The sequence below is a fragment of the Phreatobacter sp. genome, from assembly GCF_030691135.1.
Lineage (GTDB): Bacteria > Pseudomonadota > Alphaproteobacteria > Rhizobiales > Phreatobacteraceae > Phreatobacter.
The window spans coordinates 55,053-110,390 of sequence record NZ_JAUYFA010000052.1 but is presented as its reverse complement, the minus strand read 5'-3'; the positions used below and the strand labels follow the sequence as shown (position 1 = coordinate 110,390).

The window sequence follows — 55,338 nt, the reverse complement described above, 5'->3', positions numbered from 1 at the left end:
TGCGCGAGCTCGCGGAGGAGACCGGGCTGACGGCGGAGGAACTGGCCTTCGACCAGGGGTTCTGGCTGCACGAGGACGAGAAGCGCTCCGCCTTCATCAAGGTCGTGCGCACGCGCCTCACCGCGGAGGACCTGCGCGGCGCCATTCTGGAGCGCCTGGCGCGACAGGCCGAGCCGGAACTCGCCGGTATCCATATCGTGCGAACCCACGACGACCTCAGGCCCGACCTGATGCCGCCCTTCCAGCTCGCCTATGCGGAATGGTGGCTCGCCGGCGGCGCGGCGCTCTGAGCGGCGCGGACGACGGTGACGGTGCAGGGCGCCTCGGCCGTCACCTGCGCCGAGACGCTGCCGAGATAGCGACGCGTGCCGGACTGGCCGCGGGCGCCCATGATGATCTGGTCGACGTGGTTCTCGCGGGCATGGGCGACGATCGCCTCCGCCGGGTCGGTGCTCTCCAGCACGTGGAAGCTGATGGCCTCGGCAGGCAGGCCGAGGGGCACCGCCCAGGCACGCAGCTGGATCAGACGAGCGACGTGGAGAGCCCGGCCCTCCCCGTCGGTGGTATCGTCGATGCCGAGCCGCTTCAGCTTCAGCACGTTGACGCAGGCGAGCCGGGCACGGGGGATGAGGGTCAGCATGCGCCCCGTCATCCCACGGACCGCATCGGCGATCGCGCAGTAGTCGGCGGAGAGGTCGACGGCGACGAGGACGATGGGTGCCTTGGCCTCGTCGTCGAGCGCCGGCGGCAGCGGACGCTCGGCACCGGCAGCCCTGAACCAGCGCCCGAGCCGCTCAATGCGGCCGTCGCGCTTCATTCGCGAGGCGGCGGCGGTGATCCGCACCTCGGCGGGATGGGCGAGGTCGAAGGCGAGCTGCGCCATGGTGGGATAGCGGCCGGCGGGGTCGACGGCGAGGCAGCGCAGGATGATCTCCTGCAGCCAGGCCGGGCAGTCCGGGCGCAGGGCGCGCGGCGGCCAGGGATCCCACCACAGGCGCTTGCGCAGGCGGCGCGATCCGCGGGGGTCGCCGAAGGGCTGGCGGCCCGTGGTCATCTCGTAGAGGACGCAGCCAAGGGCGAAGACGTCCGAGCGGGGATCGTCGCGCGCCCGAAGCACCTGCTCAGGGGCCATGTAGGGCGCGGTGCCGATGGGCAGGCGGAACTCTTCGGCGAGGAGGTCGGGCAGGCGGCGATGACGGGCGAGGCCGAAATCGACCATGACGGCGGTTCCGTGGTCGCGGAACAGCACGTTGGCGGGCTTCACGTCGAGATGCAGGACGCCCTGGCGGTGTAGGTCGCAGAGGGCCCGCGCCACCGCAAGGCCGAGCCGGACGACCTCCGCCGCCGCGAACGGCGCCCCGGTCATGCGCTCGTAGAGCGAGCCGCCGGTGATCCGCTCCATGACAATGTGGGGCTGGTGGGCGAAGTCGCCCGCGGCGACAAAACGCGGCACGTGCGGGCCGGAGAGCCGGGGCAGGATCATCTGCTCCATCTCGAAGCCGACGATCATGGTGGGGTCGTCACCGTCGAGGATGAGCGGGATCTTCATGACGACGGGGAGATCGTCACCCTCGCGGGTCACCTCCCAGATCTGCGCCATGCCGCCGAGCTTCAGCGGCGCGACCAGGGTGAAACCGTCGAGGACAAGGCCCTTTTCGATGCGCGGCGGCCGCATGCCTCGTTACCTCCCGAGGGCGAGGCGGCTCGCCAACCGATCCGGCAGCCCCGCGGCGCGGATCTTCGCGGCGGCGGCGGGATGGTCATAGGGAACACGATGGGGCTCCAGCACGCCTTGGCCGAGATCAAGCACGGCATAGGCGGCAGCCGCGATGCCGTCGCGCGGCTGGCCGACGGAGCCGACCACCACATGCCAGCGGCGATGGGCGGCGAGCGGCACGGGGGACCCGGCGACCGGCGTGAAGGCAATGCAGGTGCGGTTCGGCTGCAGGGAGAACAGCGCCGGCACATGGGTGTGGCCGCAGACGATGAGCCGGGCGTCGGTGGCGCCGAAGCTCAGCTCCGCGTCCCGCGGCGTCATGACATAGGGCCACTGGCCGGGATGGCGGGCGCCCGCATGGACGAGCAGCAGATCACCCTCGCGGGTGGAGAGCGGCAGGCCTGCGAGGAACCGGCGGTGCGCCTCGCCGAGGACGCCCCGCGTCCAGACCATCGCCGCCAGAGCGTCGGCATTCATGTCGGCATCGTCGCGCGCAACCGCCTCGTCGTGGTTGCCCTGGAGGACCAGGGCGCCCGATGCGGCGAGGTCCATGACGATCTCGGTGCAGGCGACGGGGTCAGCGCCGTAGCCGACGACGTCGCCGAGTACGGCGATGCGCCCGACCTGCTGGCGCGCCACGTGGGCGAGCGTCGCCTCGAGCGCCTCGCGATTGGCGTGGATATCGGCGATGAGCGCGATGCGCATGGGCGCCTCCCGGATCGTGCGATCCGCGGGCTCATCCTTCAACCGAGGCGCGGCGGCCGCAAGGCCGCCTTTCGGCGATCAGCCGGGATAGCCGTAGCGCCGCTTGACGGCGGTGAGAGCGCCGCGCGCCTCGCCGTCACGGCCGGCGGAACAGGCGCCCTCGGGGCCCCGGAGGTCGGCGATGACCCTGCCATGGACCTCGCGCGTGACATGGCCGGTCGCCAGATCATTGTCCATCACGGCGCGGAAGCGGGCGATCTCGCCGGAGCAGCCGGCGCCTTCGGGAAGCCGGAAATCCGGCCGCGTCACATAGGACGGGGCCGAAGCCGCCACCGGCTGCGGGGCCGGCACCTCGGTCGTCGTCGTCGTCTGGCAGGCGACGAGGCCGCAGGCGGCGAGGGCGGAAAGCAGGCTCAGGCGGATCATGGAAGGCCCCGACAGTCACGAATCGACGCTGTGACTTTAGGCACCGGCGCCGCCCGGTCACAAGCGGCGCACGGTCGCTGCCGGCTCGGCCACTAGCCCAGCGGCTTCAGCCCGCGCTCGATGGCCGCGCGCTTCGGCTCGAGGAAGGGCGGCAGGGCGAGGCTCTCGCCGATGGTGGCGAGCGGCTCGTCGACATCGAAGCCGGGGCCGTCTGTGGCGATCTCGAAAAGGATGCCGTTCGGCTCGCGGAAATAGAGGCTGCGGAAATAGTAGCGGTCGACGGCACCGGAGCTGGGGATGCGCATCCCGTTCAGCCGCGCGATCCAGCCGGCATATTCGGTCTCGTCGGGGGTGCGGAAGGCGACATGATGGACGGAGCCCGCCCCCTGGCGCGCCTGCGGCAGATGCGGCTCGACGGCGACATGGTACTCGGCGGCCGGCCCGCCCTCGCCCATCGCATAGACATGGACGGGGGAGGCGCTGGGCAGGGTGTAGTCGCGGACCTTGCGCATGCCGAGCACGTGGGTGAGGACGAGATCGGTGGTCTCCAGCACGGGAACGCTGGCGGTGATCGGGCCGAGGCCGCGGATCTGATGTCCGGCCGGCACCGGGCTCTGGTCCCAGGGATGGGCGTCGCCGGCGCCGCCATCGTCGATCAGGGCGAGGCGCTGGCCCTCCGGGTCCTCGAAGTCGAGGGTCAGGCGGCCATCGCGCATCACCGGCGCATCATGCTTGACGCCCATTTCGGCGAAGCGGGTGGCCCACCAGCGGATTGTCGCCTCGCCTGAGACGCGCAGCGCCGAGCGGATGATGGCATTGGTGCCGCGCCGCTCCGGGGCCACGGGCCATTCGAAGAAGGTGATGTCCGAGCCGGGGCTGGCAATGCCGTCGCCGTAGAAGAGGTGGTAGGCGGAGGTGTCGTCCTGGTTCACCGTGCGCTTGACGAGGCGCATGCCGAGAACACGGGTGAAGAAGGCGTGATTGCCCGGCGCATTGGCCGAGACGGCGGTCAGGTGGTGGATACCGGTGAGAGCGGGGGTCATGGCTCGTCCTCGCGTGATGCGGCGGGGGCCGCTTGTCGTTGATGCCTAGATCGGCCGGAAGTCGCCGCCGGGCAAGAGGCCCGGGCTGGCCGTGCCGCAAGCCGGGCTTGCACCGATGCCCGCGCCGAGGCTCCGCCGACGCAGGCGCTGCATGGCCGGGCGGCGGATTCCGTCTTATTCTCGCTGTCCAGAAGACCGCCGCCGGCCGCAAGGGACCGGGCCAGGGGTCCGCCAGGGGGAATACCGATGAGCATCACGACCACGCCCGCCTCCGTTCTTCCCGGCAAGGCCGGACCCTTCCGCGCCGACCAGGTCGGCTCGCTGCTGCGGTCCCAGCCGCTGAAGGAGGCGCGCGCCGCCCATGCGGCCGGCAAGCTGGACGCGCTCGGCCTTCGCACGGTGGAGGATGCCGAGATCAAGACGCTGATCGCCCGGCAGGAGGCGATCGGCCTGCAGGCGATCACCGACGGCGAGTATCGCCGCTCCTGGTGGCACTATGATTTCCTCTGGCAGCTCGACGGCGTCACCCGGGTGGAGCTCGACCAGGGCATCCAGTTCGCCGGGGTGCAGACCAAGGCCGAAGCGCCAAGGGTGACGGGCAGGATCGGCTTCTCGACCCATCCCTTCATCGAGCACTTCAAGTTCCTGAAGGCGAACACGACGCGCACGGCGAAGATGACCATCCCCTCGCCGTCGATGCTGCATTACCGGGGCGGGCGGAAGCTCATCAATATGGGCCTCTATCCCGACATGGCCGATTATTACGAGGATCTCGGCCAGGCCTATCGCCAGGCCGTCCACGCCTTCCACGACGCCGGCTGTCGCTACCTGCAGCTCGACGATGTCTCCTTCGCCTATCTCTGCGACCCCGAACAGAAGCAGATGCTGGCCGAGCGGGGCGACGACCCCGAGGCGCAGGGTGCCATCTATGCGGCGATGGTGACGGCGGCCATCGGCGGCCGGCCGAAGGACCTCGCCATCACCATGCATCTGTGCCGCGGCAATTTCCGCTCCACCTTCGTCGCCTCCGGCGGCTACGAGCCGATCGCCGAGCTCCTTTTCAACACCATGCCGGTGGACGCCTATTTCATGGAATGGGACACCGAGCGGGCCGGCGGCTTCGAGCCGCTGCGCTTCCTGCCGAGGGGCAAGGCGGTGGTGCTCGGCCTCGTCACCTCGAAGACCGGCGTGCTGGAATCCAAGGACGACATCAAGCGCAGGATCGACGAGGCGGCGAGATTCGTTCCGCTGGAGCAGCTGTGCCTGTCGCCGCAATGCGGCTTCGCCTCGACCGAGGAGGGCAATACGCTGGCCGAGGACGAGCAGTGGCGGAAGCTGGAAATGATCGTCGCGGTGGCGCGCGAGGTCTGGGGCTAAGGGCGGGGGCGGGCCCGGGGGTCTGGAAGGCCCCACCCGCACCCTCCCCTCGCTCACGCGAGGAGAGGGGGACTTCGACGTCGCGGGTCATCTTGCCGGGAGGAGCCTGGCGCGACCGTCGCGACAAGGAGAGACGTGGTAGTCCCCCTCCCCGCGCAGCGGGGAGGGTCAGGGTGGGGCGTTCCGACCCCGGCCCGATCGGACCTCACCCCTTCGCCGGCGGGAACATCAGCGGCGAGATCTTCATGTGGTCGCGCTTCGCCCAGTCGAGCGCCTTGACGCCGGCCTCGGCGCGGCGCTGGGCGGCCTCCAGCTTCTCGGAGGCGGCGTCGAGGTCCATGGTCAGCACCTTGCCGCCGTCGACCACCTTCTGGCCGTCGACGAAGACGGTGCGGATGGCGCGCTCGGCTGCCGAATAGATCATCGAGCGGACGGGATCGCGCAGCGGCCGCATGGAGGCGTGGGTGACATCGACCAGCACGATGTCGGCCTTGGCGCCGACCGAAAGGCGGCCGATATCCTTGCGGCCCAGCGCCTTGGCGCCGCCGAGGGTCGCGGCATTGAAGACGTCGGTGGAGCGGACGTCATAGACGTCCTCGCCGACGACGCGGGACATGATCGCGACGTGGCGCATCTCCTCGATCATGTTGTGCGGATAGGTGTCGGTGCCGATGGCCATGTTGACGCCGCGGCGGACATATTCGCCGAAGGTCTGCAGGGCGATGCCGCGGCGCTGGAACACGGTCGGGCAATGGGCGACCGTGGTGCCGCTATCCACCAGATCCTGAAGATCGTCACGGCGCGGCCATTGGGCCGAGGTGTGGTGGTCCATGAAGATGCCGTGGCCGATCAGCGAGCGGTCGGAGAGGACACCCAGCGAGCCGAGCCATTCGACCGGCGTCATGCCGTGGCGGCGGGTGATCTCGTGGAACTCGACCACTGACTGCGCCGCGTGGATCTGGAAGGGCAGCTTGCGCTTCTTGGCCTCGGCGAAGCTCGCCTTGATGAGACCGGGGGTGCAGGTGTCGATCTGGCTCGGCGAGACCATGCCTGACATGCGGCCCGAGGGGTGCTTGGCCGCCGTCTCGAGCACCTTCATCGCCGCTTCCATGGCGGGGACGCCCTCGTCCTTGGCCCATTCATATTCGACCACATGGCCGTTCCTGGTGAACCAGCGGGCCGAGCGGTACATGGGCGAGAGGACGCCGCGCAGGCCGGAGGCGGCGAAGGTGTCGAGCCAGCCGTCCCAGGCGACCGACATGTCGACCAGGGTGGTGACGCCGGAGAGCAGCAGCTCGGAATAGGCGACCGTGGCGGAGGCGGGGATCGCCTCCATGTCCGGGGCACCGCCGGAATCGGCGCGGAACAGCGGCATGAATTCATAGAGCGCCGACTGGTAGAGCCTCGGCGAGCCGAGTTCGTCGTTCCAGCCCTTGGCCATCGGCTCGGAGGCCGGATGGGAATGGACGTTGACGAGGCCCGGCATGACCAGCATGCCCGCACCGTCGATGGTCGTCGCGGCCTTGCCGGAAAAGCCCGGGCCGACATGGATGATCCTGTCGTCCTCGAAGGCGACGTCGGCCCCCTGCATATAGGTGTGCTTGCGGCCGTCGAAGGCGACGACCCAGGCGGCGTTCTTGATCAGGGTAACGGGCATCGGGCGTTCTCTCGGGGCGTGTCGGGTTCTTCTGGACGGCGCAAGACGAACGGCCGGGCGCACGGGGCGCCCGGCCGGAGAGGTCGTCACATCAGCGTGTGAAGCGCAGGTCGAGGCCCTTGTAGAAGCCGCAGCCGTAGATGTTGTGGGCCTTGAAGGGAGCGAGGCGCGAGGTCGCCGCCACCTTCATCGGTTCGTGGTAGAGCGGAATCCAGACAGCCGCGTCATGCACCTGCTGGAGCACCTGGCCGTAAGCCGCCGCACGATCGGCGTCGGAGACGGCGGTCATGCCGGTCTGCAGCAGACGGTCGGTGTCGGAGTCCTTCCAGTTCATCCGGTTCGGCGTTGGCGCATTGGTCGAACGGAAGTAGAGGTTCAGCGCGTCGCCGGCGGTGATGTAGGGGAAGGACATGCCGAACATGTCGAACTCCTGCGTGGCGAGCTTGCCCCAGGCCACCGTCGCATCGAAGAGCTGGATGCGCAGGTCGACGCCGATCTTGCGAAGGTCGCCCTGCACCGTCTCCATCAGCTTCTGCCAGGTCGAGCCGGTGAAGCCATAGGCGAGCGGCGACAGACGGACGCCGTTCTTCGAGCGGAAGCCGTCGGCGCCGCGAACCCAGCCGGCCTCGTCGAGGATGCGGTTGGCCTCGGCGACATTGGTGCGGATCAGGCGCGAGTCGACGGCCTTGTTCCAGTCGGTCGCCGTCTGGTGGATGTAGGAATAGGCCGGCTCCGTCTCACCGAAATTGATGTCGCGGGAGATGGCCTCCTGGTCGACGGCCATGACCATGGCGCGCCGGACGGCGGGATCGTCGACGCCGGCCTTGTCGACCTTGAAGCCGATGAAATAGGTCCAGAACGCCGCCGGATTGTCGACGATGCGCAGGTTCCGGTTGGCGCGGATCTGCGCCATGCCCGAATAGGGCACGTACTGGGTCGCCTGGCTCTGGCCGGTCAGCACCGCCGCGAGGCGGGTGTTCTCTTCCGGCACGATGCGCCAGACAATCTCCTGGATATGGGCCGGGCCGCGGTTCTCGTAGATCGGCGGGCCCCAGCGATAGGCATCATGGCGGCGCAGGCGCATGTCGTTGCGCGGACGCCATTCGCCCCAGCAATAGGGGCCGGTGCCGTTGAAGCCGCGCACGCCGAAATCAGCGCCGAGGGCGTCCACATTGGCCTTGTCGATGACGACGGCGAAGCTCTGGGTGAGCTGGTAGAGGAGCTCGGAGAAGGGCGCGGTCAGGCGGTACTCGACTGTCGTCGCGTCCTTGGCGATGATGTCCTCGACCGGGCCGGCACGCCAGCGCACCGGCGAGCGGGTGGCCGGGTCGATCCAGCGCTTCAGCGAATAGACCACGTCGTCGGCGGTCATCGCCTTGCCGTCGCAGAACTTCACGTCGGAGCGCAGCTTGAAGGTGTAGACCTTGCCGTCGGGCGACACGGTCCAGCTCTCGGCGAGGCCCGGCTTGATCGAGGTCATGTCGTGGTCGAGCGACACCAGCGTGTCGGCGAGCATGAACAGCACCTCGGAGGCGGCGCGCGCCGTCGAGCGATGCGGGTCGTAGCGGTCGGAATCGACCTCGCGGACGATGGTCAGCGTGTTCTGCGCCTGAGCCAGGGCCGGAGTGGCCATGGCGAGGCCCCCGGCAATGGCGGTGGCCAGCATTGCAAGTCGTTTCATACTCATGTCCCAACTCCTCTGAAGACGTGGGTTCTGTTCCGGCCCCTGTTGATCCGGGCCCTTGGCTGTCGACGGCTCAGGTGTGTCTGAGCCGCGGGTCGAGCATGTCGCGCAGCGCGTCGCCGAGAAGGTTGGCGCAGAGCACCAGCAAGACGATGACGAGGCTCGGCATCACCGCGATATGCGGGGCGAGGAAGAGCTCGTTGCGCCCGGCCGAGGCCATGGTGCCGAGTTCGGCGACCGGCGGCTGGGCGCCGAGGCCGAGGAAGGACAGGGCCGATCCCAGCAGGATCACCTGGCCGAAGCGCAGCGTCATGTAGACGAAGACCGACGAGATGCAGTTGAGCGCGAGATAGCGGACCAGCAGCGTGCGGTCGTCGAGGCCGATCGACCGCCCGGCCTCGATGAAGTCCTGGCCCATGACCACCAGCGCCGAGGCGCGGGTGACGCGCACCACCGTGGGGATCGTGGCCACCGCGAGCGAGATGACGACCGCCGTCATGCCGGGGCCGACGACGGCCGCGAAGGACAGGCCGAGAAGGATCGCCGGGAACGACAGGAGGATGTCCGACAGGTGCATGATCAGGCCGTCGAGCCGCCGGTAGAAGGCGGCGAAGAGGCCGAGGAGCAGGCCGATCGATCCACCGATCGCGGTCGCGACGACGCCCATCATCAAGGTGGCGCGCAGCCCGTAGAGCAGGCGCGAGAGCATGCAGCGCCCGAGCCCGTCAGTTCCCATCAGGAACTCCCAGCGCCCGCGCGTCTCCCAGACCGGCGGGAGCATGCGCAACCGCGTGTTGGTCAGATAGGGATCGTTGGGGGCGAGCCAGGGCGCCAGCAGGGCGGCGAGGATGAGGAGGACGAGGAGCACGGCCGCGGTGATCGCCAGCTTGTCGCGGAACAGGCGGCGCAGGTTGCCGTAGCGGCGGGGGGCCACGACGGGCTCGTTTGCGGTCACGGCGGTCATCGCTTGCCCACCCGGGGATCGAGGAAGCCGTAGAGAACGTCGACGAAGAGATTGATCACGATGAAGGAGACCGCGAGGATCAGGATGGAGCCCTGGGCGAGAGGCAGGTCGCGCGCCAGGATGGCGCCGACGGCGAGACGGCCGACGCCCGGCCAGGAGAAGATGGTCTCGGTGACGACGGCGCCGCCGAGGAGATAGCCGGCCTGCAGGCCGATGAGGGTGACGACCGGGATCAGCGCGTTGCGCAGCACATGGCGGATGATCACCGTGTGTTCGGCGAGGCCCTTGGCCCTGGCGGTGCGGACATAGTCGGCATTCATCACCTCGAGGGCGGCGGTGCGCGTCATGCGCGCCACGGGGCCGATGAAGATGAGGCCGAGGGTCAGCGAGGGGAGCGCCGCATGGGCGAGGCCGTCGAGCGTCCAGAGCGGACCGGCACGCCCGAGGAAGGGCAGCAGTTCCCAATGATAGCCGACATACATGATCAGCATCAGGCCGATGAAGAAGACCGGCATCGAGACGCCGAAGACCGCGATGGCGATGATGATGCGGTCGAGGGCGCGGCCGCGGTTGACGGCGGCGATCGTGCCAAGGGCGATGCCGATCGGAACGGAGAAGATGAGCGAGCCCAGCATCAGCTCGAAGGTCGGGCCGATGGCCTCGCCGAGTTCCTGGATCACGGGCGTGTTGTTGATCATCGAGTAGCCGAGATCGCCCTGCGCCACCCGGCTGATATAGATGAAGAACTGGATCACGCGTGACCGGTCGAGGCCGAGATCCTTGCGGATCTGCTCGATGACCTCCGGCGTGGCCTGCGGGCCGGCGATGACCTGGGCGACGTCGCCGGGCACGAGTTGCAGCAGCATGAAGCCGAGCAGCAGGACGCCGAACAGGACCGGGATGGACAGCGCGGCACGGTGCAGAAGGTGAACGCCCATGCTGGTCAGCCCTTCCACTCGCCGGTCGCGTCATGGACGCAGGCGCCGCCGAGAATGGTGAGGTCGCAGCGCGTATCCGACAGGATCACCTCTGGCGAGGCGGTGAGCAAGTCGCGCGAGAAGACTGCGACATCGGCGACCATGCCGGGCTTCAGCGTGCCGCGATGGTCTTCGCACTTGTTCACGTAGGCGCCGAAGGCGGTGTAGGCCTGGATGGCGCGCTCGATGGAGATCGCCTCGCCGGCACCGATCACCGAGCCCTTGTGCGTCTTGCGCGTCAGCATGGTGAAAAGGTTCGGCCAGACATTGGCATCGCAGACCGGCGCGTCGGTCGAAGCGGCCGGCTGGAAGCCCATGTCGATCCAGGTCTTCATGGGATAGCTGGTCTCCGGGCGGGCGTCCGGCATGACCTGCCGATAGAGCTCGCCGAAATCGTAGATGAAGACCGGCTGCGGCACCGGCTCGATGCCGGCGGCCCGCATGCGCTTCATCTGGTCCATGGTGTTGAAGCCGCAATGTTCGATGCGGTGGCGGCGGTCGGCGTCGGGATATTTCGCCAGCGCCTTCTCCATGGCGACGAGGGTCTGCTCGATGGCGCCGTCGCCGATGGCGTGGACGGCGAGCTGGTAGCCCTTGGCATGGACCGCCAGGGTCGCCTCCTCCATCTCCTTGTCGGTGAGGCAATAGATGCCGTGGGTCTCCTCGTCGCCGGCATAGGGCGCGGTCATGGCCGCCGTCTTGCCGCCGGCGGAGCCGTCGGTGAAGATCTTCACCGGGCCGATGCGAAGCATGTCGTCGCCCGAGCCGGTGACGAGCCCTTCCTCGTAGCAGCGATCGAGAATGCCGCCGGGACTATCGAGCAGGCACTGGGTGACGCGGATCGGCTGGCGGCCGGTCCGCACGGCATTGCGGTAGGAGACGATCTCCCGGTAGCCGGAGCGCATGCCGACGGCGGCATCCATGGTCGAGGTGATGCCGAATGTGTTCATGTATTTCGCGCCGCGCTCGATGGCGGCGACATGGTCATCGTCGGTATAGGCCGGCAGCACGGCCTGCACCGGCTGGCGGCCGTTCTCGGCCATCAGGCCGGTGAGCGAACCGTTGGTCTGCTCGATGGCGCCGCCGGCGGGGACAGGGCTCGCCGTGGTGACCCCGGCGATCTTCAGCGCCAGGGTGTTGGCGACGGCGAGATGGCCGCAGGTGCGCACCAGATAGACCGGATGGTCCGGCGCCGCCTGGTCGAGCTCGGTCCGATGCGGGTGGCGACGGATGTCGAGCTTGGAATCGTCATAGCCGCGGGCGAGGATCCACTCGCCGGGTTTCTTGGTCGCTGCCGCCGCGCGGATGAGGCCGAGCAGCGCGTCGAGGGTGTCGGCCTTCTGAGGCCGCGCGTCGACCTCGGCCATGGAAAGGCCCATCGGCAGGAGGTGGGCGTGCGCCTCGAACAGGCCCGGGGTGGCGAGACGGCCGCGCAGCTCGACGACCCTGGTCGCCGGGCCGATCAGGGGCTCCATGTCGGCGGAGGAGCCCACCGCCAGGACCTTGCCCGACCACAGCGCGATGGCCTCGACGACCGGCTCGCCATAGGCCACGAAAACACGGCCGCCACGCAAAACGACATCCGCCCTGGGCAGGATCGGCATCTAAACAACCCTCGCATACAATCTGCCCAGCATTGTGGCATGCCTGTTTTTGCATCGGCAAGCCACAGCGGTGCCGGGCACCTCTCCATTGCGCGGGCTGGATTTGTCGCCCACCGCCGTTATGGTCGGTGACTTTCATTTCGCCCGCACCGCAGAATGAACAGCAATCTTCTCCGGCTTCAATATGTTTTGGCACGAACGTATCGCAGGCCGGGACGGAATGAGGCCCGGTCCACCGTTCGCCGACAGGCGACCCCATCGCATCGCCACCTTTCCCGCAGGAGCCCTTCCATGACCGACGCCCGGACAGAAACGCTCGATGCCGCCGCGAGCGACCCGGTCGCGATCGGCTGGATGACGGGTTTCCCACCCCCGGCCGACAAGGCCATCACCTATGCCGACGGCTCCTTCCGCGCCTTCCCGCAGTCACGCTGGTCGTGGAGCCATGTGCGCCAGATCGTGCCGACGGTGAATGTCTGGCGCGGCGAAGGCTCAGCCTCCCCCCTGCCCCGCGCCGAGACCGACCTCGGCCCCGTGGCGGTCACCACCATGGACGGGCGGACCATCAGCTTCGCCGCGGCCCTGGCCGAGACCTATGCCGACGGCATCGTCGTCCTGCACCGAGGCAAGCTCGTCTACGAGCGCTATTTCGGCGCCCTCAAGCCGCACATCCCGCATATCGGCATGTCGGTGACGAAGTCGTTCACAGGAACGCTCGCCGGCATCCTCGTCGCCGACGGGCTGATTGATCCGGCGGCGCCGGTCACCCACTACGTGCCCGAACTCGCCGCCGGCGGTTTCGGCGACGCGACGGTGGGCGAGGTCATGGATATGACCACCGGGCTCGCCTATTCGGAGATCTATACCGATCCCAGTTCGGACATCTTCGCGCTCCGCCGCGCCAACGGCATGGCGCCGCCGCTGCCCGGCACGCCGCAGCTCCCGCTGCTCGACTATCTCACCACCATCGGCAAGCAGGGCGAGCATGGCCGGGTCTTCGCCTACAAGACGGTCAACACCGACGTCCTCGCCTGGATCCTGCGGCGGGCCAGCGGCCAGTCGCTGAGCGAATTGCTGTCGACCCGCATCTGGCAGCCGATGGGCGCGGAGGAGGATGCCTACTACCACGTCGACCGGCTCGGCATCGAAAGCGGCGGCGGCGGCCTCAACACGACGACGCGCGATCTCGCCCGGTTCGGCGAGGTGATGCGCAACCGTGGCGCCTTCAACGGCCGGCAGATCTTCCCGGAAGGCGTCGCCGACGCCATCGCCCGCGGCGGCGATCCCGACAAATTCGCGCCGGCCGGCTATGCCACCCTGCCCGGCTGGTCCTACAGGAGCCAGTGGTGGGTAAGCCACAACGCCCACGGGGCCTATATGGCGCGCGGCGTGTTCGGGCAGGCGCTCTATATCGACCCGAAGGCGGAGATGGTGATCGCCCGCTACGCCTCGCATCCCGTCGCCGGGAACGTCGCCAACGACCCCGTGTCGCTGCCCGCCTATATGGCGGTGGCCCGTCATCTCATGGGCTGACGGCGGCGAAACGTTTCAGCGGTATTGCTGCGCGGGCAGGCTGCCACGACAAAGCCCCGCCCGCGCGAAGTCTTGCGGAAACCGCCCCTCGCTATAGGCTGCCCATGGCCTGTCCCCGGGGCGGGCCGCGAGACAAGGGAATGCCTTCGATGTCGCTGTTCATCCGCCACCCGGCGCCGCTGGCGCTCGCCGCCGCCTGCCTGATGTTCCTGCCGGCCACCGATGCGGAAGCGCAGCGGCGGCGGTCGCAGGCCGCCGAAGCCACCGAGGTGACGGTCCAGAACCGCGCCAATGCGACGCTGCAATATCTCTATGTGACACCGGTGGGCGAGGTATCGTGGGGCGATGACCGGCTCGGCAGCGACACGGTCGCGCGCAACCGGAGCCATTCCTTCACTGTCGAGGCCGGCCAGTGCCGCCACGACCTGCGTGCGGTCTACGAGGGCGGCCGCGAGGAGACGCGATTCGGGCTCGACCTGTGCAACCGTCCGGAGGTCGCCCTCAACGGTCGCACCCAGACCTCCAATACCGACCTGCAGCGCCAGGGTCCGGTGGCGCTCTATGTCGTACGCAATCGCTCGGGCAACACCCTCCAGGTGCTCAAGCTCGTGGCGCCGAACGGCGAGGAGAGCGAGGACGTGCTCGGTGCCGCGGTGATCGAGAACGGCCAGACCTTCACCGGGCGGCTGCGCCGCTCGGCCGGCTGCACCTATGACGTCGTCGCAACCTTCGACGGCGCCGGCGAGCGCCGGGTCGCGGGGCGCAACCTGTGCACCTCTCGCGAGGTCGTCTTCGCGGCCGAGGCCGACGCCCCGGCTGGGCAGGCCCGCCGCGGCCAGGGCGGGGATCGTGAGCGGACGGCGCCAACCACCGGTGAGCCGCTGTCTTTCGTCGTCCAGAACCGCGGCGCGGTTCCGATCCAGTATCTCTATATCCGCCCGCGCGGCACCAGTGCCTGGGGCGAGGACCGCCTCGGCAGCGACACGATCGCGGCGCGCGGCTCGTTCCAGGTCAGCATGCCCCGCCGGGGCTGCGAATATGACGTGAGGGTGCGCTTCGACAATGATCGCGAGGAGGTCCGCAACGCGGTCAACCTGTGCGAGACCACCGAATTCGTCGTCAACGGCCCGGCCGTCGTCGCCGGCCGCGGCGACCGCAAGCAGCGTCCGACGGAGCGTGCGGCGCAGCCCGCCATCTCGCAGATCGTCGTCGTCAACGAGGGCGACCGGCCGATCGAATCGCTGTTCATCTCCTCGTCCAAGGTGTCCTCCTGGGGCGACGACATGCTGAACCCGGAGGTGCGCATCCAGCCGGGCGCCCGCTTCTCGGCGCGGGTGGAACGTGACGACCAGTGCAATTACGACCTGCGGATCGTCTACCAGGGCGGCCGCGAGGAGCGGCGGATGCGGCAGAACCTCTGCCAGCGCCAGGAGATCGCCTTCGGCGGCGCCAATGCCTTCCGCATCGACGGCGGCGGCCCGGACAACGGCCGGCGGATCGTCTTCACCAACAACGGCCGGGGCGATGTCCGGGAGGTCTATCTGACCCCCGTCTCGGACACGCATTGGGGCGATGATCGCCTCGGGTCGGAACTGATGCCGCGCCGCTTCCGGCTCGAGCTCCGGTTGCCGACCGAGGCCGGCTGCCGCTGGGACCTCAAGGTGGTCTATGAAGGCGGCCAGTCGGTGGAGAAGCGCGACCAGGACCTGTGCGCCGCACCGGAGATGCCGATCGGCCGCGCCGGCCGCCCTGGCCAGGTCGCTTCCACCGGAACCGGCTTCTACATCAACGATACCGGCCACGTCCTGACAAACCATCACGTCATCGACGGTTGCGCCACGGTGGCGATCGCCCGGCCCGGCGGGCAGCGCGTGCCGCTGCGCCTGATCGGCGCCGACGAGGGCGCCGACCTCGCCGTGCTGGTGCAGGCGAACACCACCTCCGCCCCGCTGCGGCTGCGCAACGGCGCCGGCGTCAATGTCCGCGGCGGCGAGAAGGTCGTGCTGGTCGGCTATCCCGCCCGCTCGCAGCTCGGCGGCGTCAATGTCACCGAGGGCATCGTGTCGGGCCTGCGCGGCGCGCTCGGCGACCAGAGCCGGTTCCAGTACACGGCGCCGACCCAGCCGGGCAATTCCGGCGGCCCGGTGCTGGATGCCTCCGGCCTCGTCGTCGGCGTGGTCGTCTCGCAGATCGACAAGATCTCGGGCGAGCGAACCGCCCAGAACATCAATTTCGGCATCAAGCTGGATCTGGTGCGCAGCTTCCTCGCCGCCAACAACGTCACGGCGACGGAGGCAGAGGCGGGCGCGACGCTGCCGACGAGCGACATCCTGCAGAACGCCGACCAGTCGGTGGTGCCGCTCGACTGCCTGGAATAGGACGCCCGCTCGCGCGGTGCGGTGACGACGACGGCCCGGGTCAATCCCGGGCCGTTGGTGTTTCAAGGCCCTCGCGGAGGCGGGGCGTTCTCCGCCGGCGCCCGCGGCGGCCAGGGCCAGGGCAGGCCGAGAAGGCGCGCCGCGATGAGCACCGCGGCGAAGGCGACGAAGGCGCCGGCGATCCCGTCGACGATCCAGTGGTGGTCGAGATAGACGCTGCCGATGAACATGGCCGTCGCATAGAAGATGTGGAGCGGCCAGGTGCGCCAGGTCGCGCGCCCCATCGCGGCAAAGAGCGCGATCAGCGGGAAGGCGACATGCATGGACGGCACGGCACCGAAGGCATTGGCGGCGCGGGCATAGAACTGCTGGAAATAGCTCATGCCGAACAGCTCGTCGACACGCAGCAGGCCCGCCGCATTGGCGGCGGCCCTGACGTCGACCGCGCAGCCGTTCAGCCGGACGTACCAGGGCGGCGCCGCAGGAACGATGAGCCACATGGCGAAGCCGATGACATGGGCGATGGCGAAGGCCCAGAGGAAGAGCCCCATGCGCTCCCGGTCCTTGACGAAGAGGTAGAGCGCATAGACCGGCACGACATAGAGGAAGGCGGCGTAGGGAATGGCGAAGAAAACGTCCCAGAAGGGGGCCGTATGCTGCTGCAGCCAGTCGCCCGGGGTCTTGTCAGGCGCAACCGCGAAGAGCCTGAGTTCGAGGGCCCGGAGGTCGCAGGCATGGACCCGCTCGGGCGTGACGAAGATCGGCACCACGAAACGGATCGCATCGGAGGCGATCGCCACCAGCACAGCTGGATAGAGCGCGGCGGTGATGCGCTGGGTCGTCCGGTTGAACAGACCGAGGCTGAGAACGAGCCCTCCGATGAGGATATGCTCGGGGCGCAGTTGCCCCGCCGGGATCATCGCGAGGGCATAGAGCGCGGGCGCGAGCGGGGCGAGCCACCAGCGGCCCCACAGGCCCGTCAGGTGGGTCCAGGCTTTGTCGATCATGGCGGGGTTCTCAGACGGTGTTGTCGCGGCTCGCCGGTGCGTCCGTCACGGAACGCGCTTCCGGCAGCCGGGCGTCGATGACACGGCGTGCCACGCGCAGCGCGTCGGCCGAGGCGAGAAGGCTGAGGACACCGACGAGGCCGATGCAGACCAGCGTGACGGCCGGCGACCACAGGCCGACGAGCAGCGACAGCGCGATCAGCACCATGCGGTCGCCACGACGCATCCACAGCGGCGGAAGCTGCACCTTCAGTCCCTCGCAGCGGGCGCGGACATAGGAGACCGTATAGGCGGTCAGGAGTGTGAAGGCGGGAATGACGACCATCCAGCCGGATGGCGCGAAGAAGACGGTGAGGCCGAGAAGCGGAGCGGCATCGGTGATGCGATCGATGGTCGAATCGAGCAGGGCGCCGAAACGGCTGACCGTCCCGGTGGAACGGGCGAGCGGCCCGTCGAGCATGTCGACGACACCGGACAGCAGCAGGAACAGCGTCGCCCAGCCGAAGGCGCCATAGGCCGCGAAGACGCCCGACACGAGCGCCGGCACCAGCGACAGGAGCGTGAGCGCGTTCGGCGTGACGCCGGTCCGCGCCAGCAGCGCCGCCAGTTTCGCCAAGGCTCCGGCAAAGGACGCACTGCGGGCGATGTCCTGCAGCGAGGCCCCCCGTTCAAGGCTCGCGAGAAGCCGCGAGACCCAGCTTTCCGACATCAACCCGGCTCCCCGTTTGCCGCGTGCGGTGCTATTGAGCCCGTCCTCATCCCATGAGAGAGCCGAGGTCGAGATGCGCCACACTTTCCGGACCGCCCCGGCCTCCCGGCCATGATGATCCGCAATGCGCTGATGCGCTTCCGGCGCATGACGCCGGCTAGGCTCTATCAGGATCATGCCCGCGCACGCAAATTGATGCACGCGGCGGCGCCGGCCCGGCCGGCCGCGCCAGCCCGTCCGGAGCGGATCGTGGTCACGCTGACGACCGTTCCCGAGCGCATGGACCGGCTGGCGCCGGTATTCCGCAGCCTGCTCGACCAAACGGTGGCGGCCGACCGCATCGTCCTCGCCCGGCCGGACGTGTCGCGGCGGTCGGGCCTGCCCTATCCGCGGCTCGACCCACCCGTGCCCGGGATCGATGTGCTCGACACGGTGGACGAGGGACCGGCCACCAAGCTGCTGCCGGCGCTCCTCGCCGAACCCGATGCCGCGATCATCGTCGTCGACGACGACGTCATCTATCCCGCCGATTTCATCGAACAGCTGCTCGCCTGGCATCGCCGGCTGCCGGGGACGGCGATCGGATGGCGCGGCTGGCGCATCGTGCCGGGCGCCCATCCCAAGCGGTTCCCGCATATCTTCGCCACCGCCCTCGCCGCACCGGAGCCGGTCGACATCCTGCTGGGCACATGGGGCTACCTGATCCCGCCCGGCGCCTTCGACGCGTCGGTGCATGATTTTTCAGGCCATGAGCCCGGCCTGCGCTTCGTCGACGACGTCTGGTTCGCCGGCCACCTGGCGAAGCGGGGCGTGCCGCGGGTGGTCATTCCCGGCCGCGGCCTGCCGATCGAGACGGAAGCCTCCGATCTCGCCGCCCTCACCTTCGGGCCGAACAGCTCCGGCGCCAACGACCTCGCCGCCATCGCCACGTTTAAGGAGTGGTGGTAGCGGGCACCGTCACCCGGACGCCGGGGACCCCTCCCCCTCGCCGGCAAAATGCTCTAAGAGCGCGACCATGACCGCTGCCCCTCCGCCCCTGCGCGTCGCGCTCACCGTCGACATGGAGCCCGACTGCCCGCCGTTCCTGTGGACGTGGCGGGGCGTGACGGAAGGCGCGCCGCGCCTCCTCGACCTGTTCGCCCGCGAGGCGGTGCCGGTCACCTGGTTCACCACCGGCGAGACAGCGCGGCTGCACCCTGCCGCGGTGAAGGCGGTGGTCGACGGCGGGCATGAACTCGCCTGCCACGGCGTCACGCACCAGCGGTTCGACTGGATGTCGAAGGACAGCGCCCGCTGGGAGATCCAGGACTCGACCCGCCGGCTGCGCGACTTCGCCGAGATCACGTCGTTTCGCGCGCCCTATCTGCGTTTTCCGGGTCACTATCTCGACCTGCTCCAGGACGAAGGTTTCGATCTCGATTCCTCGCAGGCGCGCTACAAGAAGGACGTCCCCGGCGAGGAGAACGCCCCGGGTCTGGTGCGCATTCCCGCCTCGATCACCTCCAGCGCGCTGCGCATCCCCAGGGTCCTGCGGGAATACTTCCTCGGCCGGCTGCCGGATCCGGTGGTGCTCTTCGTACATCCCTGGGAATTCGTCGACTTCCGCGCATCCAACCTGCGCTACGACTGCCGCTTCCGCACCGGACAGCCGGCGCTCGACGCGCTCGCTTCCGTCATCGGCTACTTCAAGGGCCGCGGCGCCACCTTCATGACGATGCGCGAGCTCGGTGTGCAGGCGAAAGGCAACGCCGCATGACCGCTCCGACCACCACGGACGGCGCGGCGACGCCCTCGCGGCGCCTGTGGTGGATCCTCGGCTGGTGCGTTCTGGTCCTCTTCGCGGGCATTGCCGCCTATGCGCTGCCCTGGGCCGACGTCATCACGGCCCTCGCCGGGGCGAAGTGGCACTGGGCGCTTCTCGCCGTCTTCGTCTCGCTGTCGGGATGGCCGTTCTGGATCCTGCAATGGCAATTGCTGGCGCCGAAGGCGCACCGGCCGAGCTTTTCCCGCATGGCCCAGGTGACGGCGCTGAGCGGGGCGGCCAATACATCGTTGCCGATGACGGGCGTCGTCGCCTCTGTCGGATTCCTGATTGTGCGCGGCCGCCTGCCGGCCTCCGCCGCCGCCTCGCTCTACACCGTGGACCAGTTGGTGACAGGCATCGGCAAGGTGGCTACGCTGGCGCTGGCGGCGCTGCTGGTGCCGGTACCGGACTGGATCCGGTCGGGCCTCCTCGTTCTGTCGGGGATCATGGCGCTTTTCACGATGGCGCTGCTCGTCGCCGCCCATGGCGGTAACCGACTGAGGCGCCTCGGTATCGGCCTCGGCCCGCGCCCGGCGCGGCTCATCGGCCATGTCGCCGATTTCGTCGACCATCTCGAACCCATGCGCAGTCCGCTCCTGGCGGCGGCGGTGGTGGCCCTGACCTTCGCCAAGACGGGCGCCGAAGTGCTGATGGTGATGACCGTTCAGGTCGCGGTGGGCATCGAGCCGTCGGTCGCCGCAGCGGTGCTCGTCGTCGCGGCGCTCGACCTCGCGACCATGGCGCCGGTCTCGCCTGGCCATCTCGGCGTGTTCGAGGCCACCGTCATCCTCTGCTACCAGTATCTCGGCGTGCCGCTGCCGCTGGCGACCGCCGCGGCGCTGATCCATCACGGCGTGCTCTTCGTCGCCTCGCTGGTCAGCCTCGGCTATCTCGGCTGGGCCCTGCCGCAGGACGAGAGCGGCGCCCGCCGCCTCGACCAGCCCTGACTCAGGCGACCTGCGCCCGCGCCGCCTCGTATTCCGCCTCGTAGCGCGGCGCGACATCGCGCCAGTCGACGCCGGCCGGCGGCACCTCTGCCGCCGCGATAATCCGGGCGCGCAGCGCCGGAGCCCCGATGATGCGCCGGATCGCATCGGTCAGCGCACCGTCATCCGCGGCGAGAACAGCGTCCCCGCCGTCGTGGAGGAAGTCGCGGGCACCTGACTGCGCCATGGTGACGACGGGCAGGCCGGCGGCGCGGGCCTCGAGGGCGGCGATGCCGAAGGCCTCGAGCCGCGACGCCAGGACGAAGACGTCGGAGCGGTGGAGCCGGTCGCGGATCGCCTCCCTGGTCTCGCGCCCGACCAGCAGGATGCGGTCCTCCATGCCGGCGCGCCGGATGATGGCGGCGATTGCGGCCCTCTCGTCACCGTCGCCGACGATGGTCAGGCGCGCGGCCTCGCGCGGCAGGTGCGCCACCGCCGCGGCAAAGGCCTTGACCAGCCAGCGGGCCCGCTTGCGTTTCTGCAGCCGCGTCACCGAGATGAATTCGACCGGCCCGGGCGGACGCGGAGCGAGATCCTCCGGCCGGCGCCACCAGGCGAGGTCGATCCCGTTGGGGATGGCGGTGACAGGCGTGTCGCGCAGCAGCGGGCGCAGCGCGGCGCCGGCCACGGTGGAAACGGCGGTGAAGCGGACGGTGGAGCGCGCATAGCCGTGAAGCGCGTCGAGTGCCATCAGCGGCAGGTCGTAATATTTCAGGACGGAGTGGAAGGTCGCGACCGCGGGGATGCGATGGCGGATGCAGTGCTGGACCGCATGGTGGGCGAGCGGCGCGACATTGCCGCAATGGACATGGACGACCTCGTCGCCGCCGGCATCGATGGCGGCCCTCAGCGAGGCGAAGACGGCGGGTGTGAAGGCGATGCCGAATCCCGGCAGGCGCGGTCCGGGCAGCCGCTCGACCGGAATGCCGTCGACCTCGCTGTCGCCGGCAACGCCGCAGATGACGCGGACCGTGTGGCCCCGGTCGCGCAGCGCCAAGGCGAGATCGCGCATCTGCAGCTCGATGCCGCCGAGGCGCGGCACGAACCAGTCGCTCACGAGTGCGATCTTCACGACGGGACTTTCATCGACGGACGGGGCGGCGGGCGGTCACGCATAGCCGCGTTCGACGAACCATGTCCACGCTTCGCGCATGGCCTCGATGGCCGGGCGCGGACGGTAGCCGATCTCCGCGATGGCACGGGCGGAGGAGAAGTGATGCGGCTGGCAGGCGATGGCGGCCGCGGCGCTGTTGAGGGCCGGTTCACGGCCGGACAGCCGTCCCCACAGGTCGCCCGCATATCCAGCCGCCATGACGGCGGCAGCCGGCGCGGGGATGACGCGCGCCGGGCGTCCGGCCACCTGCCGCATCAGCCCGAAGGCCTCCGCATAGGTCAGGGCCTCGCCGGAGAGGACATAGCGGTCCGAGGGCGGGCGCCTGTCGGCAAGGGCGAGGAGCGCTTCGGCGACGGCCCCGGCATGGCAGAAATCGTTGCCGCCGGGCGGGGCCAGGGTGAACGGCCCGCGCGCGGCGGCGAGGATCATGCGCCCGGAGGAGGGCTTCCAGTCCCAGGGGCCGAGCAGGAAGCCGGGATGGACGATGGTCGCGTCAAGGCCCCGGCCCATCTCGGCGATAACCGCGGCCTCGGCGTGGCGTTTGGACGCCGCGTAAGTGGTATCACTTGCATGGGGTCCGGCGGGGGTCTCGCCGCCCGGCCTGTCCCGTGTTCCCCAGACCAGCGTGTCCACCGTCGAGACATGGATGAGGCGTGCACCGACGGCACGGCAGGCGCTCGCCAGGCGTTGCGTCGCAAGGACATTGTCGCGGTGGAAGCCAGCCGCATCGGTGCGGCCGATTCCCACCCGGGCGGCGCAATGGACGATCACACCGGCGCTTTCGACATGCTTTTCGAGCTCATCGTTCGCCAGGTCGGCGAAGATCACCGGCACATCAAGGCCCGCCAGCGTCCGCTCCCCGGCCCTGCCGCGCAGCCATGTGGTGACGGCCAGGCCGCGCGCCGCGGCCAGCCGCAAAACGCTGTTGCCGAGCAGCCCTGCAGCGCCTGTGACCATCATCACGGAAGCACTTCAAATGACGAAACAATGAAGTATAAGGAGCCGCGCGCAGCCGGTGGTCTTCGGCCCGAGCGCCTGGAGATAATTCGTGTCACGGTCTGCCATTCGTGTTGCCATCGTCGGTGTCGGCAATTGCGCCGCTTCGTTCGTTCAGGGTCTGCAGTACTACAAGGACGCCAAGCCCGGTGAGTCGATCCCGGGTCTGATGAACGTCGTGGTCGGCGACTACCATATCCGCGACATGGAGATCGTGGCCGCCTTCGACATCGACAGCCGGAAGGTCGGCCAGGATGTCGCCGAGGCCATCCTCGCCAAGCCGAACAACACGATCCAGTTCGCCAAGGTGCCGCAGACCGGCGTGACGGTCCAGCGTGGTCCGACGCTCGACGGCGTCGGCAAGCACCTCGTCGACGTGGTGACCGAGTCGACGGCGGCGCCGGCAGACGTCGTCGCCGTGCTCAAGGCTGCCCGCGCCGAGGTCATCATCTCCTACCTGCCGGTCGGTTCGCAGCAGGCCAGCGAGTTCTATGCCGAATGCGCCCTCGCGGCAGGCTGCGGCTACATCAACTGCGTGCCGGTCTTCATCGCCTCCGACCCGCACTGGGCGAAGCGTTTCGCCGACAAGGGCCTGCCGATCGTCGGCGACGACATCAAGAGCCAGGTCGGGGCGACCATCGTCCACCGTGTGCTCGCCCGTCTCTACGAGGACCGCGGCGTCAAGATCGAGCGGACCTACCAGCTCAATTTCGGCGGCAACACCGACTTCCTCAACATGCTCGAGCGCGAGCGCCTGTCGTCGAAGAAGAAGTCGAAGACCCAGGCGGTCTCCAGCCAGATCGACGTGCCGATCGCCGCCGACAACATCCATATCGGGCCGAGCGATTTCGTGCCGTTCCTCGACGACCGGAAGATGGCCTATATCCGCATCGAGGGCACCGGTTTCGGTGGCGTGCCGCTGAACATGGAACTCAAGCTCGAGGTCTGGGATTCGCCCAATTCGGCCGGCGTCGTCATCGATGCGGTGCGCTGCTGCCGCATCGCGCTCGACCGCAAGATCGGCGGGCCGATCGGCGGACCGTCGAGCTATTTCATGAAATCGCCGCCCCAGCAGTACACCGATCCGGAAGCCCGCGACCGGACCAACGCGTTCATCGAGGGCGAGAGCTGAGGACCGTTCCGGCAGCGAAACGGCTGCCGGCGCACCCTGAAGGGTCCGCGCCATGCTGATCGCGCGCCGGCTGGTCAAATCGCATGACGGCCGCCCCACGGTCCGCGGGGTGGATCTCGCCCTGCGCCGGGGCGAGGTCGTCGGCCTGCTCGGGCCCAATGGTGCCGGCAAGACCACCACCTTCTCGATGATCGCGGGCATGCAGGTGCCCGACAGCGGTGTCGTCATGCTCGACGACAAGAACATCACGCGCCTGCCGCTGTTCATGCGCGCCCGCATGGGCCTCGGCTACCTGCCGCAGGAGGCCTCGATCTTCCGCGGGGTCTCAGTGGAGGACAACATCCTCATCGTGCTGGAATCGCTCATCGGCGAACGGCAGGCACGGCACCGCAGGCTGGACGGCCTGCTGGAGGAATTCGGCATCACCCATGTGCGCCGCTCCAAGGCGGGCGCGCTGTCCGGTGGCGAACGGCGGCGGCTGGAGATCGCCCGGACCCTGGCGAGCGATCCCTCCTTCATCTTGCTGGACGAGCCCTTCGCCGGCGTCGACCCCATCGCGGTATCGGAGGTGCGCATCCTCGTGCGCAAGCTCGCGGCGGGGGGCATCGGCGTTCTGGTGACCGACCACAACGTGCGCGAGACGCTGAGCCTCGTCGACCGCGCCTATATTCTCGACGGCGGGCTGATCCTCGCCTCCGGCTCGGTCGAGCATATCGTCGCCGATCCGCGGGTGAAGGCGGTCTATCTGGGCACGGATTTCGTGCTCTGACGGCTGTCTCGGCCCGTTCTTGACCGGCCTCTCGCGCTAACGCCGCGCCGTCGACATAATGCCGCAACGAAGCGGCCGTTCTTGCGACACGGTTCATTCATCATGTTGGTGCACGTTTCCGGCAGACATGACGGGGTTACGTGGATGCAACTCTTCGATGGACTGGGGATCGCCGTCGCGCTGGCCTGCGGACTGCTCACCATGCGGGTGATCGTCGGCGTGTGAGCCGGACGTCCCGGCCGCCCGCGACCCCGAAGGCGGACTACAGCCAGCCGAGGCGCGAAAGACCGACAACGAGCGCCAGCGCGAAGACCGCGGCGACCGCATCGTCCAGCATGATGCCGAAACCTGCCGCGACGTTCTGGTCGATATGACCGATCGGCCAGGGCTTCACGATGTCGAAGAAGCGGAAGGCGAGGAAGCCGACCACGACGGCCCGCAGTCCCGGCGGCGAAAAGGCGATGACGGCGGCCATGGCCCAGGTCTCGTCGAAGACGATGGCGGGGTGATCATGGACCCCGGACCGCATAGCGGTGACGCCGCAGGCCCAGACCCCGAAGGCGAAGGCAGCTGCCACCAGGGCGAGCGCCACGACGGCCGGCGCCATCTGCAGCGCGAGGCCGAGCGGGATGCCGACGAGGGCGCCGAGTGTCCCCGGTCCATAGGGAAAGAGGCCGGCGCCGCCGACCAGCGCCACCAGCGGCGCGGGATGGCTCACCAGAAAAGCGGCGTCCACCGGGGGGAGAACGCCCGTACTGCCTGCCGTGCTCATGACCCGTCGCCCGTCGGTTCCGGATCGGCATAGATCCGGTAGCGCTTGGATATGGTTCCGCCCAACGCTTCGATGATACGGCGCATACGCAGATTGTCGTCAAGAATCCAGCTCATCTCGATCTCGGCAGGTTCCGGATTGGCGGCGACGAGCCTGGCGATTGCGACGATCGGCAGTAACGCACCGAGAATCGTGTCGCGCAGGTCCGTCCTGACGCCCAGCAGCGTCACCCGCTTGGAGGCGAAGCGATGTGTCAGGACGCGCCAGACGAGCCGCGCCCAGTTGAAGGGCAGCAGCCGGCCGCGAAAGCCGCGAAAGAGCTCATAGCCGTTGGGCATGATGAAAGCGAAGGCGGCGGGCCGCCCGTCATGTTCGAGGATGACCGCATGAGCCGGCCTGAGGATCGGCCGGATCACCCTGAGGAGCGTGGTGAACTCCGCCGCCGCCAGCGGGATGAAGCCCCAGTTGTCGCGCCAGGAGGCATTGTAGAGGTCGGTCATGATGGCGGCCTCGCCGGCAAGGTTGCCGAGATCGAGCTGACGGACCTTGACGCGGCTGCCTTCGGGCAATTGCGCGAAGCGGGCGCCCCGCCGATGCGCGCCTTCGACGAGCGGCACGCTATAGGCCAGCAAGTCCTTGACCGGGACGAGGCCAGAGGCCTCGACATGGGCGCCGAGATAGGGCGGATGCCAGGGCATCAGCACCATGTCACCGCGGTCCTGGCCGGCGATCTGGGTGCCGGCCTCCTCGTTGATGGAATAGGTGAAGGGGCCCTCGAGACGATGGCGGCCGCGCTCGGCGTGCCAGCGGCGCGCGGCGGCGACGAGCGCCGCCACGACGGCCGGATCGTCCACCGCATCGAGGCAGCCGAAATGCCCGGTCCCGATGCGATCGGCCGGCGTCAGCCGGTCGAACTGGGCGGAGATACGGCCGAGGGGCCGGCCGGCCGCGTCGCTGGCGATGAAGAAGGCGGCCTCACCATGGGTGAAGAAGGGTGCCACACGCGGATCGAGCAGCAGGAAGCGCTCCAGATCGAGCGGCGGCTGAAATCCGGGCATTCCCGAATAGAGTTGTCGCGGGAGGCGGATGAAGCGTCTAAAATCGCGCCGTGACCGTGCTTCAGCAATCTGCAACCGAATTCGTCCCCGATGGGCGCGGGAGCCCGCTGCCGTTCAGAATGCATAGGATCTGCGCTGTCTACACCCAGGCGCAGGCCGATGCCAGCACGGGGCGCCCGGCGTGGTGAGGACCTTCTTCGCCCTGAAGAGGCGGCTCGTCTCGCAACTGGATCTGACGGGGCGGACGCGCCGCTTTCCCAGCCAGCAGGCGGGGAGGATCATGCGCGACGTAACCGTGCAGGTAGCGCTCGTGCTGCTCCTCATCGAGAGCATCTTCGTCGCCGAACAGCTCATCTCCGGCCTCCTGGAGGAGGTGCTGAAGATCCGCGCGTCGCTGACGAAGACCATCGCGATGATGGCGACCATGCTGCCCCAGGTGTTCGAGCTGGCGCTGCCGACCGCCATTCTCATCGCGGTGTATCGGGTTGCGCTCAGCCTGAGGGAAGACCGCGAGTTTCTCATGCTGTCGAGCCTCGGCATTCCGCCGCACGGCCTGATCCGCCTTGTCATCCGCATCGGGATCGTCGCGCAGATCGCCGCCCTCACGGTCGGCGGCTTCGTCGATCCCCTGTCCCGCTACGCCTTCCGGCTGGTGATGTTCTCGGCCCAGTACCACGCTCTCACCGGCGGAACGGTGACGGCCAACCGCCTGTTCGAGACGAAGATCGGCACGGTGGCGGTGATCCCGCGCTCCGACGGCGTGCCGACGCCGCGCCTCTTCGTGCGGCAGCCCACCGAAGGCGGCGGTGAGCGCGTCGTGGTCGCCAACGGCACCCGCCTGATCGGCCCCGACATCAACGGCCGTGTGGCCCTGCACCTCTACGATTTCGCCGTCGACGACTTCCCGGCGCCGCAGCCGGGGGCAGTCGCCAACGGGGCCCAGCGCGTGCCCGTCGCGCCGGCCTCCTCGCTGCGCGGCACGGCGACCCAGCAGAGCCTCGTCTTCAACGACGTCGTGCCTTTCGACCCGCGCGGGCGGAACATCGCCGAACTGACCTTGCCGGAACTGTTCGTCGGCGCCATGGCGCGGACCCCGGAACGGCTGGAACTGGCCAAGCGTATCGGGCGCAGTCTCCTCTGCCTTATCGCGCCGCTGATCGCCCTTCTTGCCCTGTCGTTCACCACCCGCGCCAACCAGGCCTTCGTCCTGCCGCTGGCCTGCGCGGGACTGATGGCCATGGAGATCGCCGGCACCTCGGTTCTGGCCGGGCTGCTGTGGATGGGCCTGTGGCCGGTGCTGCTGCTGGTGGCCGGCGGCGGCCTCGCCATTGGGTCGGCGCTCATCACGGCGGTGGCGCTGCGCTCCTCAGCGATCGCGCGCCCCGGGCTCAGCCGCTCGTGACCGCCGTCCCGACCCCCGTTCCCGCCGATGACAAGGGGCGCCGCTTCGGGCTCGTCGCCTTCGGCACCTATACGCGCACGCTCACCCTCGCCCATGCGAGCCATATCGGGACGGTACTGGCCGCCCTCCTGATCGTGGCGCTGACGCTGGACCTCGCGTCGCGGGCCAACCAGGTCATCGCCCAGGCGACCGGCGGCGTTCCGGGGCTCGTTCTGCACATGCTCTGGTACCTGCTGCTGCGGATCTGCGACGTGATCGGCAATCTGCTGCCGCTCGCCTGTTTCATGGGCCTGTTCTGGTCGGAGGTCACGTTGACGCAGTCGCGCGAGCGGATCGTCATCTGGAACGGCGGACGCTCCCCGCTGCAGTCGGTGGTGCCTATCATTGTTCTCGGGGTGCTTCTGGGGGCGCTCCAGGTGACGGCGCTCGCGGTCCTGCGGCCAACCGCCGTCGCCATCCAGATCGAGACCGGGCTTGGCGGCCATGGCGAGTGGTTCGACCGGCGGCTGAAGCCGGAGGAGCGACGCTGGATCGTGCTGCCGAACCACATGGTCCAGGCGCGGATCGATTTCCGCAACCGGACCCTGGTCGACGTGCAGCTGTTCGAACTCTCGGAAGGCGGACGTCTGACGGGCCGCATGGCGGCCGCCAGCGCCGTCCCAGCCGAGACGCCGGGGATCTGGGTTTTCCGGAACGGCAGTCGCTGGACCGCGCCGGCCGAGGGCGCCCAGACACCGGCGAGCGGGAACGGCGCGGCGCGGCGCTTCGCCGAGGAGCGGATCGCCCTGCCGCTGGAGCCGCTGTGGCTCGCCAATCTGGGGATCGACGCCCGCTTCCTGCCGCAATCGACGCTATCCCAGCTCGCCAGCATCCAGGGGCTGGGGGAGCCCGCCTACCGGGCCTGGTGGCACGTCAGGATCGCCCAGGCGGTGCTGCCGCTCGGCATGATGCTGATGGCCTCCGCCCTCGCGATGACGCTGCTGGCCCAGCGCACCCTCTTCAAGCCGATGATCCTCATCGGGCTCGCCGGCTATTTCCTCTATGTCACCAACAATATCGTTGTCTGGCTCGGCGAATATGGGCAATTACCTCCTCTGTTCGCCGCGTGGTTCATGCCGCTGGCCATGATCGCTACCGGCCTCGGCCTGATGGCACGCATCGAACGGGCCGGCCGGGATTGACCCCGGCGACGCAGATTTCTTCGGGGTGACGGCGAGACATGATTCCGGCCATCTTGCACCAGAGTTGGGAGACAGCCGACGTCCCCGCCCATCTCGTCCCCTTCCAGCGCTCGATCCGCGAGAAGAATCCGGGCCTCGATATCCGCTTCTACGATTCACGGGCGCGCCGCGCCTATGTCGCGCAGCATTGTCCCGAGCTTCTTCCGACCTTCGACACGCTGAAACTCGGTGTGGCCGAGGCCGATTTCTGGAGGATGGTCGCCGTCTATGTCGACGGCGGCTTCTACGCCGATCTCGACATGGAATGCCTGCGCCCGATCGACGTCTTCCGTGCAACCGACACGGCGGTCTTCACCATCGAAGCGCAACTGATGCCGCAGCGCCAGCGCGAACTCGGCTACGAGCAGCCCTTCCAGCTCGCCACCTGTATGTTCGGCGCGCCGCCGCGCCATCCCTTCTTCAAGGCACTCATCGACCGCATGGTGGAAAACGTCGCGCGCCGGCCGATCGTCTCCACCGACGACGTCGAGGATGCCACCGGCCCGAAGGCGCTCACCCGGCTGTTCTACGCGCTGAAGCCGAGGGATGTGGGAGTGCTGGAACAGATCTACTGGGTGCCGCCCGGCCTCTATGCCGGAAAGCCGCTGCTGTCGCGCAACATCCACTTCTGCCATCATTTCGACGGGGCGTGGAAGCCGAAACGGGCAAAGCCGCCGCTGAAGCGTCAGATCATCGAGCGCAACCGCCTGCCGAACCCGTTTCCGCGCGGGCTGTGGCACGATTTCGGCTGGAGCGCCGGCGGGCGCTGAAGCCGCCCTCACATGTCGAGACGCACGCGCTCGCGCACCGCCTCGCCGCTGGCGATATCGATGCCGTGGATGTCGACATGGTGGATCTTGGGGATGAATCGCCGGTCCTCGGCCTCGGCATAGGCATAGACGACCCGGATGGTGCGCGCGCCGACGGTCATCAGCGCGCGCGGCGTGCCGTCGGTGCCGACATCGATCACCGCATCGCGCTCGCGGTAGCCGGCGATGCGGGCCGAATGGCGCGCCTGGTCGATGGACTGGGTGCTGACGCCGAAGGCGAAGACGCGCTCGAAGAAGGACAGTTCACGACGGTTGCCGTTTTCGTCGCCGAAGCGGCGCCAGAAGACCTCCACGGGACGCTGCGGGTCGAGGCTGCCATCCGGCCGCTGGCGGGCGGCGTAGACGAGGACGTTCCGGTTGATGGCGTGCTGGACATAGCACAGCATGCCGCGATCGCCCGGAACGGGCAGGTCGGGGCGGGCGACGGTGAGCGTGCGCGAGACAGAGACCTCGGAGCGGCGGATGCTGACCGGCGGCAGGCGGTCCTGGGCCAGAGCGGGCGCCGTCGGCGCCAGGAGGCCGGCGGCGGCGAACAACCCTCGGCGGGAAAACGTCATCGGGGAACCCTCGCGAAACGCCAGCAATATGACGGGAATGGCCGTCGTGATCACGTTCTGTGTAACTGGGTGCTAGATAGGACGGAAATAAGAGGTTAGGAAGGCACCGAGCGTCGGTCGGGACGCTGGCACTTGCGGCTGCCGCCCAGCACTTGGCGCGCGCGCCGGAAGCGCTTAGCCTGATGGTGTCAGGCCCGACCGACGGCGAGAAGAAACAAGAAGGCCACGGAATGACCGATACCGCATCCGCTTTCGGGGACGACCAACTGACGCGCGACCTCATCGAGGTTATCGCAAAGGAAGGAATGGTCGATCTGAACGGCGTCGGGCCGGAAACGACGCTCGAATCGCTGAACATCGCCAGCGTGGATTTCATGATGATCCTCGCCGCCATCGAGGAGAAGTTCCAAGTCTATGTGCCGATGGACGAGAACCTGTCCCAGGTGAAGGACGTCGGCGGCCTGATCGCCGTCTTCAAGGAGCATATCCAGAAATCTCAGCAGGCCTGATCGTGACGCCCCGCAACGTCGTCGTCACCGGGCTCGGTGCGCTCACCACTGCCGGCCAGGGTGTCGAAGCCCTGTGGAGTGCAGCGGCGGGCGGCGTATCGGGCGTCAAGAAGGTCGTTCTGGACTACGACTGCGCCAACAACCTGCGTATCGCGGCGCAGGTGCAGGATTTCGCCCTGGAGCGCTTCTTCCCGAACATGAAGACGGCATTCTTCGACCGCGTCACGCTGATGGCGATGCTCGCGGCCGAGGAGGCGGTCAAGGATGCTGGCCTCGCCGATGCGCTGCCGCTCGGTGCCCGCACCTCGGTGATCGTGGGAACCGGCATCGGCAGCATCGGCACGATCGAGGAAACCTCCCGCAACATGGCGATGTCGCAGAAGCGGCCGGACCCCCTGACCGTGCCTCGGGCGATGATCAGTGCCTCGGCCTCCAATGTCGGGCTGATCTATGGCTGCACCGGCACGACCTTCGTGGTGTCGAGCGCCTGCGCCTCCTCGGCGCAGGCCCTCGGGATCGCCTTCCACATGGTCCGCGCCGGTATGGCCGACCGGGCCATCGTCATCGGTGCCGAGGCCAGCATCACGCCGGGCGGCATGAAGGCATGGGAGATGATGCGCGTGCTGTCGCCGCAGCTCTGCCGCCCCTTCTCCCGGGGCCGCAACGGATTGTTGCTGGGTGAGGGTTCGGGCGCACTCGTCATCGAGGCCGAGGAGCTGGCGAAGGCGCGCGGCGCCCGCATCCGCGGCCGCATCCTCGGCTATGGGACGACCAGCGACGCCAAGGACATGCTGAAGCCGGACGTGGCCGGGGCCGCCGAGGCCATGGCCTTGGCGCTGGCCGATGCGGGGCTATCCTCGGATGCGGTCGGCTATGTCAACGCCCACGGCACCGCCACGATCCTCAACGATTCCACCGAAAGCGAAGCCCTCGGCCGCATCTTCGGCGACCGCCTCGCCGCCGTGCCGGTCAGTTCCACCAAACCGATCCACGGCCACACGCTGGGAGCCGCCGGCGCCATCGAGGCGATCGTCACCATCCGCGCGCTGGAGGAGGGCTTCGTGCCCCCGACGATCAACTTCCTGGAGGCGGACCCGGCCTGCCCCATCGACTGCGTGGCCAATGTCGGGCGTGACCATGCCTTCGATGTCGCGCTGACGAATTCCTTCGCATTCGGCGGCATCAACGCCTCCCTCGCCATCGGTCGGGCTGCGTGAGCCTCGTCGGCGAGGAGCGCCGCGCCACCTGCGACGTGGTCGCCACCGCCGCCGACGTGGCAGCTTTCGCGGCGAGCGTCGGGCATACCGGCGCCACCCGCCTGCCGACGACCTATCCGATCCGCTGGCTGACACGGCCAGAGGTGGTAAAACTCGTCAGGAAGCTCGCCGCCGACCGGCCGGAATCGCTGCCGGTGCATGAAGCGCAGACGGTGGAGATGCTCGGCGCGCTGCCCCTCGACACGGCGCTGTCGCTGGTGGCCGAGGTCAGGCGGACGGATGAGGTCCACCTCACTCTCGACGTCGTGATCAGCCATGCTGAAACGCCCGTCGCGCGCCTGCATGCCGTGCTGAGGCTGGTACCGTGACGAGCCCCGATCATCCCCTGCCGCTCGGAACGGTCCTGCCCGACCGGCATTTTGCATCGGTCGACATGGCCATGGTGCGGCGCTATGCGGCGGCCTCGGGCGACGACAACCCGATCCATGTGGATGCAGCCGCGGCACGTTCCATCGGCCTCGCCGATCCCATCGTCCAGGGCATGCTGCTGATGGGCCTCGCCGATACCGCGCTCGGCGGCTGGCTGCCGGAGGGCACCTGCGCCAAGCTGTCGACGCGCTTTGCCCTGCCGGTGCCGGTCGGCGCCGCGGTGACCGTGTCGGGGCGCGTGGTGCGGGCCGACCAGGCCGAGGGCCGGGCGCGGGCGACGCTGCGCATCTTCATCAGGGACGAAGCCGGCAAGGCGGTGGCGCTCGCCGAGGCGATCGTCCTGCTCTGACAGCGTTCGGCTCACCCTGCGGCCGACCCGGAGGTGTCAGGCGGTCTGCGCCACCTTGGAGAGGTCGGCAAGGACCGCGAGGAACAGGTCGATGTCGGCTTCGGTATGGGCCGCGGAGACGGAATAGCGCAGCAGCACCTCGCCGCTCGGCGTCGCCGGGGGCACGAGAATGTTCACATAGATGCCGCGCTCGAGCAGTTCCCGCCAGAAGCCGAGGCCCTGTATCAGGCCGCGCATCTTGATGGCGCCGACCGGACCCGGAGCGGCGCACAAGGAATAGCCGAGGGCTTCGACGCCGGCGCAGAAGCGCTCGGCCTTGCGCCAGAGGTCCGCGCGCCGCTCGGGCTCGTTGGCAATGATGCCGATCGCCGTGCGCGCGGAGGCGACGACGGCGGGCGGCAACGAGGCGGTGTAGAGATAGGCGCGGGCGAGAAACCGCAGAGCCTTCAGGGCCGGATGGCTGGTGACGCAATAGCCGCCGATGACGCCGACCGATTTCGAGAAGGTGCCGACGACGGCATCCACCAGATGCTCGGCGCCCTGCGCCTCGGTGACGCCGCGCCCGGTGGCGCCGTAGAGGCCGAGGCCGTGGGCCTCGTCGACCAGAACCAGCGCGCCGTGCTGCTTGGCGACGGTGGCGAGATCCTTCACCGCGCCGAGGTCGCCCCAGACCGAATAGAGGCCCTCAAGCACGACGAGAGTGCGCGACGGCGGCACCGTCGCCTCGGACAGCATGCGGTCGAGATCGGCGGGGTCGTTGTGGCGGAAGGACTTGAAGGTCGCGCCGCTCGCCCGGCAGGCATCGATGATGCTGGCATGGCAGAAGGCATCGTAGAGGATGAGGTCGCCTTCGGCGGCGAGGCCGCCGATCGCGCCGAGATTGGCCATGAAACCGGTGGAGAAGACGATGGCGTCCGGCCGCCCGTAATAGGCGGCGATGGTGCGCTCTAGTTCGGCATGGCCGGCCTGGTTGCCGCTGGCGACGCGCGAGGCGGTGGAGCCGGTGCCCCAGGTGCGCAGCGCAGTTTCCGCCGCCGCGATGCAGCGCGGGTCGAAATTGAGGCCGAGATAGCTGTTGGTGCCGAAAAGCGTAGTCTGCCGGCCGTCGATCACCGCCTGGACCGGGCTGTCGAAACGTTCGATCTGGATCTTCAGCGGATGGGGCGCATCGCCAACCGACCGTTCCAGAATGTCGCCGAGCGTCGCCACACGCCGCAGGATCCCGGTGAGTTGGGCGGTCGTCGCGACCGACTGCGAACCGCCTTCGGGATGCACCGTACTATCGGACATGGAGCAACTTTGCTTTCAAGGGTCACCAAACCGTCAAAGAGGTGATGCAGAGGCTATAGTTTGGTTGGCGTTTGCGAGCAAGCGTCGGGCCAAAATCGCACCCCGCTCCCGCCGACCGGGATGACCCGCATGGACGGGCCATTTCACCCGTGAAATCAGCGACTCGCATCCGCCCTGAGGCAGGCCGGCTCCGGCGCCGATCCCGCCGACAGGCGGATCATCTCTGCAGGCCAAAATAACGTGACATGCCCCAACGGAAGACCCCGCCGGGAACGATGCCGCGCGCAGCCACCATGACGCGTTGTCCGAAGGGACCGACTGCATATCGCGGCCCGTGTCTGCGGCCCTCGACGAGATCCGCCACCAGCGCCGCGACCCCGGCTGGTGGCGCGCCGGCCCGCTCGTCTTTCTCATACATCGCGACGACCCGGACAAAGGCGGCAGCATAGGGCGAGGCCGGGTCCTTCGAGGCGACCGTCCGGACGCGGTTGTCGACCACGGGCGTCGCAGTGTCGCCGGGGGCCACCAGCGCCACATCGATGCCAAAAGCGACCACTTCCTGGGCAAGCGCCTCCGTCAGGCCCTCGAGGGCGAACTTGCTGGCCGAGTAGATCCCCTGGAACGGCATGCCCACCCGGCCGGCGAGCGAGCCCATATTGACGATGGTGCCCGAGCCGCGTTCCCGCATGGCCGGCAGCGCCGCCCTGGCGACGCGCATCGCGCCGAGCACGTTGGTCTCGAGGCTGCGGCGCGCCTCCTCGATCGAGGTGTCCTCGACGGCGCCGGCCATCACAAGGCCGGCATTGTTCACCACCGCGTCGATGCGGCCGTGGGAGGCGAGCACGCCGGCGACGCAGGCCATGACCGAAGCGTCCTCGGTCACGTCGAGCCGGGCCCAGGTCCACGGCGCCTCGCCCGGGTTCTCACGACGGCTGGTGCCGATGACGTGATGACCGCGGGCCTGCAGGAGGTCAGCCGTAGCGCGGCCGATCCCGGACGAGGCCCCGGTGACCAGAACGACTTTCGAGCCTGGCATGGCTGCTCCTTCCCGACGTGACCGCGCTCCTTAGCCTGTCGGAAGCGCAGATGCATCCGTTCTGCCGCCGGACACAGCCATCCGGACCGGAACCCGGCGGCCGTGATGCGGCGTCAGGCGCAGCGAGCGGTGAAGCCGCCGTCCACCGGCAGGCAGACGGCATTGATGTAGCTGGCCTCGTCGCTGGCGAGGAAGACGGCGGCATTGGCGACGTCCCAGCCGGTGCCCATGCGCCCCATGGGCGTCGCCTCGTGGCGGGCCTTCACCATGTCGTCGGGCGAGGCGTACTGGACGGTGATCTGCTGGTAGATCAGCGGCGTGTCCATCAGGCCCGGCAGGATGGCGTTGCAGCGCAGGCCGTCGCGCGCATATTGCAGCGCGACGCCGACGGTGAACTGGTTCACCGCCCCCTTGGCGGCGTAGTAGCTCGTGTAGGGATATCCGACATAGCGGATGCCGGCCGACGACGAGATGTTGGTGATGACGCCCTTGCCGCGCGCCACCATCGTGGGGATGACGACCTTGCAGGCGAGGAACATGCCGGTGACGTTGAGGTCCATCTCGCGGCGCCACTCGTCCTCGGTGAGGTCCGGCGGGCCGCCCATCTTGGCGTGGCCGACATTGTTGTGGAGGATGTCGACCGGGCCGAAGAGCGCCGTGGTGCGCGCCACCACGTCCTCCACCTCCATCAGCTTGGTGACGTCGCAGGCGAGGGCCTCGGCACTGCCGCCCTCGCCGCGGATGAGGCCGACGGTCTCCTCGGCCGCCGATCGGTTGATGTCGACGCAGACGACCCTGGCGCCGGCGCGCGCATAGGCGACGGCCGAGGCCTTGCCGTTGCCCCAGCCGGGGCCGACGGAACCGGCTCCGAAAACGAGCGCCACGCGGTCTGCAAGTCTGTTCGTTGTCATGTGCTCAACCCGTGTAGCCGACGAGGACGCGCGGCAACCAAAGAACCGTCGAAGGAAAGAAGGAGATGATGGCGAGGACGACCAGACTGGCGGCGAGGAACGGGCCGAGTTCGCGGCTCTCCTCCTCCAGCTTCACCCCGGCAAAGTTGGCGCAGATGTAGAGCAGGATCCCGACGGGAGGAGTGATCAGCCCGATGCAGAGGTTGAAAACCATGACCAGGCCGAAATGGACGAGGTCGATGCCGACGGCCTGGACCACCGGGACGAGAACCGGGATCAGGATGAACAGCGCCGGCAGCGGCTCCATGAAGATGCCGATGACCAGCAGGAAGACGTTGATCATCATCAGGATGATGACCGGATCGCTGGAAACCGATGCGATCCAGACCGCGATCGCCTTCGGCATGCCCGACACCGCGAGCAGCCAGCCGAAACCGGACGACAAAGCGATGATGAACATGACCAGCGCGGTATCGAGGGCGGTCTGCACGAGGATGGGCCAGATCGTGCGGATGCTCAGTTCGCGATAGACGAAGAAACCGACAAGGGCGGCGTACACGACGGCGATGGTGGCGCTCTCCGTCACGGTGACGACGCCCCCGGTAACACCGATGAGAATGATCACCGGCATCATCAGCGCCCAGAGGGCGGGCAGGACCAGGCGGGGAATCTGGCGGATCGGCACGGCTTCGGAGACCGGGTAGTTGCGCCGGACGGCGATCACATAGGCAGCCGTCATCAGCGCGACCCCGAGAAGAATACCCGGCACGATCCCACCCAGGAACAGCGCGATGATCGAGACCCCCTTGGCCGCCGACAGGCCGTAGATCACCAGCGGGATCGACGGGGGAATGATCGGCCCGTTGACGCAGGCCGACGCCATCAGCGCCGCGGCGAAACCGCCGCCGTAGCCCTGTTTCTTCATCGCGGGAATGAGCACCTTGCCGAGGGCGGACGCATCGGCCGCAGCCGAACCCGACAGTCCCGAGAAGATCATCGCGGCCATGACCGAGGTCAGCGCCAGGCCACCGCGGAACCGACCGACCATCGCATTGGCGAGGCGAATGATCTGGTCGGTGATGCCGCCGCCGTTCATCAGGTTGCCGGCGAGGATGAAGAAGGGGATGGCCAGCAGCGCGTAACTGTCGGCACCGACAAGCGTGCGCTGGGCGAGCAGCGACATCGGAAGACCGCCGTGGAACCAGATCGCCCCCATGGTGGCCAGACCCATGGCGAAGCCGATGGGGACCGAGACGGCGAGCAGCAGGAAGAAGGTGCCGATGAGGACCGTGCCCATGTCAGAAGTCTCCCACCGAGCCTTCGGGGCGGCGCTTCGACGGATCGACGATCTTCTCGACGAAATAAAGAACCATCATCGCGCAGGCCACCGGCGCCGAAAAATAGAAATAGGCCGGAGATATGTCGAGCGCCCCATAGGTATTTGGCAGCACGTCGATGGAGAGCTTGAGGCTATAAATGAACAGCACAACGATGAAGAACAGATTTGCCAACTCGATGACCCAGAACATGATCTGCTTGGCGCGGCCGCGCAGCATGTCGATGAACATGTCGACACCGATATGGAGCTTCTGCCGGTAGAGCACGGCGGCGCCGACGAAGGTGATCCAGATGAACAGGATATTCGACACCTGCTCGATCCAGGCGATCGGCGAGTTGATCACATAGCGCCACCAGACGGCCGCCAGCGTGATGAGGACGATCGCGGCGACCCACAGCCCGAGGAAGACCTTCGCCACCTCGGTCACCCAATGGGACGTCCTGCTGATGATTGCGGTCATGGACCTCGTGCCAAACAATGTCGCGCGCCCCGGACAGTGGCGGACAGTCCGCCGGCTTCGGCAGGCGAAACCGCCGCGAAGGTGCCCACGGCCGGCCGAGGCCGGCCATGGGCGGGGGTGGTGCGCAGCTTCAGGCGACCTGGGCCATACGGTCGGACCACCGCTTGCCGGCGGGGAACTCCGTGATGAGATTCCGGACGGCCTGTGTGAAGGCGGCCTTGTCGACCTCGGTGACAACGATGCCCTTCGCCTTCACCTTGGCGAGGATCTCGGTGTCCTCGGCGATGACACGGGGGCGGATATGGGCCTCCATGTCGCGTGCCGCCTGGTCGAGCGCCTGCTGGAGGGCCGGTGCCAGCCCCTGATAGGCCGGCTGGGAGACGAGGATGCAATTGTCCTGCATCATATGCTCGGTCAGGGCCAGATGGGTGTTGGCGTCGAAGATGCCGGAGTTGAACGACAGTGCCGTCGGGTTCTCCTGGCCGTCGATGACCTTGGACTTCAGAGCCTGGAAGACCTCCGGCCAGGGCATCGGTGTCGGCGAGGCGCCGAAGAGCTCGAACGTGCGACGCCAGAGCGCCGTCTCCGGCACGCGAATCTTCAGGCCCCGGAGGTCGGCCGGCGCACGCACCAGGCGATTGGAAGAGAGCTGGCGCGGCATGCGGGGAATGGCGGCGAGCGGACGGATGCGTGCGGCCCTGGCGACGTCGTCCTGATACTCGGCGCGGATCGTATCCCAGACCCGATCCTTGTGGGCGACGTCCTTGAACAGATAGGGATGGGTCCAGACCTCGGCCGGCCGATACACGCCGGCGAGGACGCCCTGACCGGGCGTGGCGACCTGGATGGCGCCCTGCTGCACGGCCTCGATATGCTCCCGTTCACCACCCAGGGAGCCACCATGATGCGCCGTGATGACGATCTGGCCCTGCGTCAGTTCGCCGACGCGCTTCGCGAAGAAGTCGAGGCTCTGACCGATGAAGTCGGCCTGGGCTGTGGCGCTGGCGCCGATCCAGTTCAGCCGCTGGGCGCGCAGCACGGCCGGCATGGCCACCAGTGCCGTACCGGCGGCGAGGCCGCCGAGCACCAGGCGGCGGGATGCACTCTTGGTCTCGAATGTGGTCATGGTGGTCCTCCTCGGTGGGGTGGGGCCCGTGTGCCGGGCTCTGAAGATCGTTTCCTCGGGTGCCGGCCTGAGGCCGGTCTGGTTGTCGCGGGCCGGTTATCCGGTCATCCGTATGTCTGCATGTCGTGCGTATGTCTGCATGTCGTGCCCGGCACACCGGGCACGACGCTGTCGGGGCAGGCTTCACGCCACCTTCGCGTTGGGCTTGGCGAAGGCGGCTTCCATCTCGCGCCTGACCTTCACGGCGAGGCTCGCCGCGTCGTAGTCGACGTCGGTCCACTTCAGGCGCTGACCGAGCTTCACGTCGTTCTTGAGCTTGACGTTATGCGCAAGCCCAAGCGGCAGATAGCCCTGATCGAGGGAGGCCTCGGCCGGGGTCTGCTTGCCCCAGACGCAGAAGCCGCCCTCGCCGTCCAGCATCTCGCCGGCCTTGAGGTCGCGCTTGGCGGTGGCGACGACGTCGGAGTTGAAGCAGATCGGCGCGCCCGTCGGCTCCTTGCGCAGGGCGGCGGAGGCGACGGAATAGCCGAGCTCGAGGCCGATCATGTGGATCGGGCGGTAGAGGCAGGCATATTTGCCCGAGGCATCCTGCAGCATCGAGTATTCGCGGAAGCACTCCTGGCTGTAGGCGCTGTCGCTCTCGAAGACGACATAGGTGCCCATGACGAGAGAATGCGGCACGTCGGTCCCGTCGCGATAGACCGACGAGGTCACCTCGGTGACGCCGGCCTTTTCCAGCACGCCGCCGGCGGAACGCGGCTTGCAGATCTCGGCATGTTCGAAGCGGGTCGCCGGCGGGAAGGACAGGCCCTCCGACTGGGCGTGGAGGCCGGTGGCATTGCACACCGCGGTCATCTCGATGCCGGACTTGGTGCCGTCGACGAAGGAGTTGAACATCTTCGGATTGATGGAGTTCCGATCGCGGATCTTCATGTATTTGTCGAGGATGTCCCACACCGTGTCTGGCGTCGACTGGTGGTAGGTCGGGTGGTAGCGGGTGCCCTTGCCGGCGGCGACGACGCGGAAGCCGCAGGCTCTCGCCCAGTCGACATGGTCGGCGATGAGGGCGGGCTGGTCGCCCCAGGCGAGCGAATAGACGACGCCGGCGGCCTTCGCCTTGCGGGCGAGGATGGGCCCCGCCACGGCATCGGCCTCGACGTTGACCATGACGATGTGCTTGCCGTTGTCGATCGACTTGATGGCGAAGCGGATGCCGGCGCCTGGATCACCCGTCGCCTCGATGATGACCTCGATGGCGGGATGGGTGACCAGAAGGTCGGCATTGTCGAGGATGGCGGTGCGGCCGGTGCGCAGCGCATCGTCGATGGAGGAGGCGGCGTATTGCTCCTCGGGCCAGGAGCCGGCCTTCAGCTGCGAGCGGGCCCGGTCCGGGTTCAGGTCGGCCACGCCGACGAGATGCATGCCCTCGGTCAGGCGGCACTGGCTGGCGAACATGGTGCCGAACTTGCCGGCGCCGATGAGGCCGACGGTCACGGGCTTGCCGGCCGCCTGCCGTTCGAGAAGCATCCGATGGAGGTTCATGCGACGGTCGTCCTCTGACAGTTTCAACGCGGCGCGCAGGCGCCGGGACCGTCGTGGACTGGCCAGAATGCGGACAAGAGCATCCGCGCGGCGGCCTCATGGCCGCATCCGCGCTGGTGGCGCCGCATCCCGTGCGGCGTCCTGATGGCTTCCTCCCCGCGACCCTGTTGACCGGGCCGTCGACATGTCTTGAGAGAACGCTAACAAGGATATGATTTTCATGAAAACGAAATAAACTGATGAAATCGATGAGGAGGTTTCACCCATGATCAGAGGCATGCCGCCCCTGAAGTGCCTCCAGACCTTCACGGCGGTCATGGAGACGGGCAGTTTCGCGGGCGCCGCAGGGCAGCTCAACGTGACGCCGTCGGCGGTCAGCCACCAGATCCGCATGCTCGAGGACATTCTCGGCAAGCCGCTCTTCGTGCGCCGCAACCGGACGGTGCAGCCGACCGAGGACGCCGTGGCCTATGCCAGCGCCCTCGGCGAGAGCTTCACCCGCATCGCGGTCGCCACCAGCCGCTTCGCGTCCGAGGGATCGGTCCTGCGCCTGATGCTGCATTCGGCGCCGAGCCTGGCGACGCTCTGGCTGGTGCCGCGCCTTTCCGCCTTCCGCGCCCGACACCCGGAGATCGATCTCACGCTGTTCGCCGGTCACGAACCGGCAAAGCTCGGCGACGACGGCTTCATGATCGACATCCAGTACAACCGCCCCGTGCCCGAGGCCTGCGAGGGGCTGGTTCTGTGCGAGGAGACGGTCATGCCGCTGGCCAGCCCGGATTTCGTGACGCGCCACAACCTGACGCGGGTCGAGGACATCAGCGCCGTGCCGCTCATCCATTCCGTCCGCAGCGTCGTGCAGTGGGACCAGTGGATCGCCCGCCATGCGCCGCATGTCATGCTGGCACGCCGCGGCATGACTTTCGACCGCGCCTATCTCGGGCTGATGGCGGCGCGCGACGGGCTCGGCCTGATGCTGGAATCGACCCTCCAGGCTGGCGGAATGCTGGCGGCGGGGGAACTCATTGCGCCATTCGGCCCGCTCGGGGTCACCGCCGTCGCGCACCGGCTCGTCTACCGGCGCGAGGACCGGGCGCGTCATCAGATCGAGGCCTTCGTCACCTGGATCACCGAGGAGATGGCTGCCGACCGGGCGGTGCCGGACTTTCCCCAGCCTCAGCGGGTCAGGAGGGCGGCGAAGTAGAGGCCAAGACCGAACACCGTGTGGCCGAGGATGTTGAGCATGCGGATCTGCATGGCGTTGTCACGGCGTGAGGCGGCGATGCCGGCGCCCATGCCCGGCTGCAGAATGAACCAGCCGCAGCCGATGGTGACATAGCCGACGATGAGTGCCGGAACGAGGGTCGGAACCCGGGCCCAGCCAAGCCCCCAAACGGCGAGCAGGACCGCCGCGAAGGCGATACCGACGGCGTAGTGGAAGATCCAGCCGATAACGCGCTCGTTGGACACCGGAGCCGACCGGCCGATATCGTCGTGGATGAACCGGCCCTGCGGCAGATGGCCGACCCAGCGGCCGACCATCGCCCAGTTCGGCGGCGCGACGGCAAAGACGCGCTGGAGGAACAGGGCCCAGAGATCGAGCAGGGCGGTGGCGGCGACGCCGATCACGATGGACCGCCAGATGAATTCGAACATGGATCTGCTCCCCGTCCCGCGCTCTCGCGGCGCGGCGCAGGTCCAATCTGGACGATCGCCGCGGCGGCGAGAAGCCGGGTCGGCGCGGATGGCAGGGTTGCATGGCGACCAGCGGCGCGACGCCGGGGATCCACCCGGAAACGGCCGACATCCCGGAATTTTGCATCGCGACAGCAATTATCCGTCTTTTGCTGCGTCGCACACCAGACAAATCGCCACATACACCGCTATTTCATGACGATTTGATGCAACAATCTCGCGTTTTGTATCATACATTTCGTCGATTATTTTGCGCCTGCGAAGTGAAATCTTCGCCTGCGTGAGTATCCGCATCTTTGACTCCATCGAATTTTGTCGTTTACTGCATGCAACGCCCAAGCTGACATGCATGCGGCAGGCCCCCATGGGTCGGATCGCAGGAATGCCAAACGAGCTCGGCACGGCGTCCAACAGCGCGGCCAACCGGCCGTGACCGTCCTCGGGAGGATCAACCATGCGCAGACAGACCCTGAGCCGCCGCCGGTTCCTGGCAGCGACGGCGATCACCACAGCGGCACTTTCCACGCCCTTCGTCCGCGGCGCCCATGCCGCCGGCAAGCTGTCCATCGGACTCTGGGACCATTGGGTTCCCGGGGCGAACCGGGCCTCCACCGAGGTGGCGCAGGCCTGGGCCGCCAAGGAGAAGGTCGAACTGACGATCGACTACATCCCCTCGCAGGGGAACAAGAACCTGCTGACCATCGCCGCCCAGGCGCAGGCGAGGTCGGGCCACGACATGCTCGCCATGCCGACCTGGTGGCCGCAGGCCCATGCCGACCAGCTGGAATCCTGCAACGATATCATGACCCAGCTCATCGCCCAGAGTGGCCAGGTGAACGGCACGGTGCAGTATCTCGGCCGCGCCGGCGACAAGTGGCTCGGCGTGCCCGCCACCATCGGTTCGCAGATCAAGGGTCCCTGCTCGCGCATCGACCTGCTGAAGCAGCATGCCGGCATCGACATCCAGGCCATGTATCCGGCCGGCTCGGCACCGAAGGCAGACGCCTGGACCATGGACGCCTATCTCAAGGCGGCGGAAGCCTGCCACAAGGCGGGCGTGCCCTTCGGCGTCGGGCTCGGCGACACGACCGACTCCGTCGATACCGCAGGCGCCTTCTTCCAGTCCTTCGGCGCGGCGCTGGTCGACGCCAAGGGCGACCTCACGGTGAAATCGGACGCCGTCCGCCAGGCGCTCGAATATTGCGTCAAGGTGGCGAAGTTCTATCCGGCCGATGCGCCGGCCTGGGACGACGGGTCGAACAACCGCTGGCTGGTCTCCGGCCGCGGCGCGATGATCATGAACCCGCCGAGCGCCTGGGCGGTGGCAAAGCGCGACGCGCCGCAGATCGCGGCCCAGTGCTGGACCCACGGCATGCCGGCGGGACCGCGGGGGCGCTTCTCGCCCTTCCTGCCCTATTTCTGGAACATCTGGTCGTTCTCGCCGAACAAGCCGGCGGCGAAGAGCCTCCTCGTCGCGCTGTCGCAGCCGGATGCCGTGGCGAAGTTCGTGGCGGCCTCCGCCGGCTACGACATTCCGTCCTTCGAGAAGCTGACGACGCTGCCGACCTGGGCGGAGGAAGGGCCGCCGAAGGGCACGCTCTACCACTACCCGAACCCGCACAACCACCAGACCCTCTCGATCGCCGCCGCGCCGGCGCCGCCGAAGATCGCCCAGCAGATCTACAGCCAGGGGACGCTGACGAAGATGATCGTCCGTCACCTGCAGGGCGAGCCCATGGAGCGCACGCTGGCCTGGGCGGAGAGCGAGGTGGAAGGCTTCCTGCGCACCTGATCCGCGCGGGTTTCCCGCACCGGCCGAGGGGGCGCTGCGGCGCCCCCCTGCGACGATGACGGCGGCGCGCCAACGCGTGCCGCCGCGCTGCAGCGTCACCCGATCACACGGACCGACACCCTCGCGAGGCGGCGACACCTGATGGCAGATGCAGTCCTTTCATCCGATCCCCCGGCGCGCCGCATCATCACCCGCCCGAATGCGGTCCGGCGCTTCTTCCAGCGCAAGTCCACCATCGCCTTCCTGATGGCTCTGCCGCTGATCATCCTGATCTTCGGCCTCGTGATCTATCCGGCCTTCTATGCGGTCTACCTGTCGACGCTCCGGAAATCGATGACGAGCGTCGCCTGGATGCGCAACTGCGCCTGGCTGCCGGACGTCATCTGCACCTATCTGCCCTTCGGCAACATGCAGTTCCTGTTCACCCGCGAGACGTTCTGGAAGGTCGTCTACCAGTCCTGCCTGTTCGCCATCACGGCGGTGATCTTCAAGGCGCTGCTGGGCTTCATCCTCGCCCATTTCGTCCACAACATCCCCGCCAAGGGGCAGCGCAAGTGGCGCGGCATGCTGCTCATCCCCTGGGTCATTCCGCCGGCCATGTCGACGCTCGCCTGGCTCTGGCTGTTCGACCCCTCCTACAGCGCCTTCAACTACGTGCTGACCGGCGCGGGCTTCGACCGCATCCCCTGGACTGGAGATGCCAACTGGGCGCGGTTCGCGGTTATCCTGGTCAATATCTGGGTCGGCGCGCCCTTCTTCATGATCATGTATCTGGCGGCGCTGAAATCGGTGCCAGACCAGCTCTACGAGGCGGCCGCCATCGACGGCGCCAACTGGTGGCAGCGCATCTGGTACGTGACGCTGCCGATGATGCGCAACATCATCGCCATCACGGCGCTGTTCTCCACCATCGTCACCTTCGCCAATTTCGACATCGTCCGCGTGCTCACCGCCGGCGGTCCGCTCGACCAGACCCACCTCTTCGCGACCTGGGCCTTCAAGCTCGGTATCGAGGGCGGCGACATCCCGCTGGGAGCGTCGGTGTCGCTGTTCATGGTGCCGATCCTGGCGGTGGCGGCGATCTTCATCCTGCGGGACATCAACCAGCGAGGGAACGAGGCATGACCGCGGCCACCGTCACGTCAAACAAGGGCGCTCCCTCGCGCAAGACCGCCTATGGCTCGATGAGCCGCGACCGGACCTGGGCGCTGCGCTGGTCCTATTTCTTCCTGGTGATCTTCGCCGCCTTCTTCCTGCTGCCGCCGATCTACATGTTCATCACCTCGCTGAAGACGAGCGCGGAAATCTCGGCGGCGACCAATCCGTGGTGGGTCTACAACCCCACCCTGGCGAACTACGCCGAGCTGCTGACGAAGCCGGAATATCTGGTCTTCTTCCGCAATTCGGTGGTCGTCTCGACCTTCGTGGTGACCATTACCATGCTGATCTCGATCCCCGCCGCCTTCGCCCTGTCGCGCATGCGGTTCTGGGGGTCGGCGACCCTCGCGACCGGCGTGTTTCTCACCTACCTGGTACCGGACACGCTGCTGTTCATCCCGCTGTTCAAGATGTTCGCGGTGTTCCACGAGGTCACCGGCATCCAGTTGCTGAACCGCTGGTGGGTGCTGCTGGTCGTCTATCCGACGCTCACCGTGCCCTTCTGCACCTGGATCATGATCGGCTATTTCGCCTCCATCCCGAAGGAGCTCGACGAGGCGGCGATCATCGACGGAGCCAGCTGGTTCCAGACCCTGACGCGCATCTTCATTCCCGTCGCGCTGCCCGGCATCATCGCCGCCACAATCTTCGCCTTCACGGTGAGCTGGGCGCAGTTCCTCTATCCGCTGGCCTTCACCACCTCCGTGGATCAGCTGGTGCTCCCTGTGGGGATCATCACCACGCTGATCCGCGGCGACGTCTTCGCCTGGGGCCAGATCATGACGGGGGCGCTGCTCGGCGCCCTGCCGCCGCTGATCATCTACGCCTTCCTCATGGACTACTACATCGCAGGCCTGACAGCCGGCGCGACCAAGGGCTGACGGGAGAGCAGACAATGGCAGGAGTAACCCTCAGGAACGTCTTCAAGCGCTATGGAGACGTCGAGGCCGTCCGCGGCATCAACCTGGACATCGCCGATGAGGAGTTCGTGGTGCTGGTCGGCCCCTCGGGCTGCGGCAAGTCGACGACGCTGCGCATGATCGCCGGGCTGGAGGACATTTCGGACGGCGACATCGCCATCGACGGCTACGTCGTCAACGATGTGCCGCCGAAGGACCGGGACATCGCCATGGTGTTCCAGAACTACGCGCTCTATCCGCACATGACGGTGGCGGAGAACATGAGCTTCGGCCTCCGGCTGAAGCGCTATCCGAAGGCGGAGATCAAGAGCCGGGTGGACGAGGCGGCGCGGATCCTCGACATCCGGGAACTGCTGGAGCGCAAACCCAAGGCGCTCTCAGGTGGTCAGCGCCAGCGCGTCGCCATGGGCCGCGCCATCGTGCGCAATCCCAAGGTTTTCCTCTTCGACGAACCGCTGTCGAACCTCGACGCCAAGCTGCGCGTGCAGATGCGCACCGAGATCAAGAAGGTCCACCTGAAGGTGCGCACCACCACGGTCTATGTGACCCACGACCAGGTCGAGGCAATGACCCTGGCCGACCGCGTGGTGGTGATGAACCACGGCCTGATCGAGCAGATCGGGCCGCCGAACGAACTCTACCACCACCCGCGGACCCGCTTCGTCGCCGGCTTCATCGGCTCTCCGGCGATGAACTTCATTCCGGCGCAGCTGCGGGCGACGGCTGGCGGTCTCGACCTCGTCGTCAGCGATTCCATCGTGCTGCCCGTGCCGCCCGCGAGGGTGGAGCGCTATAAGGGCTTCGCCGGTCAGGCGGGGCTCGTGCTCGGTCTTCGCCCCGAGCACATCACCGAGACCTCCGCCACGATGGAGCCCGGTGTCGCGCCCTTCGCCATCACGCTCGACGTCATCGAGCCGATGGGGAACGAGACGCTGGTCTATTTCACCCTCGCGGGAGAGGCGCTGTGCGGGCGCGTCAGCCCCAATGCGGGGGCAGCCGACGGTCAGCCCATGCGGCTCGCCGCCAATCTCAACCACATGCACCTCATCGATGCCGCGGGCATGGTGCTGTGATCAGTAGAACTGGTCGAGCACCATGGCCGCGAGAATCGACATGAACAGCGCCAGGTCGATCAGCCGGCGGCGCGGCGAGTAGCGCATCAGCATGCCCGACAGCGCCACGCAGAAGGCGAGAACGCCGCTCAGGCTCGACAGTATGACGAACCTGAGGTCCAGCACCAGGGCGATGGACAGGAAGGTGGCCATGCCGACCAGGCCGGAAATAACCACGGCGAAGAAGCCATAGGCGCCGGATATGTCGGTAAATCGCAGCAGGGCGCGCTGCCAGGTCGGGACGGTGCGCGGCGGCACACTCACGTCATAGAGCGCGCCGAGCGCCCGGCCGCTGGCGAGGAAGGCCAGGGCCGCCGCCCCGGGCATGAGCGCCAGCAGGGCGAAGCCGCGGTCGGAGGCGATCTTGTCTATGCCGACGACGCGCTCGACGAAGCCGAAGGCGGTCAGCAGCACCGAGCCGATGGTGAGCGCGCTGGCGACGATGACGCGCGCAACGTCGATCAGCGCCGTCTCGCGGTCGAAAGGCGGCGGCGCGGAAGGCTCTGACATGGGACGGGCTCGGCTCGACGGCGGCAGGGGACGACGGGCCCCGATGGGACCAGCCGCACCCTGCGTGTTCCAGCTTAAGGACCGGTTTCCGTCAGGCCGGTTCGAAGTTCAGCGCGACGCCGTTGATGCAGTAGCGCAGGCCCGTCGGCGGCGGCCCGTCGGGGAAGACATGGCCGAGATGGCCGCCGCAATTGGCGCAATGCACCTCGGTGCGCACCATGCCCCAGGAGCGGTCGACCGTCTCCTCCACCGCGCCCGGCAGCGGCTGGTCGAAGCTCGGCCAGCCCGTGCCGCTCTCGAACTTCTTGCCGGCGATGAAGAGATCCTGGCCGCAGCCGGCGCAGGAGAAGGTGCCGGCGCGCTTCTCGTGATTGAGCGCGCAGCTTCCCGGCCGTTCCGTGCCGTGGCCGCGCAGCACCTGATACTGCTCGGCCGTCAGGATGCGGCGCCATTCCTCGTCTGTCTTGGTGACAGGGAAGGTCCTGGTGGCAACATTCATCGTGTGGTCTCCCTTCATTCCGAACAGGGCGGTCAATTGCTGGAACAGTCCCATCGCCTCATCCCTCCCGTCATCCCGCACCGGCAGCGGCCCGCCGCGGGCCGGGCGCCTCGCGCCGGGACCGGAGCCGGACGAGGCTGACCAGCGCCAGCGCCAGTCCCGCCAGCGTCACCCACAGGGCCGGCCTCAGCCCGAACGCGACATCGAAGTTGGCGAGGAAGATGCGCGAGGCCATGACGCCGGTCATGGTCGCGTACCACAGCGTCTCCAGCAGGGCCGTGGCGATCCCGGATATGAGGGCGAGACCGGCGAGTTGCAACGGCCGCGGCGCGATCCCCCAGCCGCGCATCAGCCGGAAGCCCATCAGCCATCCGAAGAAGCCGAGCATCAGGACCGGCTGCGACACGTCGATCTTCGTCTGCAGGAAGAAATGCCAGATGGCGATGAAGGCGAGCGGATAGGTCAGGAGATGCAGCCGATTCCAGGCTGTGCTGCCGAGCCGGCGGATCATGGCGTCGGTCGAGGTCGCGGCGAGCACGAGCAGCCCCACGACGCCGACGAAGCCGATGGTGAGATAGAAGCGCAGCACGATCTCGCTCGCCACCTTCTGCAGGTCGTAGGCCTGTTCGACGACGTAGAAGACGAGGTGGACGAGCGCATAGGCGGCGGCGGCGACGCCGACCATACGGCGCACGACGATCAGCTTCGGCCAGTCGGCGAGGAAGCGCAGCGGCGTGATCAGCAGCGAGAAGAGGAGCAGCCGCACGGCCCAGTCGCCGGACTGGTGGATGGCCGAGGTGATCGGCTTCGAGCCGAGTGTGCCGGTCGCCGCCTGCCACGCGATCCACGCTCCGGGGGCGATAACACCCAGGAAGACGATCAGCTTGAGAACGGAGAGTTTCCCCGCCCGGTCGTTCCACGGCAGCATGCAGCATCCCCTGACAGCTCGATGTCATGCCATACGCGGGCTCACCGCAACAGGTTACATGCCCTGCCCTCACGTTGCGGTGAGGCGCGGGTCGCGATGCGGCGCCGGATATCACGGCTGCGAGAAAGTCGCATTTCCGGGAACGACGATGGCGGCACCCGGCACGGCTGCCGACCTCATTTACCGCATGTGCGAAAAACATGGATTTTTGTCGCGGATGAGCCTAGGGAGACGTCCAACATCCGAAGCCGCCATGTCCGCCGATCCCTGACCGGCCCTTCCTTCAGCCGGCTCGGACCCATTCAGGACATTCCGCAACGTGACCGAAGCCCTCATCCCATCGCAACTGGCCGCGGCCCTCGCCGCCAGGGACTATGTCGACCTCACCCCGGTCCAGAGTGCCGTTCTGGCGCCTGCGGCCGCGGGCCGCGACCTTCTCGTCTCGGCCCAGACGGGGTCCGGCAAGACGGTCGCCTACGGTCTCGCCCTCGTCGACACCCTGATGGGGGACGCCGAGCGGCTGCACCGCACCGCCGCGCCGCTGGCGCTGGTGGTCGCGCCGACGCGTGAACTGGCGCTGCAGGTGCAGCGCGAGCTGACCTGGCTCTATGCCGATACCGGGGCGCGCATCATCGCCTGCGTCGGCGGCATGGACGCGCGCCGTGAGCGGCGCCTGCTCGAGGACGGCGCCCATATCGTCGTCGGCACGCCCGGCCGCCTGCGCGACCATATCGAACGCGGCGCGCTCGAACCCTTCAAGGCCAAGGCCGTGGTGCTGGACGAGGCGGACGAGATGCTCGATCTCGGCTTCCGCGAGGACCTCGAGTTCATCCTCAAGGCGACCCCCGAGGATCGCCGCACGCTGCTGTTCTCTGCCACCATCCCGGCGGCCATCGCCACCCTCGCCAAGCGCTACCAGCGCAACGCCTTGCGCATCGAGTCCGGGGCCGGCGAACGCGGCCACCAGGACATCGACTACCGGGTGATCCGCGTCTTCCCGAACGAGGTCGAGCACGCCGTCGTCAACGTGCTGCGCCAGCTGGAGCCGAAGACGGCGATCGTCTTCGCCAATACGCGCAACGCCGTGCGCCACCTGCAGGCGACGCTGGTGGAGCGCGGCTTCTCCGCCGTGTTCCTGTCGGGCGAGCTCGGCCAGCACGAGCGCAACCTCGCCCTTCAGTCGCTGCGCGACGGGCGGGCCCGCATCTGCGTCGCGACCGATGTCGCGGCGCGTGGCATCGACCTGCCGAACCTCGCCCTCGTCATCCATGCCGAACTGCCGCACGACGCCGAAGTGATGCAGCATCGCTCCGGCCGTACCGGCCGCGCCGGCAACAAGGGCGTCAGCGTCCTGCTGGTGCCGACGACGCGGCGGCGGCGTGCCGAAAGCCTGCTCGCCGAGGCCGGCATCCGCGCCGAATGGGCCGGCCCGCCGACCGCCGACGACATCCGCGCCCTCGACCGCGAGCGCATCTTCGCCGACCCGCTGCTGACCGAAGAGCCGAGCGAGGAAGACCGGCAGGTCGCCGCCGTGCTGATGGAGCGCAAGTCGGCCGAGGACATCGCCATCGCGCTGGCACGGGTGCTGCGTTCGCGCCTGCCCGAGCCCGAGGAGGTCTCCGATCCGGGCTTTGCCCGCAGCGCCACCGCCGGCCCGCGCGGCCGGGCCGAGCGCGACCTGAAGGTCACCGGCGACATGGCCTGGTTCCGGGCCGATGTCGGCCGGCAGAACCGTGCCGATCCGAAATGGCTGCTGCCCATGATCTGCCGCCGCGGCAAGGTCACGCGCGACGACATCGGTGCGATCCGCATCCAGGACACGACGACGGAGTTCCAGGTCTCGGCTGCCCTCGCCGAGACCTTCATCGTCAATGCCCGCAAGGCCAATTCGGACGACGTGTTCATCACGCCGATCCAGGAGGGCGATGGCGGCGCGCCGCCGCCGCGCTTCCGCCAGCGGCCTGACGAGGGACGCGAGACGCGCGACGCCAAGCCTTTCGCCAAGAAGCGCCCGCCGCCGGGCCCCGCCAAGGGCAAGGCCGAGCGTGGCGGCTTCAAGCATCGCAAGAACCGCGAGCGCCCGTGACTCCATGACGGCCGGTGGTCCGATCGTCGTCTATGTCGATGCCGACGCCTGTCCGGTGAAGGACGAGGTCTATCGCGTCGCGCAGCGCTACGGCCTCGCCGTCAAGGTGGTGGCCAACAGCCCGATCGCCGTGCCGCGCGAGCCGTGGATCGAGCGCGTGGTGGTCAGCGAGGGCCCTGACGTCGCCGACGACTGGATCGCCGAGCGCGCGGGTGCCGGCGCCATCGTCGTCACCGCCGATATTCCACTGGCGGCACGGACGGTGAAGGCCGGCGCGGTTACCCTCGCGCCGACCGGGCGCATCTTCGACGCCGGCTCGATCGGCCTCGCGCTCGCCACCCGCAACCTCATGGATGACATCCGCTCGGCCGGTGGCCAGACCCGCGGGCCGCAGGCCTTCTCCGCCCGCGACCGCTCGGCCTTCCTGTCCGCCATGGACCTGACGGTGAACCGGCTGAAGCGGGCGGGATACGGGTAGCTGTCGAGGCGTGGCGGACCAAGGCCCCACCCGCACCCTCCCCTCGCTGACGCGAGGAGAGGGGCACTACTACGACGTCGCGCTCTCTTCGCATCCGTCGTGCCTGGCTCAACCGGGCAGAGGGGCCTGAACGTCAAAGTCCCCCTCCCTGCGGCAGCGGGGAGGGTGCGGGTGGGGCATTAGCCAGAAGAAGCGAAGGCGCTCACACGAAACTCTCGCCCATGCCGATCCGCCCGATGGCGGGCAGCTTGATCGCCGGGCGGCGGATGTCGAGGCCGAGAACCGCGCCGAAGAGGCTGATCTCGAGACCCTCGTACCAGCCGAGGGTGAGGCCGACATAACCACCGAGCGTCGCGCGGAAGCCGAGGCCTGCGGTGGCGGGGGCGAGCCAACGGCCATCATGGGGGAAATCCTTGCCGATGGCGGTCGGCGGCAGGCTCGCCTCCAGATCGGCGGCGGCGAGAACCGCGGCGACGAAGGTGTTGGAATTGGGCCCCGGCCAGGCGCGGTAGTCGCCACGATTGGCATGGACATAGCCGGCAATGGCGGCGCGGATCTTCGGGATGGCGGCAGAAGCCGTCGCGCCGTCGGCGGCGAAGACCAGTTCCGGCTCACGCCCGAACCAGCGGCCGTCGGCGACGAAACCGTTGATGCGGATGGGTTCGCCCCAGGCGGTGTAGTCGAACCGGTCGTAGCGCGCGGCGCCCGCCTCCTTGACGACGATCCAGGTATGGGTGGCGAAGATGCCGCTCCAGCGCACTGTGCGGGCGGCATAGACCCGGATCACCGCCTCCGGCGTCGCCCCGGCGGGCGCCAGGAGCCCGGCGCTGGCCCGGCCCGTTGCCGACCAGTCGGGGCCTCGATAGCCCGCCGCATGATGGCCGGCGGACCATCCGATCGGCAACAGGAACAACAGCAGAAAGGCCAGTGCAAGACGCCGGCCCCGGCCGGTCCTAGAACTCGACATCCAGTTCCTCGATCTCCTCGGGCTCGGCCTTGGCGGATACGATCCATTCCTTCAGCGGCGCCCAGTCCATGATGGTCCGGCAATAGGCGGCTGCTGTGGCGTCAATAGGGACGTCGTAGGTGTAGAAGCGCATGCAGACCGGCGCATACATGGCGTCGGCCACCGTCGGCGTCGCGCCGAAGAGCCAGGGGCCGCCATAGGTGGCGAGGCATTCGTCCCAGATGGCGAGGATGCGGTCGATGTCGGGCTGGGCGCCGGCCCAGACCTTGAAGCCGGCATGACGGGCCTTGAGGTTCATCGGCAGCGCCGAGCGCAGGTTCTGGAAACCCGAATGCATCTCGGCCGAAATGGAGCGGCAATGGGCCCGCGCCAAGCGGTCCGCGGGCAGCAGCCCCGCCTTCGGGAAGCTCTCGTGCAGATATTCGGCGATCGACCAGGTGCCCCAGATCTTGGCACCCTCGTCAGTCAGCGCCGGAACGAGGAAAGACGGTGAGAGCAGCAGGAGCTCGGCCCGCTGCCCCGGATCATCGAGCGAGATCGGCACCTCGTCGAACGCGATGCCGGACATCTTGCACAGGAGCCAGCCGCGCAGCGACCAGGACGAATAGTTCTTGCTCGAAATCGTGAGCTTGGCCTTGGCCATCCGAACCTCCCCCGGCGACGGCGGCTGTGATGCACAGAGCCCGACGCAAAGAATACTCTCGCAGTGCAACAGAAAGTGCACTAGCTTTTTTTGGATCGATGCCAAGGTGGCATCCTGACCCACCCTGGACGCCCCATGCTGTACCACGCGTTCGAATTCCAGAGCCGGATGTTCGAGCCCGTACGCGACGCCGCCCGGATGGCCGGTGCCCTTTTCGGTCCCGCCCTTTCCGCAGCGGACAGCCGGCTCGGCCGCGAATTCATGGCGACCTGGGAGATGGTCGGCCGCGCCGGCGTCACCCATAAGCGCCCGGATTTCGGCATCGCCAGCGTCATGGTAGGCAACCGCGAGGTGGCGGTGACGGAGGTTCCCGTCCACGTCACGCCCTTCGGGACGCTATTGAACTTCCGCAAGGACATCACGGCGACCCAGCCGAGGGTGCTGCTTGTGGCACCGCTGTCAGGCCACTTCGCGACGCTGCTGCGCAACACCGCGAAGACCCTGCTGCAGGACCATGACGTCTTCATTACGGACTGGCACAGTGCCCGCGACGTCCCATGGACGGCGGGCCGGTTCGGCTTCGACGAATATGTCGAGCACATCATCGATTTCCTGCATGTCATGGGGCCGGGATCGCACATCGTCGCGGTCTGCCAGCCCTGCGTGCAGGCGCTCGCCGCCGCCGCGGTGATGGCTCAGGCCGGCGATCCGGACCAGCCGAGCAGCATGACGCTGATGGCGGGACCCGTCGACGTGCGGATCAACCCGACCAAGGTCAACGAACTCGCCTTCAGCCACCCCTACGAATGGTTCGAGAGGAACCTGATCTCGACCGTGCCCCTGCCCTGCGCCGGGGCCGGCCGGCGCGTCTATCCGGGCTTTCTCCAGCTCATCGCCTTTCTGATGATGAACAAGGAGCGGCACATCAAGGCCCATCTCGACCTGCACGGCCATCTCTCCCGCGGCGATACCGCCAAGGCCGAGGCGATCCAGACCTTCTACGACGAGTATTTCGCCGTGCTGGACCTGACCGCGGAGTTTTACCTCGAGACCATCGACAAGGTCTTCCAGCGGGCGCTGCTCGCGAAGGGCGAACTGACCTACAAGGGACTTCTCGTCGACCCCTCCGCCATCCGCCGGACCGCCCTCCTGACCGTCGAGGGCGAACGTGACGACATCTGCTCTCTCGGACAGACGGTGGCCGCGCACGACCTCGCCTCGAAGCTGAAGCCCTTCCGCAAGCGCCACCACATGCAGGCGGGCGTCGGCCATTACGGCGTCTTCAGCGGCCGGAAATGGGAAGGTCAGGTCTATCCCATCGTGCGCAACATGATCCTTGCGAGCGAGTAGGAGCAGCGACCCCGAGCGGACGGCGGAGCCGCTGCGCTTTAGGGGGGCGTGTCAATCGGCCGGCGAACCGCTATAGGCGATGGCGGGGACGACTGACGATTCCGGCAAGGCGCCGGACAACGCCGATGAGGATCAACCTGCCATGACGCTGACCCGCCTCCTGCGCGCCGCCGCCATCGCCGCGACGCTCTCCCTCGCCTCGCCCGCCCTCGCCGACGATATCCGCGATGCGATCGAGGAGGCCCGCAAGGCCTATCAGGCCAATGACCTCGTCGCCGCAAAAGCCGCCCTCGACGTCGCCTCCCAGCTTCTGGCGCAGCGCAGCGCTACCGGCCTGTCGCGCTTCCTGCCCGCCCCGCCGCGCGGCTGGACCGCCGACGAGGCGGAGACGGATGCCAGCGCCGCTGCCATGTTCGGCGGCGGGCTGATCGCCAAGCGCCGCTATTCCATCGGCGAGCGCCACGTCACCGTGCAGGTGCTGGCCAATTCGCCGATGATCGCACAGCTGGCGCCGCTGTTCTCCAACGCCCAGATGCTCGGCGCCATGGGCCGCGTCTTCCGCTTCAAGGGC

General features: G+C 68.1%; 56 protein-coding genes (2 of these 56 running past the window's edge). 27 read left to right on the top strand and 29 right to left on the bottom strand.

All coding sequences use genetic code 11. The features are described from left to right. Window positions 1–290, top strand: partial view of an NUDIX domain-containing protein gene (locus tag Q8O26_RS09005; RefSeq protein ID WP_305575168.1) — the 3' portion only. It extends 427 nt beyond the left edge of the window; only the last 290 of its 717 coding nucleotides appear in the window; the start codon falls outside the window, past its left edge; it ends in the stop codon at window positions 288–290. On the opposite strand, the gene Q8O26_RS09000 is transcribed toward Q8O26_RS09005, so the two are convergent. From Q8O26_RS09000 to Q8O26_RS08985, 4 genes are all read right to left on the bottom strand, one after another. Next, entirely contained in the window at window positions 251–1,675 is a 1,425-nt protein-coding gene (locus Q8O26_RS09000) for a bifunctional serine/threonine-protein kinase/universal stress protein (protein ID WP_305575167.1), read from the bottom strand. The two genes, Q8O26_RS09005 and Q8O26_RS09000, sit on opposite strands and share 40 nt — an antisense overlap. 6 nt (window positions 1,676–1,681) lie before the next feature. Further along, window positions 1,682–2,422: a metallophosphoesterase gene (locus Q8O26_RS08995; protein WP_305575166.1), complete on the bottom strand. Its 741-nt coding sequence runs from the start codon at window positions 2,420–2,422 to the stop codon at window positions 1,682–1,684. Between the two features lie 78 nt (window positions 2,423–2,500). Then, window positions 2,501–2,848 (bottom strand): hypothetical protein, encoded by a 348-nt coding sequence (locus Q8O26_RS08990; RefSeq protein ID WP_305575165.1) that lies wholly within the window; start codon window positions 2,846–2,848, stop codon window positions 2,501–2,503. A 92-nt stretch (window positions 2,849–2,940) separates the two neighbouring features. Next, window positions 2,941–3,891, bottom strand: coding sequence for a ring-cleaving dioxygenase (locus Q8O26_RS08985; protein ID WP_305575164.1), 951 nt, complete (start codon window positions 3,889–3,891; stop codon window positions 2,941–2,943). 246 nt (window positions 3,892–4,137) lie between these two features. On the opposite strand from Q8O26_RS08985, the gene Q8O26_RS08980 reads away from it, so the two are divergent. Then, window positions 4,138–5,268 (top strand): 5-methyltetrahydropteroyltriglutamate--homocysteine S-methyltransferase, encoded by a 1,131-nt coding sequence (locus Q8O26_RS08980; RefSeq protein WP_305575163.1) that lies wholly within the window; start codon window positions 4,138–4,140, stop codon window positions 5,266–5,268. A 205-nt stretch (window positions 5,269–5,473) separates the two neighbouring features. On the opposite strand, the gene Q8O26_RS08975 is transcribed toward Q8O26_RS08980, so the two are convergent. The 5 genes from Q8O26_RS08975 to Q8O26_RS08955 form a co-directional block, all read right to left on the bottom strand. Beyond that, window positions 5,474–6,925 (bottom strand): amidohydrolase family protein, encoded by a 1,452-nt coding sequence (locus tag Q8O26_RS08975; RefSeq protein WP_305575162.1) that lies wholly within the window; start codon window positions 6,923–6,925, stop codon window positions 5,474–5,476. A gap of 91 nt (window positions 6,926–7,016) precedes the next feature. Continuing rightward, entirely contained in the window at window positions 7,017–8,612 is a 1,596-nt protein-coding gene (locus Q8O26_RS08970; RefSeq protein ID WP_305575161.1) for an ABC transporter substrate-binding protein, read from the bottom strand. A 70-nt stretch (window positions 8,613–8,682) separates the two neighbouring features. Continuing rightward, a complete protein-coding gene (locus tag Q8O26_RS08965; protein ID WP_305575160.1) occupies window positions 8,683–9,573 on the bottom strand; it encodes an ABC transporter permease in 891 nt (296 codons plus the stop codon). Further along, window positions 9,570–10,511 carry an ABC transporter permease gene (locus Q8O26_RS08960; protein WP_305575159.1) on the bottom strand — a complete coding sequence of 314 codons (942 nt, stop codon included), beginning with the start codon at window positions 10,509–10,511 and terminating at the stop codon, window positions 9,570–9,572. The genes Q8O26_RS08965 and Q8O26_RS08960 overlap by 4 nt, the downstream gene beginning before the upstream one ends. Before the next feature lie 5 nt (window positions 10,512–10,516). After that, window positions 10,517–12,154 (bottom strand): amidohydrolase, encoded by a 1,638-nt coding sequence (locus Q8O26_RS08955; RefSeq protein WP_305575158.1) that lies wholly within the window; start codon window positions 12,152–12,154, stop codon window positions 10,517–10,519. Between the two features lie 291 nt (window positions 12,155–12,445). Between Q8O26_RS08955 and Q8O26_RS08950 the strand changes: the two genes are divergently transcribed. Next, entirely contained in the window at window positions 12,446–13,687 is a 1,242-nt protein-coding gene (locus tag Q8O26_RS08950) for a serine hydrolase (protein WP_305575157.1), read from the top strand. A 149-nt stretch (window positions 13,688–13,836) separates the two neighbouring features. Continuing rightward, complete coding sequence (locus Q8O26_RS08945) at window positions 13,837–16,065, top strand: serine protease (RefSeq protein ID WP_305575156.1); 2,229 nt, start codon at window positions 13,837–13,839, stop codon at window positions 16,063–16,065. A 62-nt stretch (window positions 16,066–16,127) separates the two neighbouring features. On the opposite strand, the gene Q8O26_RS08940 is transcribed toward Q8O26_RS08945, so the two are convergent. Together Q8O26_RS08940 and Q8O26_RS08935 are read right to left on the bottom strand one after the other, a co-directional pair. Beyond that, window positions 16,128–17,072, bottom strand: a complete 945-nt coding sequence (locus tag Q8O26_RS08940; RefSeq protein ID WP_305575155.1) for a phosphatase PAP2 family protein — start codon at window positions 17,070–17,072, stop codon at window positions 16,128–16,130. 10 nt (window positions 17,073–17,082) lie between these two features. Next, on the bottom strand, window positions 17,083–17,781 hold the full coding sequence (locus tag Q8O26_RS08935; protein WP_305575154.1) for a CDP-alcohol phosphatidyltransferase family protein: 699 nt from the start codon (window positions 17,779–17,781) through the stop codon (window positions 17,083–17,085). 111 nt (window positions 17,782–17,892) lie between these two features. Here Q8O26_RS08935 and Q8O26_RS08930 point away from each other — a divergent pair, with 111 nt between their 5' ends. From Q8O26_RS08930 to Q8O26_RS08920, 3 genes are all read left to right on the top strand, one after another. Next, the gene (locus tag Q8O26_RS08930; protein WP_305575153.1) at window positions 17,893–18,729 is read left to right on the top strand and encodes a hypothetical protein; all 837 of its coding nucleotides are present in this window, start codon (window positions 17,893–17,895) and stop codon (window positions 18,727–18,729) included. A gap of 67 nt (window positions 18,730–18,796) precedes the next feature. Further along, a complete protein-coding gene (locus Q8O26_RS08925) occupies window positions 18,797–19,537 on the top strand; it encodes a polysaccharide deacetylase family protein (protein WP_305575152.1) in 741 nt (246 codons plus the stop codon). Further along, window positions 19,534–20,532: a lysylphosphatidylglycerol synthase transmembrane domain-containing protein gene (locus Q8O26_RS08920; protein ID WP_305575151.1), complete on the top strand. Its 999-nt coding sequence runs from the start codon at window positions 19,534–19,536 to the stop codon at window positions 20,530–20,532. The genes Q8O26_RS08925 and Q8O26_RS08920 overlap by 4 nt, the downstream gene beginning before the upstream one ends. 1 nt (window position 20,533) lies before the next feature. On the opposite strand, the gene Q8O26_RS08915 is transcribed toward Q8O26_RS08920, so the two are convergent. Next, window positions 20,534–21,643, bottom strand: coding sequence for a glycosyltransferase family 4 protein (locus Q8O26_RS08915; protein ID WP_305575150.1), 1,110 nt, complete (start codon window positions 21,641–21,643; stop codon window positions 20,534–20,536). 36 nt (window positions 21,644–21,679) lie between these two features. Then, window positions 21,680–22,645, bottom strand: a complete 966-nt coding sequence (locus Q8O26_RS08910; RefSeq protein WP_305575188.1) for an NAD-dependent epimerase/dehydratase family protein — start codon at window positions 22,643–22,645, stop codon at window positions 21,680–21,682. A gap of 88 nt (window positions 22,646–22,733) precedes the next feature. On the opposite strand from Q8O26_RS08910, the gene Q8O26_RS08905 reads away from it, so the two are divergent. From Q8O26_RS08905 to Q8O26_RS08895, 3 genes are all read left to right on the top strand, one after another. Beyond that, on the top strand, window positions 22,734–23,813 hold the full coding sequence (locus tag Q8O26_RS08905; protein WP_305575149.1) for an inositol-3-phosphate synthase: 1,080 nt from the start codon (window positions 22,734–22,736) through the stop codon (window positions 23,811–23,813). Window positions 23,814–23,865: 52 nt separating this feature from the next. Continuing rightward, entirely contained in the window at window positions 23,866–24,582 is a 717-nt protein-coding gene (lptB, locus tag Q8O26_RS08900) for an LPS export ABC transporter ATP-binding protein (RefSeq protein WP_305575148.1), read from the top strand. Between the two features lie 102 nt (window positions 24,583–24,684). Continuing rightward, a complete protein-coding gene (locus tag Q8O26_RS08895) occupies window positions 24,685–24,807 on the top strand; it encodes a hypothetical protein (protein ID WP_305575147.1) in 123 nt (40 codons plus the stop codon). 37 nt (window positions 24,808–24,844) lie between these two features. Here the strand turns inward: Q8O26_RS08895 and Q8O26_RS08890 are convergent, their stop codons facing one another. Both Q8O26_RS08890 and Q8O26_RS08885 read right to left on the bottom strand, forming a co-directional pair. After that, window positions 24,845–25,354 (bottom strand): phosphatidylglycerophosphatase A, encoded by a 510-nt coding sequence (locus tag Q8O26_RS08890; RefSeq protein ID WP_305575146.1) that lies wholly within the window; start codon window positions 25,352–25,354, stop codon window positions 24,845–24,847. After that, on the bottom strand, window positions 25,351–26,412 hold the full coding sequence (locus Q8O26_RS08885) for a hypothetical protein (protein ID WP_305575145.1): 1,062 nt from the start codon (window positions 26,410–26,412) through the stop codon (window positions 25,351–25,353). Before Q8O26_RS08885 ends, Q8O26_RS08890 begins: the two co-directional genes overlap by 4 nt. Before the next feature lie 181 nt (window positions 26,413–26,593). Here Q8O26_RS08885 and Q8O26_RS08880 point away from each other — a divergent pair, with 181 nt between their 5' ends. Genes Q8O26_RS08880 through Q8O26_RS08870 form a run of 3 tightly spaced genes read left to right on the top strand, consistent with a single transcriptional unit; the run spans window position 26,594 to window position 29,804 of the window. Then, window positions 26,594–27,814 (top strand): LptF/LptG family permease, encoded by a 1,221-nt coding sequence (locus tag Q8O26_RS08880; RefSeq protein ID WP_305575144.1) that lies wholly within the window; start codon window positions 26,594–26,596, stop codon window positions 27,812–27,814. After that, the gene (locus tag Q8O26_RS08875; protein WP_305575143.1) at window positions 27,811–28,995 is read left to right on the top strand and encodes an LptF/LptG family permease; all 1,185 of its coding nucleotides are present in this window, start codon (window positions 27,811–27,813) and stop codon (window positions 28,993–28,995) included. Before Q8O26_RS08880 ends, Q8O26_RS08875 begins: the two co-directional genes overlap by 4 nt. A 38-nt stretch (window positions 28,996–29,033) precedes the next feature. Then, on the top strand, window positions 29,034–29,804 hold the full coding sequence (locus Q8O26_RS08870; RefSeq protein WP_305575142.1) for a glycosyltransferase family 32 protein: 771 nt from the start codon (window positions 29,034–29,036) through the stop codon (window positions 29,802–29,804). Window positions 29,805–29,812: 8 nt separating this feature from the next. On the opposite strand, the gene Q8O26_RS08865 is transcribed toward Q8O26_RS08870, so the two are convergent. Next, window positions 29,813–30,421, bottom strand: coding sequence for a DUF4833 domain-containing protein (locus Q8O26_RS08865; protein ID WP_305575141.1), 609 nt, complete (start codon window positions 30,419–30,421; stop codon window positions 29,813–29,815). A 152-nt stretch (window positions 30,422–30,573) separates the two neighbouring features. Here Q8O26_RS08865 and Q8O26_RS08860 point away from each other — a divergent pair, with 152 nt between their 5' ends. From Q8O26_RS08860 to Q8O26_RS08845, 4 genes are read left to right on the top strand one after another with little or no spacing between them, the layout of a single operon-like run. Continuing rightward, window positions 30,574–30,930, top strand: a complete 357-nt coding sequence (locus Q8O26_RS08860) for an acyl carrier protein (RefSeq protein ID WP_305575140.1) — start codon at window positions 30,574–30,576, stop codon at window positions 30,928–30,930. A gap of 2 nt (window positions 30,931–30,932) precedes the next feature. Then, on the top strand, window positions 30,933–32,147 hold the full coding sequence (locus tag Q8O26_RS08855) for a beta-ketoacyl synthase (RefSeq protein WP_305575139.1): 1,215 nt from the start codon (window positions 30,933–30,935) through the stop codon (window positions 32,145–32,147). Further along, window positions 32,144–32,515 carry a hypothetical protein gene (locus tag Q8O26_RS08850; RefSeq protein WP_305575138.1) on the top strand — a complete coding sequence of 124 codons (372 nt, stop codon included), beginning with the start codon at window positions 32,144–32,146 and terminating at the stop codon, window positions 32,513–32,515. Before Q8O26_RS08855 ends, Q8O26_RS08850 begins: the two co-directional genes overlap by 4 nt. After that, complete coding sequence (locus Q8O26_RS08845) at window positions 32,512–32,925, top strand: MaoC/PaaZ C-terminal domain-containing protein (protein WP_305575137.1); 414 nt, start codon at window positions 32,512–32,514, stop codon at window positions 32,923–32,925. The genes Q8O26_RS08850 and Q8O26_RS08845 overlap by 4 nt, the downstream gene beginning before the upstream one ends. Window positions 32,926–32,961: 36 nt before the next feature. Here Q8O26_RS08845 and Q8O26_RS08840 read toward each other — a convergent pair whose 3' ends face one another. From Q8O26_RS08840 to Q8O26_RS08810, 7 genes are all read right to left on the bottom strand, one after another. Next, window positions 32,962–34,215, bottom strand: a complete 1,254-nt coding sequence (locus Q8O26_RS08840; RefSeq protein WP_305575136.1) for an aminotransferase class I/II-fold pyridoxal phosphate-dependent enzyme — start codon at window positions 34,213–34,215, stop codon at window positions 32,962–32,964. Between the two features lie 217 nt (window positions 34,216–34,432). Next, entirely contained in the window at window positions 34,433–35,251 is an 819-nt protein-coding gene (locus Q8O26_RS08835) for an SDR family oxidoreductase (protein ID WP_305575135.1), read from the bottom strand. A 113-nt stretch (window positions 35,252–35,364) separates the two neighbouring features. Next, on the bottom strand, window positions 35,365–36,162 hold the full coding sequence (locus Q8O26_RS08830; protein ID WP_305575134.1) for an SDR family NAD(P)-dependent oxidoreductase: 798 nt from the start codon (window positions 36,160–36,162) through the stop codon (window positions 35,365–35,367). 4 nt (window positions 36,163–36,166) lie between these two features. After that, window positions 36,167–37,459 (bottom strand): TRAP transporter large permease, encoded by a 1,293-nt coding sequence (locus Q8O26_RS08825; RefSeq protein ID WP_305575133.1) that lies wholly within the window; start codon window positions 37,457–37,459, stop codon window positions 36,167–36,169. Between the two features lies 1 nt (window position 37,460). Continuing rightward, window positions 37,461–37,961: a TRAP transporter small permease gene (locus Q8O26_RS08820; RefSeq protein WP_305575132.1), complete on the bottom strand. Its 501-nt coding sequence runs from the start codon at window positions 37,959–37,961 to the stop codon at window positions 37,461–37,463. A 130-nt stretch (window positions 37,962–38,091) separates the two neighbouring features. Beyond that, window positions 38,092–39,087, bottom strand: a complete 996-nt coding sequence (locus tag Q8O26_RS08815; RefSeq protein ID WP_305575131.1) for a TRAP transporter substrate-binding protein — start codon at window positions 39,085–39,087, stop codon at window positions 38,092–38,094. 183 nt (window positions 39,088–39,270) lie between these two features. Then, window positions 39,271–40,629 carry an NAD(P)H-dependent oxidoreductase gene (locus tag Q8O26_RS08810; RefSeq protein WP_305575130.1) on the bottom strand — a complete coding sequence of 453 codons (1,359 nt, stop codon included), beginning with the start codon at window positions 40,627–40,629 and terminating at the stop codon, window positions 39,271–39,273. 265 nt (window positions 40,630–40,894) lie between these two features. On the opposite strand from Q8O26_RS08810, the gene Q8O26_RS08805 reads away from it, so the two are divergent. After that, window positions 40,895–41,833 carry a LysR substrate-binding domain-containing protein gene (locus tag Q8O26_RS08805; RefSeq protein ID WP_305575129.1) on the top strand — a complete coding sequence of 313 codons (939 nt, stop codon included), beginning with the start codon at window positions 40,895–40,897 and terminating at the stop codon, window positions 41,831–41,833. On the opposite strand, the gene Q8O26_RS08800 is transcribed toward Q8O26_RS08805, so the two are convergent. After that, complete coding sequence (locus tag Q8O26_RS08800) at window positions 41,806–42,285, bottom strand: DUF2938 domain-containing protein (RefSeq protein WP_305575128.1); 480 nt, start codon at window positions 42,283–42,285, stop codon at window positions 41,806–41,808. The genes Q8O26_RS08805 and Q8O26_RS08800 overlap by 28 nt on opposite strands. Before the next feature lie 101 nt (window positions 42,286–42,386). On the opposite strand from Q8O26_RS08800, the gene Q8O26_RS08795 reads away from it, so the two are divergent. The 5 genes from Q8O26_RS08795 to Q8O26_RS08775 all read left to right on the top strand — a co-directional run bounded on the left by Q8O26_RS08795 (window position 42,387) and on the right by Q8O26_RS08775 (window position 47,267). Next, window positions 42,387–42,608 (top strand): hypothetical protein, encoded by a 222-nt coding sequence (locus Q8O26_RS08795; RefSeq protein ID WP_305575127.1) that lies wholly within the window; start codon window positions 42,387–42,389, stop codon window positions 42,606–42,608. Between the two features lie 170 nt (window positions 42,609–42,778). Next, window positions 42,779–44,116 (top strand): ABC transporter substrate-binding protein, encoded by a 1,338-nt coding sequence (locus Q8O26_RS08790; protein ID WP_305575126.1) that lies wholly within the window; start codon window positions 42,779–42,781, stop codon window positions 44,114–44,116. Between the two features lie 141 nt (window positions 44,117–44,257). Beyond that, window positions 44,258–45,241 carry a carbohydrate ABC transporter permease gene (locus tag Q8O26_RS08785; RefSeq protein WP_371134501.1) on the top strand — a complete coding sequence of 328 codons (984 nt, stop codon included), beginning with the start codon at window positions 44,258–44,260 and terminating at the stop codon, window positions 45,239–45,241. Then, on the top strand, window positions 45,238–46,155 hold the full coding sequence (locus Q8O26_RS08780; protein WP_305575125.1) for a carbohydrate ABC transporter permease: 918 nt from the start codon (window positions 45,238–45,240) through the stop codon (window positions 46,153–46,155). The genes Q8O26_RS08785 and Q8O26_RS08780 overlap by 4 nt, the downstream gene beginning before the upstream one ends. Window positions 46,156–46,169: 14 nt before the next feature. Next, window positions 46,170–47,267: an ABC transporter ATP-binding protein gene (locus Q8O26_RS08775; RefSeq protein WP_305575124.1), complete on the top strand. Its 1,098-nt coding sequence runs from the start codon at window positions 46,170–46,172 to the stop codon at window positions 47,265–47,267. Here the strand turns inward: Q8O26_RS08775 and Q8O26_RS08770 are convergent, their stop codons facing one another. The 3 genes from Q8O26_RS08770 to Q8O26_RS08760 form a co-directional block, all read right to left on the bottom strand. Beyond that, window positions 47,268–47,816, bottom strand: coding sequence for a hypothetical protein (locus tag Q8O26_RS08770; protein ID WP_305575123.1), 549 nt, complete (start codon window positions 47,814–47,816; stop codon window positions 47,268–47,270). Between the two features lie 91 nt (window positions 47,817–47,907). Continuing rightward, window positions 47,908–48,315, bottom strand: a complete 408-nt coding sequence (gene msrB, locus Q8O26_RS08765; protein WP_305575122.1) for a peptide-methionine (R)-S-oxide reductase MsrB — start codon at window positions 48,313–48,315, stop codon at window positions 47,908–47,910. Between the two features lie 70 nt (window positions 48,316–48,385). Next, the gene (locus Q8O26_RS08760; RefSeq protein WP_305575121.1) at window positions 48,386–49,243 is read right to left on the bottom strand and encodes a sulfite oxidase heme-binding subunit YedZ; all 858 of its coding nucleotides are present in this window, start codon (window positions 49,241–49,243) and stop codon (window positions 48,386–48,388) included. Window positions 49,244–49,562: 319 nt separating this feature from the next. On the opposite strand from Q8O26_RS08760, the gene Q8O26_RS08755 reads away from it, so the two are divergent. Then, window positions 49,563–51,329, top strand: a complete 1,767-nt coding sequence (locus Q8O26_RS08755) for a DEAD/DEAH box helicase (protein WP_305575120.1) — start codon at window positions 49,563–49,565, stop codon at window positions 51,327–51,329. Between the two features lie 4 nt (window positions 51,330–51,333). Then, the gene (locus Q8O26_RS08750) at window positions 51,334–51,807 is read left to right on the top strand and encodes a YaiI/YqxD family protein (RefSeq protein ID WP_305575119.1); all 474 of its coding nucleotides are present in this window, start codon (window positions 51,334–51,336) and stop codon (window positions 51,805–51,807) included. Window positions 51,808–52,009: 202 nt separating this feature from the next. On the opposite strand, the gene Q8O26_RS08745 is transcribed toward Q8O26_RS08750, so the two are convergent. Next, the gene (locus Q8O26_RS08745) at window positions 52,010–52,774 is read right to left on the bottom strand and encodes a DUF3750 domain-containing protein (RefSeq protein WP_305575118.1); all 765 of its coding nucleotides are present in this window, start codon (window positions 52,772–52,774) and stop codon (window positions 52,010–52,012) included. Next, a complete protein-coding gene (locus Q8O26_RS08740) occupies window positions 52,761–53,417 on the bottom strand; it encodes a glutathione S-transferase family protein (protein ID WP_305575117.1) in 657 nt (218 codons plus the stop codon). The genes Q8O26_RS08745 and Q8O26_RS08740 overlap by 14 nt, the downstream gene beginning before the upstream one ends. A gap of 135 nt (window positions 53,418–53,552) precedes the next feature. Here Q8O26_RS08740 and Q8O26_RS08735 point away from each other — a divergent pair, with 135 nt between their 5' ends. Then, complete coding sequence (locus Q8O26_RS08735) at window positions 53,553–54,767, top strand: polyhydroxyalkanoate depolymerase (RefSeq protein ID WP_305575116.1); 1,215 nt, start codon at window positions 53,553–53,555, stop codon at window positions 54,765–54,767. 142 nt (window positions 54,768–54,909) lie between these two features. After that, on the top strand, window positions 54,910–55,338 hold the 5' portion of the coding sequence (locus Q8O26_RS08730) for a hypothetical protein (RefSeq protein ID WP_305575115.1). The gene runs 147 nt beyond the window's last position; the window shows 429 of its 576 coding nt (coding positions 1–429); it begins with the start codon at window positions 54,910–54,912; its stop codon lies off the right edge, out of view.

Bases quoted from the DNA above. Each gene is read 5' to 3' on its own strand.
- Q8O26_RS08805 (WP_305575129.1), top strand. From the start codon at position 40,895: ATGATCAGAGGCATGCCGCCCCTGAAGTGCCTCCAGACCTTCACGGCG.
- Q8O26_RS08820 (WP_305575132.1), bottom strand. From the start codon at position 37,961: ATGACCGCAATCATCAGCAGGACGTCCCATTGGGTGACCGAGGTGGCG.
- Q8O26_RS08840 (WP_305575136.1), bottom strand. From the start codon at position 34,215: ATGTCCGATAGTACGGTGCATCCCGAAGGCGGTTCGCAGTCGGTCGCG.
- Q8O26_RS08795 (WP_305575127.1), top strand. From the start codon at position 42,387: ATGGCGACCAGCGGCGCGACGCCGGGGATCCACCCGGAAACGGCCGAC.
- Q8O26_RS08825 (WP_305575133.1), bottom strand. From the start codon at position 37,459: ATGGGCACGGTCCTCATCGGCACCTTCTTCCTGCTGCTCGCCGTCTCG.
- Q8O26_RS08740 (WP_305575117.1), bottom strand. From the start codon at position 53,417: ATGGCCAAGGCCAAGCTCACGATTTCGAGCAAGAACTATTCGTCCTGG.
- Q8O26_RS08920 (WP_305575151.1), top strand. From the start codon at position 19,534: ATGACCGCTCCGACCACCACGGACGGCGCGGCGACGCCCTCGCGGCGC.
- Q8O26_RS09000 (WP_305575167.1), bottom strand. From the start codon at position 1,675: ATGCGGCCGCCGCGCATCGAAAAGGGCCTTGTCCTCGACGGTTTCACC.
- Q8O26_RS08955 (WP_305575158.1), bottom strand. From the start codon at position 12,154: ATGCCGATCCTGCCCAGGGCGGATGTCGTTTTGCGTGGCGGCCGTGTT.
- Q8O26_RS08750 (WP_305575119.1), top strand. From the start codon at position 51,334: ATGACGGCCGGTGGTCCGATCGTCGTCTATGTCGATGCCGACGCCTGT.
- Q8O26_RS08980 (WP_305575163.1), top strand. From the start codon at position 4,138: ATGAGCATCACGACCACGCCCGCCTCCGTTCTTCCCGGCAAGGCCGGA.
- Q8O26_RS08735 (WP_305575116.1), top strand. From the start codon at position 53,553: ATGCTGTACCACGCGTTCGAATTCCAGAGCCGGATGTTCGAGCCCGTA.
- Q8O26_RS08935 (WP_305575154.1), bottom strand. From the start codon at position 17,781: ATGTCGGAAAGCTGGGTCTCGCGGCTTCTCGCGAGCCTTGAACGGGGG.
- Q8O26_RS08810 (WP_305575130.1), bottom strand. From the start codon at position 40,629: ATGAACCTCCATCGGATGCTTCTCGAACGGCAGGCGGCCGGCAAGCCC.
- Q8O26_RS08865 (WP_305575141.1), bottom strand. From the start codon at position 30,421: ATGACGTTTTCCCGCCGAGGGTTGTTCGCCGCCGCCGGCCTCCTGGCG.
- Q8O26_RS08835 (WP_305575135.1), bottom strand. From the start codon at position 35,251: ATGCCAGGCTCGAAAGTCGTTCTGGTCACCGGGGCCTCGTCCGGGATC.
- lptB (WP_305575148.1), top strand. From the start codon at position 23,866: ATGCTGATCGCGCGCCGGCTGGTCAAATCGCATGACGGCCGCCCCACG.
- Q8O26_RS08950 (WP_305575157.1), top strand. From the start codon at position 12,446: ATGACCGACGCCCGGACAGAAACGCTCGATGCCGCCGCGAGCGACCCG.
- Q8O26_RS08815 (WP_305575131.1), bottom strand. From the start codon at position 39,087: ATGACCACATTCGAGACCAAGAGTGCATCCCGCCGCCTGGTGCTCGGC.
- Q8O26_RS08985 (WP_305575164.1), bottom strand. From the start codon at position 3,891: ATGACCCCCGCTCTCACCGGTATCCACCACCTGACCGCCGTCTCGGCC.
- Q8O26_RS08925 (WP_305575152.1), top strand. From the start codon at position 18,797: ATGACCGCTGCCCCTCCGCCCCTGCGCGTCGCGCTCACCGTCGACATG.
- Q8O26_RS08910 (WP_305575188.1), bottom strand. From the start codon at position 22,645: ATGATGGTCACAGGCGCTGCAGGGCTGCTCGGCAACAGCGTTTTGCGG.
- Q8O26_RS08775 (WP_305575124.1), top strand. From the start codon at position 46,170: ATGGCAGGAGTAACCCTCAGGAACGTCTTCAAGCGCTATGGAGACGTC.
- Q8O26_RS08945 (WP_305575156.1), top strand. From the start codon at position 13,837: ATGTCGCTGTTCATCCGCCACCCGGCGCCGCTGGCGCTCGCCGCCGCC.
- Q8O26_RS08995 (WP_305575166.1), bottom strand. From the start codon at position 2,422: ATGCGCATCGCGCTCATCGCCGATATCCACGCCAATCGCGAGGCGCTC.
- Q8O26_RS08785 (WP_371134501.1), top strand. From the start codon at position 44,258: ATGGCAGATGCAGTCCTTTCATCCGATCCCCCGGCGCGCCGCATCATC.
- Q8O26_RS08870 (WP_305575142.1), top strand. From the start codon at position 29,034: ATGATTCCGGCCATCTTGCACCAGAGTTGGGAGACAGCCGACGTCCCC.
- Q8O26_RS08975 (WP_305575162.1), bottom strand. From the start codon at position 6,925: ATGCCCGTTACCCTGATCAAGAACGCCGCCTGGGTCGTCGCCTTCGAC.
- Q8O26_RS08800 (WP_305575128.1), bottom strand. From the start codon at position 42,285: ATGTTCGAATTCATCTGGCGGTCCATCGTGATCGGCGTCGCCGCCACC.
- Q8O26_RS08990 (WP_305575165.1), bottom strand. From the start codon at position 2,848: ATGATCCGCCTGAGCCTGCTTTCCGCCCTCGCCGCCTGCGGCCTCGTC.
- Q8O26_RS08940 (WP_305575155.1), bottom strand. From the start codon at position 17,072: ATGATCGACAAAGCCTGGACCCACCTGACGGGCCTGTGGGGCCGCTGG.
- Q8O26_RS08890 (WP_305575146.1), bottom strand. From the start codon at position 25,354: ATGAGCACGGCAGGCAGTACGGGCGTTCTCCCCCCGGTGGACGCCGCT.
- Q8O26_RS08930 (WP_305575153.1), top strand. From the start codon at position 17,893: ATGATGATCCGCAATGCGCTGATGCGCTTCCGGCGCATGACGCCGGCT.
- Q8O26_RS08780 (WP_305575125.1), top strand. From the start codon at position 45,238: ATGACCGCGGCCACCGTCACGTCAAACAAGGGCGCTCCCTCGCGCAAG.
- Q8O26_RS08790 (WP_305575126.1), top strand. From the start codon at position 42,779: ATGCGCAGACAGACCCTGAGCCGCCGCCGGTTCCTGGCAGCGACGGCG.
- Q8O26_RS08895 (WP_305575147.1), top strand. From the start codon at position 24,685: ATGTTGGTGCACGTTTCCGGCAGACATGACGGGGTTACGTGGATGCAA.
- Q8O26_RS08760 (WP_305575121.1), bottom strand. From the start codon at position 49,243: ATGCTGCCGTGGAACGACCGGGCGGGGAAACTCTCCGTTCTCAAGCTG.
- Q8O26_RS08970 (WP_305575161.1), bottom strand. From the start codon at position 8,612: ATGAGTATGAAACGACTTGCAATGCTGGCCACCGCCATTGCCGGGGGC.
- Q8O26_RS08770 (WP_305575123.1), bottom strand. From the start codon at position 47,816: ATGTCAGAGCCTTCCGCGCCGCCGCCTTTCGACCGCGAGACGGCGCTG.
- Q8O26_RS08960 (WP_305575159.1), bottom strand. From the start codon at position 10,511: ATGGGCGTTCACCTTCTGCACCGTGCCGCGCTGTCCATCCCGGTCCTG.
- Q8O26_RS08830 (WP_305575134.1), bottom strand. From the start codon at position 36,162: ATGACAACGAACAGACTTGCAGACCGCGTGGCGCTCGTTTTCGGAGCC.
- Q8O26_RS08745 (WP_305575118.1), bottom strand. From the start codon at position 52,774: ATGTCGAGTTCTAGGACCGGCCGGGGCCGGCGTCTTGCACTGGCCTTT.
- Q8O26_RS08965 (WP_305575160.1), bottom strand. From the start codon at position 9,573: ATGACCGCCGTGACCGCAAACGAGCCCGTCGTGGCCCCCCGCCGCTAC.
- Q8O26_RS08885 (WP_305575145.1), bottom strand. From the start codon at position 26,412: ATGCCCGGATTTCAGCCGCCGCTCGATCTGGAGCGCTTCCTGCTGCTC.
- msrB (WP_305575122.1), bottom strand. From the start codon at position 48,315: ATGAATGTTGCCACCAGGACCTTCCCTGTCACCAAGACAGACGAGGAA.